Genomic DNA, 49,585 nt, shown 5'->3' on the forward strand with positions numbered 1-49,585 from the left:
ATCGCGCAAATCGCTACACCTCTACCGGCGCCACGTCGACGGATACGGTGATCGAGCTCTCCCTGGCGTCGGTGTAGATGATGCCACGCAGCGGGGGCACGTCGGCGTAGTCGCGGCCCCATGCGACGGTTACGTAGCGCTCGTCGGCGAATTGGTCGTTGGTCGGGTCGAAGCCGATCCAGTGGCCGGTCCGGTCGTGTGCGGTATCGCCGGGGACCCATACCGCGGACCAGGCGTGGGTCGCGTCCGCGCCGACCATGCGTTCCTTACCCGGCGGCGGATCAGTTGCCAGGTAGCCGGATACATAGCGTGCGGCCAGGCCGTGTGAGCGTAGGCAGGCGGCGCCGATTCTGGCGAAGTCCTGGCAGACGCCCGCGCGGGCCGCGAAGACGTCGGCGACCCTAGTGGATACCGTCGTCGAGCCGGATTTGTAGGTGAAGTCTTCGTAGATGCGGGTGTTGAGTTCGGTCACCGCTTCCAGTAGTGGCCTGCCGGGCTTCAAAGATTCGGCGGTGTATGCGGTGAGCTCGGGCGTGACCTCGGGTGGATGCAGGTCGAGGGTGAACTCCACTGCGAGTGGGCCATTCGCGGTGCACGGACGGGACCGCTCCCACGGCTCGGCGGTCGCGCTCACAGCTGTGGCATCTGGTACCTCGACCTCGACCATGGATTCGCCGGTGACCACGAGCTTCGTATGTTCGGCCGTGACATGGAAATACGAGGTGGTGTTGCCGTACACATCGGTGCCGATCGAGCGGTCCGATGGTGTCGGATCGATGTGGATCTCATGGGAGAGCAGGCGCTGTCCGGGAAAATCCCGGGGCGTGAGATAGGCGCGCCCATAGGAGCTGGTGACCTCGCCGGAATATTTGTAGGTGGTGCGATGCTCGACCCGATAGCGCCGGGCGGCGGCGTTGGGCACGGTCATCCAACGACCCTCGTGCTACCCCACAGCGGCTGGATGCCGATCGGCAGCGCCAGTTTCGTGGTCTCGAACGATTCGGAGATCTTGCGCAACCGCAAATGCACGCCCTCCAACAACTCGGCCAGTTCGCTACGCCGACCCTCGGCATCGGTGACATCCAGCTCGTCCGGGTCTACCCGGCGCAGCATGCGCTGGGCATCGGCCAGCAGCCGTTGCGGGCGGGAGGATCGCGAATTACCCGGCAGCGCTTGGAAGTCGGCATCGAGCCGATGCAGCTGATAGGCCAGCGAGCGCGGATTCCCGGCATCGAAAAGTAGCAGTCCGGTGACCGCCGATACTCGCACCGAATCCCGGTGCCGACGACGGTAACTCACCGACGACTCGGTCGCCTTCAGCACCGTTTCGATGACCACCCGCTCGGCTTCCGGCCGATAGGCATTCGTCAGCGCGGCCGCGAGCAATGCGGTCAGCGACAGCCCCCGTTCGATGCGCTTGCCGATATCCATGACGTACCAACCGGTATCGCGCACCAGCGATTCGGCACCGATACCGGACAGCGAAAGCAGCGCCGCCAACGACAGCGAATGCAGCGCCGACAATGCCGTTTCCTGATCATCACCGGTGAACCGATATTCCACCAGCGCCCGATCCACCGCCCCCAGAATCATCCAGGTATCCACCGACAGCTGATCGCGCACCGCCCGCGCCGCCGACCCGTACCGATGGATCGCAAACGCCATCGACCCCGGCATATCCTGATCGACAGTCAACGCCACCAAATAGTCATGCCCGGCCCGCCCTGTCCCAGGCACCGCCGCCCGCGCGGTGATCGCCGCCATCGGCTTCGAGGAATCAGCGGAGCTCGACGCAATAGGCCCCTGCTCCGCTGATTGCGACTGCGACGCAGGTGGTTCCGCGGGCAACTTCTGCACGACACCGGCACCATCAGGCAGCACACTGAGCGGAGCCAGCGTCCCCGTGGTGCGGGCCAGTGCGGCCATCAGTGCAGGCAGTGCGTCGGCGCCTGCCAGCCAGGGGCGGTAGCGATAGTCCTGGTAGCAGTCGTGGGTTGCGATCAGTTGTCGTACAACGGCTTCGGCGCGTTCGCTGTAGCGGCCCATCCAGAACAGGTCGTTGAGGACGCGGGGAGAGCTGATCGGTTCGAGGGTGGGGGCGCGGCGTTCGCGTTCCTCGTGGGTGGGTTCGGTGCCGATGGCGGCGACAGCGGCGGGCGCCGCGCGGACCCAGATGTCTTTGGCGGCAACCTTTATGACTATTCGCTCAGGCTGTAGGCGTTGGCGCAGTTGGCCGAGGCCCCCTTCCATCGCCGTATAGCCGCCGCGTCGGGCGAGCGAGAACAGCCGCATACCAACAGGTGCCGAGGTGAGCCCGCCGTAACCCTGAACCGCGGGCGCGACCGAGAACTGCGCGGGCTCCTGCCCGACCCATTGCCAGCCGCGATCCTCGATCCGAACGGCCAGCTCCGCGCGTTGCGCATTGGACAGTTCCGGACCGAACAGCGTCGCACCGTCGACCGCCGAACGAATGATCAGCCGATCCAGATTCGCGATCAGATGCGAGCGTTCGCTGTCATTGCCACCCCAATACGTCGGCGCGCTCTCGAGCGCCAACTCCTCTCCGAGCAGCGCCCGCGAGATCCGCGGCAGGAACCCGGCCAGCGCCGGATTCTCCAGCAACCCGCTGCCGATCGTATTCACCACGGTCACCGCACCGCGACGCAACACCTCCACCAGCCCGACCACCCCGAGCCGCGAATCCGGCCGCAGGTCAAGCGGATCGGAGAATTCGGCGTCCACCCGCCGCAGCACCACATCGACCCGCTTCAACGTGCCGAGCGAGCGCATCCACAGGGCACCGTCGCGCACCACCAGATCCGCGCTCTCCACCAACGGAAAACCGAGCGTCGAAGCGAGATAGGCCTGGTCGAAGGCGGTTTCGGAATGCACACCTGGACTCAGCACCACGACGACCGGATCATCGTCATCGGCCATCGGCGCGGATTCGATCAACATCAACCGCATGGCCCGCGCGAACGGTGTGAGCGGGCGCGGATTGGAATGTTCGAAGGCTTCGGGAATCGCCGTCGACACCACCCGCCGATCCGCCAGCGCGTATCCGGCACCCGATGGCGCCTGCGCCCAGTCGGCGATCACACGGAACTGTCCGTCGCTCCACCGGCTGAGATCGCAGGCGTGCAGAAACAACTGGTGTCGCCCGGGAATCGTGATGCCATGCGCGGCGCGCACATATCCGCTATTGCCGAACACCACCTCCGGCGGCAGCAGACCGGTGGTGATGGTGCGGCGCGCGCCGTAGATATCGGTGAGCACCTCATCGAGCACCCGCGAGCGCTGCACCAGCCCGGCCTCCAGCCGGGTCCAGTCGTCGGCGGAGATCAGCAGCGGAATCGGATCCAGCCGCCAAGCGGTCGGCATCGGCGGCTCGCCGGCCGCTCCCACCTCGGTGTAGTAGATGCCGTCGTCATCGATGAGCCTGCGCACCCGGCTGTCCAGCCGCCCGAGCCCCGAAGTGCCCAATTCCACGAAATCCGCGGACAACTCCGACCACATGCGCCGCACACCACCCGTTGGATCGACCAACTCGTCGTAATACCCGCCCGTCGGCCGGCCGCATTCGTCGTAGCCTGCGGAATCCGCACCCTCGGCGCGATATCTGGCGAACTGTTCGGCAACCTGCTCGCGGACACTCAGCCGTCCGGCATTCAGCAGCGTCGTCTCGGATTCCCGAGCACCCGAGCCTCGCGCTTCGTCGCGCATAGTCACCGCGCCGACCTCGCTTCCCCTGCCAGACGTTATCTGGAGCGCGGACATATGTCCGCTCGCTTACCGATCGCTGACCAGTCCTCACACCGTGCGCGCCCGGCGCAGATCGAGGATGCCCGGCGCGCCGATGTCGATGGACTGTGCTGCCATCTTCGCACGTAGTTCCCCCGGATCGACCCGGGAAGTGGTGTGGCCCGCCGCCTCGCACCGCTGGTTGCGGCGCGACACGCGACCGATCTCCCACTAGCTGTCGGGGGCTGGTGCTATGACCGATTCACGAACCGATCTCGTCTGGAGGCCATATGCGCGTGCCGACGTGCCCGTCCTGCGAGTCCGCCATCGACCACTGCCACGGCACCCTTATCGTCCACCTCGCACGCACCGCCGAATGCACCGAAGCGGACTGCATCGATCTCGACCACACACGGCACGCCTTCGTCGTCGACTGCGGTGATATCGCCGGTGGCTGCGCCTGCGCGGTACTCGCACCGGATAGGTCGCATACCGCCTGACCCCCGGCTGCGCCGGATCGGCCGCTATCAAGCACCCGTACGCTGGCCTGGTGAGCGAGCGTCAGCGAGTGACCCATCAGCACAGCGCGTCGTGGCGCACGGCGGAGCCGGGCACCGGCGAGGCGGAGTCGTGAGCTACGACCACATCTTGTTGCCGTCCGGTGTCGCGATGACGATCGCGCAGGTCGATGCGTATCTGGCTACCCAGCAGGGGCAACCGGCGACGGAACTGGTCGCGGCGATGGCGGCGGAGCTGAACAAGCGCAATGCCGAACTACCCGAGCAGGATGGATTCCTGAGTACGGTTCCGGTCGGCGGCGCGGCCACCGGTGCGGTGTTGCACGTGCCGTGCCCGTACGACGCGATCGGATTCGTCCGGCAATTGCTTTTCGAGATCGCGACACCGCTCGACTACGCGGTCTACGATCCGCAACTGGCCTGGCTCATCGATCCGGCCGGACATGTGCCCGCGCTGGTCACCCACGGCGGCGCGGGCGAATTCCCCTATCTGACGAAAGCCCTTGCCGACCAGTGGGTTTCCGAACTGGCACCGCCGAATCCGTATCTGGTCGTCGAACGTGACGAGCAGGTCTACATCCAGACCTACCGTGACAAGTCCGGGACATTCACCCTCGAATATCGAGATGGCGCCCCGGACCAGCACTTCGGCATCACCGTTACCGACCCGCAGACCGTCGCGGAGCTGATCTGGGACTGGGCCATCGACGACCGCACGCGACTTCAGGCTCTGCCCTGGAGTCGAATCACCGTCTGACGCTTACTGATTCTGTACTGCAAGCCGACCGGCCAGGGCAATGAACGAGGCCCCGAAAACTCGACGCATCCAGGTGACCACGACGGGCCGAGAAATCACCTGGTTGCGTACGGCGGCCGCGCAGGCACCGTAGATCGCGAACACCACGAATGTGGCGAGCATGAACAGTCCGCTCAGTTCGAGCATGCGCGCCAACGCATTCGGCGCACCGGTCGGCACGAACTGGGGCAGGAAGGCGAAGAAGAAGATCGTCAGCTTCGGGTTGAGGATATTGAGCAGCACCGCCGAGGTGATCACCTGTCGGGCCGAAGGCGTTCCGGCTTCGGCTTCCGGCACGGCCAATGCGCCCTTGTCCCGGAACGTGTTCCACGCCATGTACAGCAGGTATGCGACACCGAGATACTTCAGTGTCTGAAAGGCGACGGCACTCGCATTGAGTAGTGCGGCCAGCCCGGTGACGGCCGCGATCATGTGCGGAATGATGCCGAGCGTGCAGCCGAAGGCCGCGATCACGCTGGCCCGCGTTCCCCGGGAGAGTCCGGCCGCGAGCGTGAACAGCACGCCGGTTCCGGGTGTGGCGACGATGACGAGCGTGGTCAGCAAGAACTCGATGCTCATCCCCGACACAGTAACCCGTGCCCGGCCGAACGCAAGCTACAGTGCCCGCCGACCTGACAGCGCACGGCCGAGGGTGAGTTCGTCGGCGAATTCGAGATCGCCGCCCATCGGCAGACCGGATGCCAATCGCGTCACCGACAGTCCGGGAAAATCGCGCAGCATCCGCACCAGGTAGGTGGCCGTCGCCTCGCCCTCGGTATTCGGGTCGGTCGCGATGATCACCTCGCTGACATCGACGCCGTCCTCCTGATTGCCGATGCGCGCCAACAGCTCTCGAATGCGCAGCTGATCGGGTCCGATGCCGCTGAGCGGATCGAGCGCACCACCGAGTACGTGATAGCGCCCGCGGAATTCGCGGGTGCGCTCGATGGCTTGCACATCCTTGGGCTCCTCGACCACACAGATCATGGTGCGGTCGCGGCGCGGATCCGAACAGATGCGGCACATTTCGTTATCCGAGACCGTGCCGCAGACAATGCAGAACTGCACGCCGTCACGCACCTTCTGCAAAGCGGCCTGCAGCCGGTCGATTTCGGGCGGCTCGACCTGGAGCAGATGAAATGCGATGCGCTGCGCGCTTTTCGGACCGACGCCGGGCAGCTTGCCCAACTCGTCGATCAGATCCTGGACCGGGCCCTCGTACAAAGACGTCCCCGGATCAGAAGTCGGGCAGACCCGGCAGCGACCCGCCGCCGGCCAGCGGGCCGAGCCGCTCGGCAGCCAGCTGCTGTGCGTTGGACATGGCGTCGTTGACCGCGCCGATCACCAGATCCTGCAGTCCCTCGACATCGTCGGGGTCGACGATCTTCGGATCGATGCTCAGCGCGATGACCTCACCGCTCGCCTTGATGGTGACCTGGACCAGGCCGCCGCCGGCCTGTCCCTGCACTTCGGTGGCCGCGATCTCGGCCTGGGCCTGCATCACCGCCTGCTGCATCTGCTGCGCCTGGGCGAGTAATTGCTGCATATCGAACTGACCACCGGGCTGCACGGCTTGTCCTCTCTGCGGAAAATGTCATCGTTCAGCCTAGTGGGCGCGACGACGGCCGTGTCCGCAGCCCCGAGCCGCCAGATAACAGTTCGATTTTTAATCAGATGTCCGCAAGGCCACCGTCTTACGATCGATGCAGGGTCGGACCGGGTGTGTGGTGAGTTCTGGAGACAGCAATGCGGGTTCTTTTCATGGGCACTGTGGTGCTCACACTGGGCAGTCTGTTCCTCGGGGCCGCTGGCCCCGCTGCCGCCGATTCCGGCATCGTCGACCCCGAGGTTGTCGGCTCCGAAGTTGTCGACCCCGAGGTTGTTGACTCCGAGGTTGTTGACTCCGAGGCCGTCGACGCGACGGCGGACTATGGCGGCGGGTGCGTCCTCTATCCCGATAATCCGGCCGCGACCATCGAGTCGCTGCGCTTGCGATGCTCGGCCGAACAGCAGGACGCGATCTTCCGCGACGCCCCGCGCGGCGAGGTGCCGAGTGGCGTCACCAACGGCTGGGTGACCAGGCCGCCCATCATGGAGGCCGTGGCCCCGTCCTTATGGATCGGCAAGACCTTTTACACCGGCCCCGACGGCGGCTTTCTGGTGAACCGGATCACCCCTGCGGGCCTCGAGGCATGGCAGGCCGATGTCTACACCGCACCCGCGATCACCGATGGCGGCCCGACCTGGGCGTTGAACTACGCCCCTTCACCGACCCCGCAGGTCTACGACGAGATCCGCGAGGTCACGCCCAATGTTTGGTTCGGCTACTCCTGGTGGCGCGGCTACTTCCAGACCACCCTGCTGCTCACCTTCGCGCTGACGTACTAGGTCGAGCTGTACAGCCGGACCGAACCACTGACGACAGTAAGCGTGGTCTCCGAACTTCGAGACCGGATGCGCCCCTTGGTCCGGGTATAGAAAGTTCCCATGGCTCGCATCGGCATCACCGGACACATGAACATCACCATGGACACAGTCCGGTTGGTGTACGACGAGATCAGCAAGTTGCTCGCCGACCTGGGCGACCCCGTCGAACTCGTAGGGATCAGTTGTATAGCGCGTGGCGCTGACTCGGTGTTCGCACAGGCCGTGCTCGACGCCGGTGGGCGGCTCGAAGTGGTAGTGCCGTCGACCAACTACCGTGAGCGGAAGGTGGAGCCCGACCACGCCGACCTGTTCGACAAGCTGATCGCACGTGCCGACACCGTGCGCGTCATGAACTTCGACGACGCCGGGCGGGCAGCCTACGAGGCCGCGAACGAAGCCATGCTGTCATCCTGTGATCGGCTCTTCGCGGTGTGGGATGGGCAGGCCAGCGCCGAAGGCGGTACCGGCACGGTTGTCGATCTCGCGCGCCGCCACGGTGTACCGGTGCAGATCGTTTGGCCAGCGGGAGCCGAGCGCGAGTGATCACCCCTCGGCGACATGATTGCCATGGTTCGGCAAGTCGACTCGGTTGGTCCCGCACCGCTGACGGATATCGCATACGTCCGATTGCCGTCCGGCACGACATTCGCGGGTTGTTGACTCTCCCCTTGCTGGAGAGTGTTCGCTGGGAGGTATGACAGTGACGGTCTCGATCGGGGAGTTCGCCAGATTGACCTACCTCAGTGTGAAGACGCTGCGGTACTACCACGAGGTCGAGCTGCTCGAACCGGTCGCGATCGATGCGGGGTCGGGGTATCGGCGGTATTCGGTGAATCAAGTTGCGCAGGCGCATCTGATCCGGCGGCTGCGGGGGCTGGATATGCCGCTGCCGCAGATCAAGGCGGTGTTGGCGGCGCCGGATACCGAAACCCGGGATGCCGCATTGCGCGCACATCTCGAACGTATGGAGGCGGAGTTGCGGCGCACGCAGTCGGTGGTTGCTTCGCTGCGGTCGCTGCTCACCCAGGCCGCGCCGCTCACCGTCGAATACCGGTCGATCGCGGCCTTTCCGGCGCTCGCGTATGTCGATTCGGTGAGCAAGGATGCACTCGATGGTTGGTGCGCGGCCGCGTATCAGCTGTTGCACGAGACGCTGGCCGCGGCGCATATCGCGCCCGCCGGTGTCGACGGCGCCACCTATTCGATGGAGTTCTTCGAGAACGACGGGGGCGAGGTCGCCGCGTTCGTGCCCATACAGGCCGCCGCACGGATCGCCTTACCGAGCGAACTCTCGATCATCGAACTGCCCGCGCGCCGCTTCGCGATCGCCGTGCACTCCGGCCCGTTCGACGATTTCGACCGCACCTATGGCGCCCTCGGCAGCCACGTCGCCGAATACGACACCTCGCTCGCCGAACCCGTCCGTGAGCTGTACGTCCTCGGCCCGGGCCAAATCGAGGACCCCAACGCCTACCGCACCGAAGTCTGCTGGCCCATCAAACAGGGAGAACCGCAATGACACTCACGATCGGGCATATCACTTTCGACTGTGCCGATGCCGCGACGCTGGCCGGTTTCTGGTCCGAGCTGTTGAATCGCCGGCTGGACGAGAACGCCAGCCCGGAGTTCGCCACGGTCGGAACGGCCGAAGGCGTTGCGCCGGTGCTGATGTTCATCCAGGTGCCGGATAAGACGCCCGGCAAGAATGTGATTCACCTGGATCTGAAGGCCGCGGACCGGCGCGGACAGGTCGATCGCGCGATCGGCCTCGGCGCCGAGCACATCGGCGATTTCGACGAGTACGGCACGCAATGGACGACACTGGCCGATCCGGAGGGCAATCTCTTCGATATCGCGGCCGGATAAAGGAAGCCGGATAATGGAAAAGGCCCGACTCGTGTCGGGCCTTTCCGGCTATCTCAGGCGAGTTCGCGCTGCAGGTTCGCAAGCACCTCGGCCTGAATCTTCTTCAGCCCCAATGGCGCGAAGATCCCCTCGAAGATCCCCGCGATACCGCCCGCACCCTTCCACGACGTACGCAGCGTGACCTGCGAACCGGTACCGTCCGGCGTCACCGTCCAGGTGTTCACCAGCGTCGAATTCGAATCACGTTCGGTCACGATGGAATCCGATACCGACACGACCGCGTGCACGTTGCGGGAACGCTTTTCGGTCGCCTGCAAGGTCCATTCGGCGACGGTGCCCGCGCCCTGACCACCCTCGACCACCTTGTAGTCGCGGTAGTGCGCGGAGAGGATGCGCGGACGCACCTTCTCGTAATCCGCGATGGCCTCGAGTGCGCGCTGCGGATCCGCCTCGACGGCGATCGAACTGCTGGCGCTGACCTGTCCCACGATGAGCTCCTTGTCCGGCTACTGATCTTTTCGAGCGACGTACACGCAATCGCTACGGTTGCCTCCTATCCTGCCCTGTCGCCACCGCTTCGTGGAGCCCAGGGCGGTCCGCGCGCCGCGATGTTGATCACCGCGCGCCGACCCGTCCGCACTGTTAGGCTTCCCGATCAGATTGCGCCGGAGGGGATCCATGCAATACATCGTGCGAATCGGGTGTTCGAAACCGCCCGGATCACCGCCGGACTGACACGGCGAGTCCTGGGTATTCCCGATGCAACAGAAGCGTGACATTTATCCCTCGTCGGTGACCTTGCAGTGGCTTGTGTTACCGGTGCGTACTAGCGTCGAGGAGTGGCAGTGAGTCTGTTGGGGAAGGCCGGAGACGCATCGGCCGCACACGAATCAGGGTTCGCCGCGCATCGAGCGGGGGTGGACCGGCTGTTGGCCAGTTACCGCGCGATACCCGCGAACGCCAACGTGCGACTGGCCAAGAAGACCTCGAATCTGTTCCGGGCCAGGGCCAAGAACACCGCCCCCGGCCTGGATGTTTCCGGGCTCGCCAAGGTAATCACGGTGGACGCCGAGGCCAAGACCGCCGACGTCGCCGGAATGACGACCTACGAGGATCTGGTAGCCGCGACATTGCCCTACGGGCTCGCCCCGCTGGTGGTGCCGCAGCTCAAGACGATCACCCTCGGCGGCGCGGTCACCGGCCTCGGCATCGAATCCACCTCGTTCCGCAGCGGACTGCCGCACGAGTCGGTGCTGGAGATGGATGTGCTGACCGGGGCGGGCGAGATCATCACCGCGACACCGGATGGCGAGCACGCAGACCTGTTCCGCGGCTTTGCGAACTCCTACGGCACTCTCGGCTATTCGGTCCGCCTGAAGATCGAACTGGAGACCGTCCAGCCCTATGTGGCGCTGCGCCATGTCCGATTCCACGACCTGCGCGAGTTGGAGTCCACCCTCGCCCGGATCGTCACGGACAAGACCTACGACGGTGAGCGCGTCGACTATCTCGACGGTGTGGTCTTCACCGCCGAGGAAAGCTATCTGACGCTGGGCCGTCAGACCGACGAACCCGGCCCGGTCAGCGACTACACCGGCATGGACATCTACTACCGGTCCATCCAGCACGATTCCGACCGGCCCAAACGCGACCGGCTGACCATCCACGACTATCTCTGGCGCTGGGACACCGACTGGTTCTGGTGCTCACGCGCCTTCGGCACACAGAACCCGAAGATCCGGCGGTTCTGGCCGAAGCGCTACCGGCGCAGCAGCTTCTATTGGAAGCTCATCGCACTCGATCACAAGTACAACATCGGCGACAAACTGGAGGCCCGCCAGGGCAATCCGCCGCGTGAGCGTGTAGTGCAGGACATCGAAGTCCCGGTCGAGCGGACCGCGGATTTCGTCGAATGGTTCCTGCGCGAAATTCCGATCGAACCGATCTGGCTGTGCCCGCTGCGACTGCGCGAGAACCGCGCATCGAGCGCGGGGCGTCCATGGCCGCTGTATCCGCTGCAGCCGAACCGTACCTACGTCAATGTCGGATTCTGGTCCGCGGTGCCGACCGTCGCAGGTCAGCAGGAGGGTAAGGCCAACCGCGCGATCGAGCAGACCGTCACCGAGTTCGACGGGCACAAATCCCTGTACTCGGATTCGTACTACGGCAAGGATGAATTCGCGGCCCTGTACGGCGGCGAGATCTACACCGATTTGAAGAAGCGCTACGACCCGGACCAGCGACTGCTGGATTTGTATTCGAAGGCGGTGCAACGCAAATGACTACATTCAAGGACCGTTCCGATGTCTTCGCGGACCTCGGGACAAAACTCAGCATTGCCGAGATCTTCGAGATCCTCGTCGACGGCGAGGTGCCGATCCGGCTGACCGCATACGATGGCAGCGCGACCGGACCGGAGGACTCGAAGTACGCGCTGGAGATCAAGACCCCACGCGGCATCAACTATCTGGCGACCGCGCCCGGTGATCTCGGCATGGCCCGCGCCTACATCTCCGGCGATATGACCGCCACCGGCGTGCACCCCGGCGACCCGTACGACATCCTCAGGGCAATGGACGGGCTGAAGTTCCGTCGTCCGTCGGCGCTCGCATTGGTCACCATCGCCCGGTCGCTCGGGTGGGAGCGGCTCAAGCCGATCGCGCCGCCGCCACAGGAAACACTGCCGCGCTGGCGCCGGATCGCGCTGGAGGGCCTGCGGCACTCCAAGACTCGCGATGCCGAGGCCATCCACCACCACTACGACGTCTCCAACACCTTCTACGAATACGTCCTCGGCCCCTCGATGACCTACACCTGCGCGGCCTACGGTGATGAGAGCTGGACGCTGGAGCAGGCTCAGGAGAACAAATACCGTCTGGTCTTCGACAAGCTGCGGCTGAAGGAGGGCGACCGGCTGCTCGATATCGGCTGCGGCTGGGGCGGCATGGTGCGCTACGCGGCCAAGCGCGGCGTCAAGGTCATCGGCGCGACACTATCCGCGGAACAGGCCGAATGGGCACAGCAGAAGATCGCCGAACAGGGCCTGTCCGATCTCGCCGAGGTGCGGCATTCCGATTACCGCGATATCCCGGAGGCCGGCTTCGATGCCGTCTCCTCGATCGGGTTGACCGAGCACATCGGGGTGCACAACTACCCGTTCTACTTCGACTACATCAAGAGCAAGCTGCGCGACGGCGGCCTGTTCCTGAACCACTGCATCACCAGACCCGACAACACCCGGACCACCAAGGCCGGTGACTTCATCGACCGCTACGTCTTCCCGGACGGCGAACTGATCGGCTCGGGCCGGATCATCTCCGAGATCCAGAATGTCGGCCTCGAGGTGATGCACGAGGAGAACCTGCGCGAGCATTACGCGCTCACGCTGCACGAATGGTGTAAGAATCTGGTCGCCAACTGGGATGCCTGCGTCGAAGAAGTCGGCGAGGGCACCGCGAAGGTGTGGGGCCTGTACATGGCCGGTTGCCGACTCGGCTTCCAGCGCAATGTGGTTCAGCTGCACCAGGTGCTCGGCGTCAAGCTCGGACCGAACGGCGAATCGGGTCTGCCGTTGCGTCCGTGGTGGCAGCCGTAAGCAGCGACCGATACTGCCCGTCCTAGCCCAGGAGTTCATCCAGGAATAGGGCGGGCAGCGTCGTTTCGCCGGGTTGTCCCGGCGTCGCGCGCATTTCGGTGCGCAGCACCCGCAGGATGCCGAGCACACCGGGTCCCGCATCCAGAAGCGGCATAGTCCAACCGTGTTCGGCGCAGGTGGCCGCCGCTGGCAGCAGCAGTCCGGTGGCCTCGCCGACCCAGCCGGAGGCCGCCAGACATTCGGCCAGCAGCAGTACGGTATCCAATTCCGCACGGGACCGGTGCTGCTCGACCATGCGAGCATGGAGTGCGCGAGCTCGACGCACCGCGCGATCATCGGCGCGCAGCTGACGCTCGGACAGCAGTGCGCGGATCGCGGCGATCTCCTCCGCCTCCGCTGCCAGCGCCGCCGCGCCCGTCATCCGATGGGCCTGGTGGATGGTTCCGGAGATATCCGATTCGTATCCGGTCGCGGCGTCGGCGACCCGCCGGGCCGCGGTATCGGTCAGCAGTCCCAGGCGCAGCCGCTCGGCGCGTATATGCGCGGCGAGCCGAATCAGCCTGTTATCAGCGGCGATTCGATCACCCTCGTCGAGCCGGGCGGTGGCGGTATACAGATCGCCGAGCGCGGCCTTGACCCTGGCACCGACCACGAAGGTGGAAATCAGGAAGTCCACCGGCCCGACCCGGGTGACCAGCTGATGACTCTCATCGAGCAGTCGGTCGGCGGTATCCAGATCACCCCGGCGGTAACTCATTTCCCCGAGCAGCGCCGCGGCGACCCGCACCGCATCCGAGCGCGGACCCGACCTCTCCCGTGCGGTCTCCCACGCCTGCTGGAAACAACTTGTGGCAGTGGCGATATCGAGCTGTTCATAGGCCGCGGCACCCGTGCCGCACAGTCCGAAAACCGCGCCGAGTGGATCCTTGGATCGGGCGTGATACGGCGCCGCCCATTCCTGGATTTCGCGCGCGCCGTCGAAATCGAATTCGCACAATCGCACGAAGGAGGTCAGATTCGCGGCGGTCGATACGGTCCAGGCGGGTAGTTCATCGGGTTTCTTCAAACATTCGGCAACCCGATCGAGCACACCTTCGGTGTGGTCGCGCGCGATCTGATCCGAGGCCGCGAGCACCGCGGCCTGGCAGCGCTGCCGGTCCGCATCGTCATCGGTGGACGACCCGCGCGCCAGCACATTGGACAATCGGCCCAAGGCCGCGCGCGCTGCGGCGGGCTGCTGCAGATTCACATTCGCCCTGGCCACGGCCATCAGCAGTTTGGAACGCGAAGCCACCTGCTGCACCGGCAGTTTCGAAACCGTCCCGAGCAGCGTCGCGAGGCGGGACTTATCGATCAGGTCCATGCCCCCGCTCTCGAGCAGATCCAGCGCCATCTTCAGATCCGTCGCCGCGAGCGCGTGATCGACCGACTTGCGCAGCAAATTATGTTCGGCGTACCAGCGAGCTGCCTTGCGGTGCAACGCCTTCAACTTGCTCGGATCGGCCCGCTCCAACCGCGCCCGCAGATGTTCGGCGAACAGCGGCTGCATCCGGAACCACTCGGGATCGTGCGCAATGCGCCGGACGAACAACTCGCGCTGTTCGGCCTGCTCGAGCATCGTTTCGCCGTTCGGCTCCTCCGAAAGCGCCGAGGCCAGCGAACCGCTGACCCGCTCGGTGATCGAAATCGAGGTCAGGAAGTCGAGCATCTTGGGTTCGAGGGCGTCCAGAACGTTTTCGGCGAGATACTCGCGGATGCCGTGACTGCCTTCAGCGAGATTCGCGATCAACCGATCCGGATCGACATTGCCGCGCAACGACAAACTCACCAATTGCACGGCCGCCGGCCAACCGTCGGTGGCAGCGTGGATCTGTTCGATCTGGTTATCAGTGAGCGCGAATCCGTTGCGCTGCACCAGTATTTCCTTGGTCTCCGCGGTGGTCAGGCGCAACACCGAGGAGCCTATCTCGATCAATTCGTCGTGCACCCGCATCCGACTGGTCGGCAGACCCGACTGCTCACGGCTGGTCACCACGAAGCGCAGATGGTGACATCCGTTGTCCAACAGCGCATCCATCGCCCGCCGCGCACCCGCGTCGCTGACCCGGTGCCAGTCGTCCACGATCACCACGACGGTGGTTGCGCTGGCATGGATCTCATCGATCAGCGTGGAGATGACGTAGGCGACCGCATCGGCGGGCCGTTCCTCGAGCACCTGATCCAAACCTTCGCCGATATCCGGGCGGACCCGGCGGATCGCCTGGATGAGGTGGGCCAGGAACCAGATCTCGTTATCGTCGTCCTGGTCGACGCCGAGCCAGGCCACCGGGACCCCGCCATCGGCCAGCTCATTGCGCCACTGCGCGGCCACCGTGCTCTTGCCGAATCCAGCCGGTGCGTGGATCACCGCGAGTCGGCGGCGGCCACCGGCACGCAGACTGTCGAGCAGGCGCGGGCGTGGCACCGGGTCACGGGCGGGGGTCGGCGGGCGAAATTTCGTCGCCGCCGTCGGGGGCGGGGTCGGCGCGACCGGGACCGAGTTGGCCGGATGCTGGGATACCGCGGGACGCAATGTCAATGGCCAACTGCGGCGTGCGGTGACCGCCGGTCGCGTTACCGTCACCTCGGCCGCGCTCGGATGTTCCGTCTCCTCCGGCGCGACCACCGAGGTATCCAGCAGAGCCATCTCATCGGGCATCTGATCGTGCTCGGCCTGCACCGTGCGCAGCAGCTCACCGAACTCGAAAGCCGAAGCGGGCCGGTTTCCGGGATCGGTGTGCATCGCATACTGGATGGCATCGGCAACGTCGTCGGGTATGTCGTGGCCGTGCAGATCCGGCACCGGCTGGGTGGTGATCCGCAGGAATTGCGCGACCACCTTCTCCCCCGATTGCCGTTCGAAGGCAGCATGGCCGGTCAGCAGGGCGAACAGCGTCGAGCCGAGTCCGTATACATCGGAGCGGACTGTCGGGTCCTCACCCTTTAGCACCTCCGGCGCGGTGAAGGCGGGTGAGCCGGTGATCAAACTGCTGGAGGTGCGGAAACCGCCCGGAATCCTGGCGATTCCGAAATCCGTCAGCTGCGGTTCGCCATACGCGCTGAGCAGGACATTCGCCGGTTTGACGTCCCGATGCAGAATCTGGGCCCGATGCGCGCTCTCGATCGCGCCCGCCAGTTTCACCCCGGCCCGCAGGGAATCCGCCCAGGTGAGCGGACCCTGGTCCCGAATGACCTGTTCGAGCGAACCCCGGGTGCAGAAGGGCATCACAATGAACGGCTCACCGGTCGGGGTGACATCGACCTGCAGGATGTCGACGATATTCGGATGGCCGGACAGCCGACCCATCGCCTGCTCCTCGCGCAGGAATCGTTCCCGGCTCTCGGCATCGATCTCCGAGGAGAGCACCTTGACCGCGACCACCCGGTCCAATGCGTACTGGACACAGCGGTACACCACCCCGAACCCGCCCCGGCCGATCTCGACCGCATTCGACAGGCCCATCGCCTCCAACTCGTCGACGATATCGATGGGCGCATGTCGCTGTGTGTCCGATTCGGCCGAAGTCGATTCGGCGTTTGCCTTGCCCGAACGCATCCGTGGACTCATGTGACCACCTCGAATTCACAACGAATCGGCGTCACCGGCGACCGAGAAACACACGGACATCGGACATCGCGACATCCCGCGATGTCCGATAGGTCACGCATACTCCAACGTAGCGCGGTATCAACCCGAGTGGGTGGCTTTCGAAACAGCGTGGTCCCGACCACCTCAGCGCTCGGCGATGGGCCTGGTCGCGGGATCGTAGAGAAACGAGATCCGCTCCATGACGTTCTTGCGCTGCGTGTTCTGGAACGCGGCGATCAACCAGCGACCGTCTTGGCGAACGACAGTGTAGGTCTGCGTTTTCGACAACTCCTCAGGCTGCTTCGGGTCGCCCTTATAGGTATCGCCGCGGCTGGTGACAACGGCGGTATCCGGACCGTAGAAGCGGATGCCGAGGATCGAATCGGTGAGTTCGGTGCCCTTCTTGAAGCCCTTGAACAGGGCGCGGTGCCCCTCGACGATATCGGCGCGGCCCTGGTAGTAGGTGCCGACGAAGCTGGTGTAGGTGGCGTCCTCGGTGAACAGGGCACCGTAGGCGTCGGCGTCGCCGCGACCCCAGGCGTCGGTGAGTTGGTCGAGCAGATCGCAGATTTCCCGGGCCGACTGCGGTGCGGGCGTGCTGACGGTGGTGCAGGCGGGCGTGCCGAGGTTGTGCACGTCCGAGGTCTGGTCCAGCCAGAGGTAACCGCCGCCCGCGGCGACACCGAGGGTGATGGCGGAGGCGGCGAGGACGCGGGAGACGATGCGGCGGCGATTGCGGGGCTCGGGGGCGTTCATAGCGGATCCTTTGGGGCAGTAGGAGTTCAGCGCTCGGCGGCCGGGCGGGCGGCCGGGGTGGAGAGGTAGGTAATGCGCTCCATCAGCCTGTTGCGCTTGGTGTTCTGGAAGGCGGCGATCAGCCAGCGGCCGTCGCGGCGGACCAAGGTGTAGGTCTGGGTCTTGGTGAGTTGCTTGGGCTTGCCCTTGTAGGTGTCGCCGTGGCTGTTGACCACAGCCGTATCCGGACCGTAGAAGCGAATATCGACGATGTCGTCGGCCAGCAGGGTGCCCTTCAGGACACTGCCGAACAGGGCGCGATGCGAGGCGACGATATCGGCGCGGCCGCGGTAGAGGGTGCCGAGAAAGCTTGTGTAGGTGGCGTCTTCGGTGAAGACGGTGCCGTATACGTCGGCATCGCCGCGGCCCCATGCGTCGACCAATTCCGCGAGTACGGCCTCGATCGCCTGGGTGTCATTGCTTGTCATGATGGTCCTCCATGCTAGATTTCTTCTTAGAAGAGCTTTCTTCGTGTAAGAAGTTTCTTCGTTGAAGAAGAGATTAGAAGATGGAGGTATCCGTGTCAACACCACCGATGCGCGAGGACGCGAGCGCGGTCTACCGCCGCTATCTGAGCGCGGTCATGCTGCACGGACAGGCCGGTGCGCGCGCCGTCGACCTGGGCGCGACGGACCTCTACGCGCTGAACATCCTGGAACTCAACGGCGGCATGACGCCCGGTGAATTGGGCACCCGCAGCGGCCTGACCACCGGTCCCACCACCCGCCTCATCGATCGCCTCGAAGACGCGGGCTATGTGCGCCGCGTCCCGGTCCCCGGCGACCGCCGCAAGGTGATTGTCGAATTGATCGACAAGCCAGCCGATCTCGATGAAATCCTGGCCCCTGCCCGGCGCGCCATCGGCGAAATCATCGGCGGCTATTCACCCGAACAACGCGAGGTGCTCTTCGACTACTTCACCCGCGCCGCCGACGCGTACTACCAAGCAGCCGAGGACCTGCGCCCCAGCTGAACAAAACCCGCCGCCGTGAATTCGGTGGCGGCTTTACCTTCGGATGAACTACTGTCTGGCAAGCTAGTGCCACGATCTGGGTAACCTGCTCGGCCGAGGTTCGGACACCGGGCCGAAGTCGTTGCCCAGCGGCGCCTGCGCCCCGAAACGGCGAAAAGCCCGCCACCGCGAAATGCGGTGGCGGGCTTGCCGTTAGCGAGTTACCGCGTGACTACTTGCGCAGCGAGGCCGGGACCTCGAAACGCTCACCGTAGGTCTTGGCGAGGTAGTCGGCGCGCTCCACGAAGGCCGCCTGGCCGCCCGGGTAACCGACGATGAACTGGTGCACACCACCGGTCCAGGCCGGGTAGCCGATGCCGAAGATCGAGCCGATGTTGGCGTCGGCGGTGGTGGTCAGTACACCCTCGTCGAAGCACTTCTGGGTCTCGATCGCCTCGATGAACAGCATGCGGTCGATCAGATCCTGCAGCGGCACAGCAAAACCGGCGGTGGTCTTGAAGTGCTCGCGCAGCCCGGGCCACAGGCCGAGGCGCTTGCCGTCCTCGTCGTATTCGTAGAAACCGGCCTTGCCCAGACGACCCGGACGGCCCTGCTCGACCAGGTAGTCGATGACATCCTGCGCCGGGTGCCGCTTCACACCGAGGGTGTTGTCACCCTTCTCGGCGGCCTCCAGGGTCTCCTTGGCGATCTTCTGCATCAGCGTCAGGTTCAGCTCGTCCGACAGCTGCAGCGGCGCGGCCGGGTAGCCCGCCTGCAGGCCCGCCTGCTCGATGGACGCGGGCTCGATGCCCTCGTTGAGCATGGCGATCGCCTCGTTGACGAAGGTGCCGATCACGCGCGAGGTGAAGAAGCCGCGGCTGTCGTTGACGACGATCGGGGTCTTCTTGATCGCGAGGGTGTAGTCGAACACCCGGGCCAGCGCCTCATCGGAGGTCTTCTCACCCTTGATGATCTCCACCAGCGGCATCTTGTCGACCGGCGAGAAGAAGTGGATGCCGATGAAGTCCTCCTGGCGCTTCACACCGGTCGCCAGACCGGTGATCGGCAGGGTGGAGGTGTTCGAACCCAGCAGCGCGTCCGGGGTGACGATGTCCTCGATCTCCTGGAACACCTTGTGCTTGAGCTCGGTGTTCTCGAAGACCGCCTCGATGACGAAGTCGACACCGGCGAAGTCGGCCGGATCCGCGGACGGCTTGATCCGGTCCAGCAGCGCCTTGGACTTCTCCTCGGTGGTCTTGCCGCGCGAGAGCGCCTTGGCCTCGATCTTCTCGGAGTAGTTCTTACCGCGCTCGGCCGCCTCGATGGTGACGTCCTTCAGCACGACCTCGTAGCCCGCCTTGGCCGAGACGTAGGCGATGCCCGCGCCCATCATGCCCGCGCCGAGCACACCGACCTTGCGGATCTCCTTCTTCGGGACATCCTTGGGCCGCGAACCGCCGTTGTTGATCGACTGCAGGTCGAAGAAGAACGCCTGGATCATGTTCTTCGCGACCGGGCCGGTCAGCAGCGAGACGAAGTAGCGCGATTCGATCAGCGACGCGTTGTCGATGTCGACCTGCGAGCCTTCGACCGCGGCCGACATGATGGCGCGCGGTGCGGGCATGTTGGTGCCCTTGAGCTGCTTGCGCAGGTTGGCCGGGAAGGCCGGGAGGTTGGCGGCGAAGGCCGGGCTGGACGGGGTGCCGCCCGGAATCTTGAAGCCCTTCTTGTCCCAGGGCTGCACGCCGCCCTCCGGGTTGGCCTTGATCCACGCCTTGGCGGCGGGCACCAGCTCCTCGACCGAGCCGACGACCTCGTTGATCAGGCCGAGTTCCTTGGCCTTGGCCGGGCGATACTTGTTGCCCTGCAGCAGGAACTGCATCAGCGCGCCCTGCAGGCCGAACATGCGCACGGTGCGGATGACACCGCCACCGGCAGGCAGCAGGCCAAGGGTCGCCTCGGGCAGGCCGAGCTGCACGCCGGGCACATCCGCGGCGATTCGGTAGTGGGTCGCCAGAGTGATCTCCAGGCCACCGCCGAGGGCGGCGCCGTTGATCGCCGAGACGACCGGCTTGCCCAGGGTCTCCAGCCGGCGCAGCGCCGACTTGATGGTGCCGAGCTCCTCCATGAGGGCCTGGCCGTCTTCCGGGCCGACCTTCATCATGTTCTTCAGGTCGCCGCCGGCGAAGAAGGTCTTCTTCGCGGAGGTGATCACCACGCCGGTGATGCTGTCCTTCTCGGCCTCGAGCCGGTCGACAGTCGCGGTCATCGACGTCTTGTACAGCTCGTTCATTGTGTTGGCGCCCTGGTTCGGGTCGTCCATCGTCAAAACGACGATACCGTCCGAATCCTGCTCCCAACCGATCATGTTGGTCTCGCTCACAGCTCCGTGTCTCCTGTGTCTAATTGGCGGCGTTCGCGGTCCCTCCGTGTACCGCCTCCGGGCCTGCGCGAACGCCGCCGTGAATTCTCAGCTGTCGGTTGGGTTAGACGCGCTCGATGATCGTGGCGACGCCCATGCCGCCACCGATGCAGAGGGTGATCAGCGCGTAGCGGCCGTTGCGGCGCTCCAGCTCGTCGACCATGGTGCCGGTGATCATCGCGCCGGTGGCACCCAGCGGGTGGCCCATCGCGATGGCGCCGCCGTTGACGTTCAGCTTCTCGTCCGGGATCTGCAGATCCTTCTGGAACTTCAGCACCACGGAGGCGAAGGCCTCGTTGATCTCGACCAGGTCGATGTCATCGAGGGTCAGGCCCGCCTTGGCCAGCGCCTTCTTGGCGGCCGGGGTGGGACCGGTCAGCATGATGGTGGAGTCGGCGCCACTGGTGGCGGTCGCGACGACGCGCGCACGCGGGGTCAGGCCGGAGGCCTTGCCCGCCTCTTCCGAACCGACCAACACCAGCGCGGCGCCGTCGACGATGCCCGAGCTGTTACCGCCGTGGTGGACGTGGTTGATCTTCTCGACGAAGTGGAACTTCTGCAGCGCCACGGCGTCGAAGCCGCCCATCTCGCCGACCACGGCGAAGGACGGGTTCAGCTTCGCCAGGTCCTCGGCGGTGGTGCCGGGACGCATGTGCTCGTCGTTGTCGAGGACGACGAGGCCGTTCTGGTCCTTGACCGGAACGATCGACTTGGCGAAGTAGCCGCCAGTGGTGGCCTTGGCGGCGAGCTCCTGCGAGCGCACGGCGTAGGCGTCCACGTCATCGCGGGAGAAGCCCTCGATGGTGGCGATCAGGTCGGCGGAGACACCCTGCGGCACGAAGTAGGTGTCGTAGTTGGTGGCCGGGTCCAGCGCCCAAGCGCCACCGTCGGAGCCCATCGGCACGCGGGACATCGACTCGACGCCACCGGCGATGACCAGGTCGTCGAAGCCGGAGCGGACCTTCTGCGCGGCAAGGTTGACGGCCTCGAGGCCGGAGGCGCAGAAGCGGTTGAGCTGGAAGCCGCCGACGGTGTCGGGCAGGGCGGCCACGGTCACGGCGGTGCGGGCGATATCGGCACCCTGGTCACCCACCGGCGCGACGACACCCAGGATCAGGTCCGAGATCCGGTCCTCGTCGAGGTTCGGGAAACGGCCGCGCAGCTCCTGGATCAGACCAACAGTCAGATCGATCGGCTTGACCGAGTGCAGCGAACCGTTCTTCTTGCCGCGTCCGCGCGGGGTGCGGATGGCCTCGTAAATGTAGGCCTCTGTGGTCATATCGGAGTGTTCCTTCCTTAAGGGTGCGGCGGCCGAACATTCGTCCGTCCATGCGAGTGACCTCGCCGATCGGGTCCGGAGACCGACCGTCCTGACGCTGTACAAAAGTCGACAAGCAGCGGCGATGACGAGTACTTGGTACACGCATGCCTGCGCATACCATAGAACTTCGCCATACCGCGGCTCGCGGCCACCCGTTCATACTACCGTCGAGTGCGAACTCCGGTTAACTTAACGTCCTGTGAACGAGGGTTGTCAACCATCCAGCCGTGTGGCACCCAGCTCACTTTTCAGCAACTCCAAGGCCACCTCATCCGGGTCGCGCCGATCCCCCGGCGCCACCGGGGTCTGCGATTCGGCCAGCATTTCCTGCTCCTCCTCCGGGGTGGAGGGCGGCGGGACGCCATCGGTCGGCCCGTAATCCATCGGGCCGGGATCATCCGGTAGATCCGGGTAATCGGGCGGCGGAATATCGTCATCGCCGCGGAACGACCGAGCGTCACCACTCGGCGCGGACCGCTGACCAGCGCCCGCCGCCGGATCGGGGGCCGCCGCCCTGGCCTGACTCGGCCGGGAGAACCGCGGCGGTGCAGGCGCATCCGAACCGCGTCCGGCCGGGTTGCCGGATTCACGTCCCGGCGCATTAGCCGCCTGCTGTCCGCCGTGACCGCGCCCCCGGCTCGCCTTCGGTGCGGCAGCCGCGGACCGAGGCGCGGCCCCACCCGCCTCCCAGCGCACCGGATGATCGCTGCCGAGCACAGCCCGCACCGCCGACCGCACCGCCTCCACATTCCGTGGATCCGACAGCCGCTGCGCCAACGGCGCATGCTGATGCGCGAATACGATCACCTCCCCCTCGATCCGCGCCACCGACGCCCCCGACAACAACGCCTGCACCGTAGGCCCGAACTCCCGGACCTTCGCCCGAATCTCCCCCCAGGCCCCTTCCACCGCCCGCAGCAAATCCCCATCCCCTTGCCCCCCAGCCCCTTGCACCCCAGCCCCTTGCCCCCCAGCCTCCGCACCGGCCTGGTCCGCGAGACCCTGCGCACCGCTCTCCTGCGCGCGCACCTGCTGTACAGCAGCAACTTGCGCGCCGCCCTGCTGCGCCACACCACCCGGCCGCGCGAGAGCAGAAGCCGCCCCGGTCGTCGACTCACCTACTTGCGCCGCGCCAGCTGCAGCCGGATCCGCAACACCCCCCTCCGACCGTTGCACCACATCATCGCGATCCGCCGCGACACTCGCGGCCGCCCCACCGGCCTGCCCACTCACCTGAGCCGCACCAGCCCCAGTCCGATCCGCAACACCCCCCTCCGACCGTTGCACCACATCATCGCGATCCGCCGCGACACTCGCGGCCGCCCCACCGGCCTGCTCGCCCGCACCGGCCCCGGACGCCACCCGATCCGCGGCAACCTGATCGGACTGATGATCCGAAATCGACTGCGCAGCATCTGAATTCGAAAAGTCCGCCGAATCCGCAGCCCCAGTGCGGTCGCCCTGTCGCGGTGTAGTTGTCTCGGAGACAGCCCGCGTTCCTTCCGGTTCCAACAATCCGGTGGCAGCCGGCGAACCCGCGGCACCAGCGAACTTCGCCTCGCCGCGGCCAGGCGCGACGGCTCGATCCGCGGCTTCGACGGCCGAAGACGAGACGGAAGCCTCTGCCTGAGCGGCATCGACCGAAACAGTGCCAGCACCCGACGAAGCATCAAGGCGTGCTTGTCCCGAGGACGCCTTCTCGACCGGTGCGCCGCTTGTCCCGGTCGCCGCATTGCCTCCGGTGGGCTGTGGCGCGCCGAGTTGTCCGGTGCTCGGTCCCCGGTCGACGGGTGTGGGATCCACACCCGTCTGCGTCTCGCCGCGCGGCGCCGTCGAATCGCCCGGCACGAAGGCGAATCCGGCCCCTGCGTCGCTTTGCCCGGCGTCCGCGCTCTGCCCGGCAGCCGAATGCTGGCTTGCGGTCGGACCCTCTGCTGTCGCCGCGGCTTGTGCTGCCGTCGAGTGCTGTGCTGCCACAGTGCCCTGTCCGACCGCCGGATTCTGCCCACCGGCAAGGCCCTCCGGATCGGCACCGCGCCCGGCAATCGACTGCTGTTCCACAGCCGCTGCACGCTCCGCAGGGAGACTCTGCCCTGGAGCTCCAGCCTGCCCAGCAGCACCAGCCTGCCCAGCAGCACTCTCGAGGCTCGCGCCTGCGCGGGTGGCGCCCTTTTCGCGGCGAGCAGCGGCGAGGAGTTCCGCACCTCGGCGGCGTGCGGGTTCATTGGACGAACGCGGCGACGTTGCGGAGGTCGGGGGTTCGGCCTGCGCCGGAGCGGCAGTGGGTGCCGCGGCGGCAGGCGGCGCGATCGCTCCGGTCGCTATGCCGCGTTCGAGGCGCTCGAGGCGTTGCAGGGTTGCGGATTCAGCATCGGAGACCGATGGGAGGAGCATGCGGGCGCAGACGATTTCGAGCAGGAGGCGAGGGGCGGTGGCGCCGCGCATTTCGCCGAGGCCCTCGTGCAGGAGTCCGGCGTGCCTGGCCAGAGTGGCCGGGCCGGCGCGTTCAGCCTGTTCGCGCATGCGGTCGAGGACATCGCCGGGGCCGGAGACCAGGCCGCGGTCGGCGGCGTCGGGGACGGCCTGCAGCAGGATCAGGTCACGCAGACGTTCCAGCAGGTCGACGGCGAAGCGGCGCGGATCGTGGCCCGCCTCCATCACGCGGTCGATGGTGCCGAACAGGGCGGCGCCATCGCTGGCGGCGAGCGCGTCGATCGCATCGTCGATCAGCGCGACGTCGGTGACGCCGAGCAACGAAACCGCCCGCGAATAGGTGACACCCTCGGGTCCGGCGCCCGCGAGGAGCTGGTCGAGCACACTCAAGCTGTCGCGCGGCGATCCACCGCCCGCGCGAATCACCAACGGGTACACCGCCTCATCGACCGGCACCTGCTCTTGCTCGCAGATCTTGCCGAGCAGTCCACGCATAGTGGCGGGCGGCAGCAGCCGAAACGGGTAGTGGTGCGTGCGCGAGCGGATGGTGGGCAGCACTTTGTCCGGCTCGGTGGTGGCGAAGATGAAGATCAGGTGGGCGGGCGGCTCCTCGACGATTTTGAGCAGCGCGTTGAACCCGGCCGTGGTGACCATATGCGCCTCGTCGACGATGAACACCCGATACCGCGACTCCGCCGGCGCGTAGAAGGCCCGATCGCGCAGTTCGCGGGTGTCGTCGACACCGCCGTGACTCGCGGCGTCCAGTTCGATCACATCGAGATTGCCCGGTCCGCCCGGCCCGAGCGCGACACAGGATGGGCAGACACCGCATGGTGTCGAGGTGGGGCCCTGCACACAGTTCAACGAGCGCGCGAGGATGCGCGCCGATGAGGTCTTGCCACAGCCCCGGGGACCGGAGAATAGATAGGCATGACTGATGCGACCGGTGTCGAGCGCGGTACTCAGCGGGTCGGTGACGTGCTCCTGACCCACCACTTCAGCGAACGTTGCCGGTCGGTACTTCCGGTACAGAGCCACGGCCAGAGGTTACCGGCGCCCACCGACAAAGCACATTCCCCTCGACCGACAGGCCGGGCGCGGCGTGCCACCGGGCGTTTCACATCATGATTGTGATGTAGATCACATGATACTCGAACCTTTGTTAGTCCCCACTGATCAGCGGCGAAGGTGGCAATGCCGGAGCAATCGAAGACCGACAACGGACGAACGACGAATTTTGGCGCCCGTCCAGTGCACTTCGCGCCGATTAGTTGAACTCACGCCCCGGTTCGAGACCCATTTGCGGATATAACGAATCAATCAACCAGCATGACATCTACGCAATCGCCTGGCTACCGTGGTTATCGGCAACTTCGGTAGCCAAACCTTCATCAGGTTGGTGGCCCCGGCCGGTCCCTCATCCCGACCGGGGCACAACCTGAGCCCACAATTTCCCGGCGCTTTTCCGCCGACTCACACCACTTTCACCGGAGGAAATTTCCACCGTGCCGTCGTGTGACGACATCGCCGCCGCCTGGCTTTCGAGCACCGATTTCGCCGACGACCATGCCGCCGTCGACCTGCTCAGCCGGGCGATCAGCCCCCAGGACTTCGCGATCAAGCGCGATTCGCTACCGGTGGCCGCAGCCGCCGATCCGTCGACCGCCGCCGCCATCCTCGAGCTACTGGAACGCGGCCAGGTGCCGACCATGGCGGCGATCCGCACCCTCACGGCGCAGAACGAGATGCGCCGGGAGGCCGAACGCATCGAACGCCTCGGCCGCCGCGCTCAGCGCAGCATCGATGACTTCGGCCGCATACTGGCCCGGCTGGCCGAGGACCATTGGATCGCGCACGGCACCGGCCCGACCCGACGCGACGTACTGCAGTCCGAACCGGTGATGGCGCTGATCCGCGACCGGATCGGCGATATCGCGCCGACCGCGGTGAAACATCTCTGGTTGATCGAGCGCGCACAGCGCGCAGGCTGGATCGCCTCTGATGCGAGTCCCGGATCCCTCTGCGCCGCACGACGCTTCTACTCCGCGAAGTACGGCAACCGGGTCTCGCTGCGACCGGTCAATACGATCGGCACGATCGTGGCGACCTACCTGCGCGATTATCTAGCCGAAAACGACCGCCCGCCGCGCTGGTCCACCCTCGCCCACGACCTGCGCGACGACCGCGGCCGCCGGATCTTCCACGACACCGCCGACGCGCGCATCCAGCGCCGGTGGCTCACCACCGCCGAATGGATGGCCGAGCGCGAGGACCTGCCGGTACCCGGGCGGCGCGGCCTGCGCGCCTTGGCAAAGAAGGCGCGGCGCTGAACTGTCTGGGCCGATAATCAGCGACGATGTGAGCATTCGGTAACTTCTTCGCAACGCATGTAAGCGTGGAAGGAGTTACCCCGTGTCCTCAACCATCGATCCCGCGGCCACCGCCTGGCTGCTCATCAGCACCGCCCTGGTGCTGCTGATGACGCCCGCGCTGGCCATTTTCTACGGCGGGATGGTGCGCTCGACCGGCGTACTCAACATGCTGATGATGAACTTCATCGCGATCCCGCTGGTAACCGTGGTGTGGCTGTTGGCCGGTTACAGCCTGGCATTCGGCAAGGACGCGGGCGGCGGTCTGATCGGTAATCTCGACCACTTCGGGATGGCAGGCATCGATCCCAATTCCGTACACGGCACGATTCCGGAACTGCTGTTCGCCACCTTCCAGTTGACCTTCGCGATCCTGACCGCGGCACTGGTCAGCGGTGCGATCGCGGACCGCGCGAAGTTCGCGGGTTGGATGGTCTTCGTACCGCTGTGGGCGCTGGTGGTCTATGTGCCGATCGCGCACTGGGTGTGGGGGCCGGACGGCTGGCTGGCCAGCTTCGGCGCGCTCGACTACGCGGGCGGCATGGTCGTGGAGATCGCCTCCGGCGCCTCCGCGCTGGCGCTGGCGCTTGTGCTCGGCCCGCGCATCGGCTTCAAGACCGATGCGATGCGTCCGCACAACCTGCCGTTCGTGCTGCTCGGTGCGGGTCTGCTGTGGTTCGGCTGGTTCGGTTTCAATGCCGGGTCGGCGCTGACCGCGAATGGTGTCGCGGCAGCGGTATTCCTGAACACACTGGTGGCGGGCTGTCTTGGCATGCTCGGCTGGCTCGCGGTCGAGCAGATCCGCGACGGTCGACCGACCACCTTCGGTGCGGCCTCGGGTGTGGTGGCCGGTCTGGTCGCGATCACGCCTTCGTGCGGTTCGGTGAATACGCTCGGCGCGCTCATCGTCGGCCTGACGGCCGGTGTGGTGTGTTCGTTCGCGGTCGGCTGGAAATTCAAGGCTGGCTATGACGATTCGCTCGATGTGGTCGGTGTGCACTTCGTCGGCGGAATCGTCGGCACGCTGCTGATCGGACTGTTGGCCAACCAGGTGATGACCGGTGGTGTCGAGGGTCTGTTCTACGGCGGCGGACTCGCGCAGTTCGGCAAGCAGCTGGTCGGTGTGCTGGTGGTCGCGCTGTACGCGTTCGCCGTCTCCTTCGTGCTCGGCAAGGCCATCGACCGGTTGCTCGGATTCCGGGTCAGCAAGGAAGACGAGATCGCAGGCATCGACTCCGTGCTGCATGCGGAGACCGCGTATGCCGAAGGCGTGCACGGACATGCGCCGCGGCGTTTCGGTGAGGGGCACTTCGGGCTGCCGCACGGTGGCGATCACTGATACGAAGTTCCCACCGATGCGCGAAAGCGCCCGCTAGGACACCTCGTCCGACGACATATTCCAAGTGTTGCATTGAAAGGTCCGGTCGTAGTTCTGGCCTTGCTCGAACCACGCCCCGTAGTGCTGGGTGGTGCCGTGATCGCGGGCATCGCCGGACTTATCTCCACGCCCGTACTGATCCGCTGTTGTTCGGCTTTGCTCCGCTTTGTCGAAGGCACCATCGACGACCGAGGTGCCGACGTACATTCCGGCAAAGCACTGCGCCTCCAACTCCATGCGACGCGACAATTCCAGCCCGAGCGCGCTGCGCGCTCCCGCATCCGAACGCTGGCTGCTCATTGCCTGGGTAATGCCGGAGATCGCCTGCACATGATGGCCGTATTCGTGCGCGAAAACCGTCAAGTAGATCACCGTGTCATTGCCATACCGCTCGATCTGGATCTTGTCCAGAGGCAGGTAGATCGTGTGGTTCGCCGAACAGTAAAATGCTGCCCAATTTGCACTTCCGGAGCCACATGGTGATGCCGCGTCCGCCCCGCGTGCGGGCACGCTCACAGCCGGGCTGGAGTACGGCAGGTTCGCGCCTTGTAGAACGGGACGCCATTTCTTATCGAGACAGGCGGCGGCAGCCTGGAAAAACCGGGTGGCGGCGTCGACCGTCGCGGACCAGGCCGGATAACTGCACTCGGCATTGATCACACCCGCGTCGCTGTCACGGAACAGCGGGTTATCACCGGTTTTCGCAACAGGTTGCGGTCCAGCGGGTTTCGTCGTCGTCGGCGCGGCGGCACGGCTGGTGGTCGCCGCGGCGGCGCGCGATGTCGGACTCGGCGAGGAGGTCGACGATGTCGGCGGCGTGTAGGTGTAGCTCGGCGTCGGCGGGGTGTAGGCAGACGGACGGTTGTGCTTCTTCTCGTTGTCGGCCGAAATCGCGGATGAGACAAAGAGTCCGACGACCACGACGATGACCGTCAGCACACCGAGCAGGGCACTGAGCCCAACACCCGAACTCCGGCGGCGCGGCCGGTACGGACGCGGCGGATAACCCGGCCGCTGATACGGCATCGGCGGACCGTACGGCGCCGCGTAAGGCGGAGGGTAGCCGGGCGGATAACCTTGTGGCGGACCATTTCCCGGCGGTTGCGGGTATCCGGGTGCGGGTTGATATCCCGGTGCGGATTGATGCCCGGGTGCGGGTTGATGCCCGGGTGCGGATTGATGCCCGGGTGCGGATTGATGCCCAGGCGCGGATTGATGCCCAGGCACGGATTGATGCCCAGGCGCGGATTGATGCCCAGGCGCGGATTGATGCCCAGGCGGCGGCTGGTATCCAGGCGACGAACCGTAGCCGTAGGGCGGCTGCGTCATCTACTCACGACACCGAACTGGCCGACGCGGTGAAGGTATTGCACTGTGCCGCACGGTCTTTGTCCACCCCGATCTCGAACCACGTGCCGCCGTTCGCCGCGGTCCCGTGATCGCGCATATCACCGCGCTGGTCACCGCGGCCGTGGGCGTCGCGGCGGGCGAGAGTGATCTGCGCGGTGGTCAGCGAACCGCCATTGGCCGAGGAGCCGAGGTACATGCCGTCGAAGCAGTTGGCCTGCAACTCGATTCGGCGCGAGAGCTCCAGACCCTTGTCGCTGCGGACGCCCGCGTCGACGCGATCACTGTTGGCCTTGCGCAGGATTCCGGCCATCGCCTGTACGTGGTGGCCGTACTCGTGGGCGAAGACCGACAGGTACACGATCCAGTTGTCCTTGAACAGATCGGTCTGCAACTGGCTGATCGGCATGTAGATGGTCTTGTTCGCCGGGCAGTAGAAAGCAGCGAAATTACTGGTGGAGCCGGTGCACGGCGTAGTGATGCCGTCCGTGGTCGCGCTGACATTCAGCGTCGGCGACTGGAATGGCAGATTCTTCTGCGCCAGTATGGGTTTCCACGCCGATTCCAGGCATCCCGCGGCGGTATCGAAGAACTTGCGCGCGGTGTCCACCTGGGTGCTCCACGGCGAGTACGAGCACTTCGCCGGGATCAACGTGCTGTTCGGATCGGTCAGCAGCGGGTTGGTTCCGGTCTCCGATACGCCGCCGTTCGAATCCGGTGTGTAGGTCATGCTGGGACCGGGGCCCGACGAAGTGTTGCTGTGCCTGCCGTGCGAAATCGCGCCGCGCACCAGGCCACCCGCGACCACGAACACAATGATCAACAGCAACGCGATCCATCCGCCGCCGCTCTTGCGCTGCTGCGGTGGACGTCCGGGCGGACCGTAGGGCATCGGGGCACGCTGTCCGTATCCGGGCGCTGGATAACCAGGCTGCTGGCCATAACCCGGCGGCGGACCATAACCGGGTTGGCCGTAACCGGACGGATAACCCTGCTGCTGGCCATATCCGGGCTGACCATGGCCATATCCGGGCTGCCCATAACCCGGCTGCTGGCCATAACCGGGCTGCCCCGGGGCGGGACGATATCCAGGCTGCCCATATGGCGCACCGGAACGGGGCGGAACCGGTTGTCCACCAGGCGGAACCGGCCCATAGCCGTACGGTGGTTGGGTCATGTCCCCCGTACCCCCTCGTCTCATGATCGCCGACCGTGTTGGATTTGCGGCGCTCCCGGGGCCATTCATGGTTACGCTGCGCTACCGCCTGCGGGCCCGTCGCTCGCGCCGGGCTGCTGACGCAGCTTAGCAACTTGTCTAGAGTAGGCAGCCATGCTGACTTTACGGGGGGGCGCCGCGAGCGCGCTGCTTCTCGCCGCTGCGGGAATGCTGGCCGCCGCACCGGTTGCCCACACGGAGCCCGCAGCCGATGGCGTCGATATTGTCGCGGATCTGAAGCTGAGCCGTGAGGGTGTACTCGAGGTCACCGAGAAGGTGACCGTCCCCGCCGACAGCGGCTTCAAAATGACACTGCCGCTTCGCCTCAAGGTCGGCGACGACGTCGAACGCGTCTTCAAGGTCACCGATGTCGACACCAAGGGCGCCGGCACCGCGACGGTCGCGAATGATCTGTTCACCATCGACGCCAAGCCGGGCGAATCGACCTTCACCTACGCGATCCACAACACGGTCAGCGACGCACCGGGAACCCAGGTCTTCCGCTGGCTCGGCACCATCAATGCCGATGTCGCATCGATCGACGCATCCCTTATCAGCCCGAGCTACGAAATGGGCGTGGTGGACTGCAAATTGGGTCCCCCCGGCAATCTACGGCAGTGCTCGGATCTGCAGATCGAAGCGGACGGTGTGCTCTATTGGCGCCAGACCGACCTGCGCAAGGGCGACAATATCGACCTGACCCTGCAGCTGCCGCCCGGCACGGTGCCCGCCAACGCCGATATTCGCGACAACAGCGAGGCGGGTGCCTTCTCCGTCACGACTCCGGTGCTCGTCGCATTCGGTGTGCTGCTGCTCGCACTGGCCGCAATGGCGGCCTGCGTGCTCAAGACCAGGCGGGAAAACGCCGCCGCCACAGCCGGTTCGGAGACGATCGACCCGCTGCTGCGCGACGGTAAGCAGGTCCAGTTCACCTCTCCGGACGGTATTCTGCCCGGCGAGGCGGGCGTTTTACTCGACGAACATGCCGATCCGAGCGATATCGCCGCGACGGTAATCGACCTTGCCGTGCGCCGGTACATCTGGATTACGCCCGTCAGCGATAGCGACTGGCGCATCGACCGGGTGAACGCCGCCGATGACCAACTGCGCGATTACGAAAAGGCGGTCTACCGCGCACTACTGCCGGACGGCACCGATTCGGTGACCGTCGGCGAATTGCGCACGCCAGGCCGTGTGCAGTCCCAAACGGTACGCAGCGCAATGCTCGCCGACGCCGTCGAGCGCGGTGCCTTCATCGACCGGGCCCGGATCGGATTGCCGATCCTGTCGGGTGGGGCACTGATCGTCGGCGGTATCGCCGCGACCGTCGCCTTGGCGCTCACCTCGGGCAGCGCATTGGTCGGTGTCGCCATTCTGCTTGCCGGCGTCGCGACCGTGCTGTTGCCGCGATTCCTACCGGTCCGCACGGCGCAGGGCCGCGAACTCGTCGGCCGGATCCGCGCGCTCCAGCGCGGCTTGGACGCGACTACCCGCGACCAGATTCCGCCCGCCGACCAGGAATTGGTCTTCTCGCGTGCACTGCCGTTCATGGTGATCGGCGGCCGCGCCGACAACTGGATCCGCGCCTTCCGCGAGCTGAACCTCGCCGCCGACTCCCAACCCGGCCTCTACTGGTTCGGCACCTTCGAACGCGACCGCAACCTGCAACGCTTCGCCGGCCACTTCCCCTACTTCATCACCGCCCTCGAAGCACTCTTCGCCTAAGGCCGCGACCGCTGAGATCCCCCGCCCCGCACGACAGCGGGACCGCTGCCCACCCAGCCGCCGAACCCACCGGCGCGCCCACTGAATGGTAGGCAGCCCATCGACGGTAGTCATACGGTGGCTCGACGCCCAGCCCCAACCACCATATGACTACCTCGAAAATGAAAGTCCCTGCAACGCAACCACAGCCGGTCCGAGCGTTGGCACGGCACACGACGTGCCCAGCGCGGTCGGGCAACCACTCGACAGCAATTGACGGGACTGTCGAGGCGGGGAGTCTGTGCGGGACAAGCGGACCCCGCTGCGACCACCAAGCCGTCGCGCAGTGCCGCTTACGTTGTCGATGTGCGGGGCTAGTCCGAAAGCACCGTGCGACGGATCGCTGAAAGCGGATCCGCGTAGAGAACACTGAGTGAGGTGACCACCGCGGCGAATTCCTGCACCTTGCCGCCGAATCCGCTGATCCGGATATCGGTCGGTGGGAGTTGGGAGGACTGGGTGAAGGCGCGGGCGACGTGGGCGACCGCGGGGCGGTAGCCGGTGAAAGCCTGGCCGCCGAGGATCACCCGGTCCGGATTGAGCATGTCGCGGACCATCGCGACGGTGTGTCCGAGGATGGTGGCTCGTTCGGCGAGCAGCTCCTGCGCATCCGCCGCGCCCGCCTCGGCGGCGCGGTACAGGTCGGCGATGGTGGTGCCGCCGGTGCCCTTGTGCGCCGGAATGATCCCGCGCCCAACGGCTCTGGCGTGCAGCGACCGATCACCGACGGTCACCTCGAGGCAGCCGCGCCGTCCGCACGTGCATTCGACATCGGAGCCGGTCGGGAAGTGCGCGATCGACCCGGGACCGCTGCTGGGCGTATGCACCCGGCCGTCCAAAGTCACTGCGATACCGGCGGTTTCGCGAACATAGAAGTACAGGCTGCTGCCCGGACCACCGGTGCGTGCACCATCGCGCGGCTCGCCGGTCGGCAACAGCAGCTCCGACGCGGCCATGGCCTCGACGTGCGGCGCCACCGAAACCGGCAGCTCGAGCACCTCGCCGAGCACCGAACCGATCTGTGCGCCTTGCCAAGCCAACTTGGGGTGATCGACGATACCGGTCGCGGGATCGACCCGCCCACCGATCGCCACCCCGGCCCAGAGCGGTTTGCGCCTATGCCAGCGCTGCAGGAAGGCCTTGGCACTGCGCGCGACGGTCATGGTCGCGAAGTCCTGACCGGTCTGTGGCGTAGCGATCGCCAGTCCACCGAGGATGCGACCGCGCAGATCGGCCGCGACAATCTTGGTGACCGCGGCGCCGATGTGGATGCCGAGGGTCAGATAGGCCTCGTGGTCGATTTCGAACGGCACCCGCGGACGTCCGACCGCGCCCGATGCGGTCAGGTCGGGGCGCTCGCGCAGCAGCCCGGTGGCCAATAGTGCGGACACCTGACGGTTGACCGTCGCGATGCTCAAACCCGTTGTGCGCGCGGCATTGTCACGGGAAACCGGACCGCTGATCGCGGCGCGCAGCACGGCTGCGGCCGGGTTGTCGACGATGCGCAGCTCCGGCGCGACGACGGGACGCTGGACACGGACACGACCGGTGACAACCCTGGAGGCGGATCGATCAAGGGTGGGGAGGGACATATGAAGATTCCTTGCTGAAGTCCCGTACCACGGGACGTGCCTACATGTGCGGCGACGGGGCAGCGCACGAGCCGAAAGAGCGGCTCAGCTGCAGCAAGAACAACACAGTTCGCGAGTCAACGGCAGTCGCAGACCCAGCGCGGCGGTCACGTAGGTGACCCGCGGTGCGGTCGGACGGCTCGAAGACATGGGATCAAAGTTAACACCGAAATCGCCGCGCACCAAGCCCTATCGGCGAGCCCGGAACTCCTCGGATGGGTGGTTCGTTCCGAAATCCTTGGCGTGCACCGGGTTCCGAGCAAAATGTGGTCCAGAGCACGATTTGTCCGAAAAAGCCGAATGGAGGCCGCCACTTCGGCGACCCCCATGGGGTGACTGGCTCGCCCGATCCCGGGCTATTCGGTTACGCCGCTTCCGCGACCAGCTGACGACGGGCCAGCAGTGCGGTGGCCGAGGCGATCAGCCCCACCAGCGCGACCGCGGTGACCAGGTACAGGCCCGGCCGGTACTGCGCGATGCTGGTGGCGGCGCCGCCGCTGATCAGCCCGGTGACCACGGCGAGCACGACCGCGCCACCGATCTGACCGGAGGTCTGCACCAGCCCCGAGGCCAAGCCCTGCTCGTGGTCGGCGATGCCCTCGGTGGCCTGCACCATGACCGAGGAGAAACCGAGTGCGAAGCCCAGTCCGAGCAGCAGGAACGCGGGCAGGTAGGCCACGACGTAGGTCGGGTCGGCGCTACCACCGAAGGAGATGAACCAGACGTACCCGATCACGAACGAGGTCATCGAGGCGATGATCATCGGCGTGGTGCCGTAGCGGTCGATCAGCTTGCCCGCGACCGGCGACAGGATCGCCACGATAATGCCCGTCGGTGCGAGGGCCAGCGCCATCTTCAGTGGCGTCCAACCCAGGGTGTTCTGCAGGTACAGCGACACGATCGTCTGGAAGCTGATGTAGGAGCCGAAGATGGCGAGTGCGGCCAGATTCGCCCGGACGATCGACTTCACCTTGAAGATGCTCAGCCGCACCAGCGGGTGGGCGACCCTGTTCTCCACCACGAAGAAGGCACTCAGCAGGGCGATGGCGATTACGGTGGTCGCGACAACCGTTGCGGTGAGGCCCTTTTCGGGTGCGGTGACGATGGTGTAGACGGCAGCCAGCATGCCACCGGTCAACAGTGCGGCGCCGGCGAAGTCGATGCGGCCCTGCTCCTTCTCGATATTGCGCGGCACCACGAAGTAGGCGGTGAGTACCACGGCCGCGACGACCAGCACCGGGACGTAGAAGGTCAGTCGCCAGTCGATGCCGGTGAGCAGGCCCGAGACGATCAGACCGGAGGCGTAACCGGTGGCGCCGAAGACCGTGAAGATCGACAGCGCGCGGTTGCGGTCGTGGCCTTCCTTGAAGGTGGTGGTGATGATCGAGAGTGCGGCGGGGGCGGTGAATGCGGCGGCGACGCCCTTGATGATGCGGCTGGCGATCAGCAACGCACCGTCATCGACCAGACCGCCCGCGAGTGAGGCGAGTCCGAAAACCACCAGGGCCGTGAGGAATACCTGCCGACGGCCGAGCAGATCGGCGGCTCGGCCACCGAGCAGCAGCAGGCCGCCGTAGCCGAGGATGTAGCCGTTGACGATCCATTGCAGGCTCTCGGTATCGAGGCCCAGTTCGGATCCGATGGACGGGAGGGCGACGCCGACCATCGAGACGTCGAGCGCATCGAGGAACATCGCCAGTCCGGCGACGAAAAGCACGGCCCACAACTTCGGGCCCCAACGGCCCGGAGTGTGCTCGGTCGGTGCGACGGTCCGGGTATCGGATGCGGTAGCTGTCATAGTCACGTTCGGTAATTTAGATGCGCACGCATTAAATGTCAACGCAAGTAATGCGCGCACATGAAAGCCCAGGTCACGATCTTGCTGGTCAAGCCGAGAAGGGCCCGCTCAGTACTGAGCGGGCCCTGTGTCCGTGGTGCGGTCAGCCCGGGTAGACGTAGTGCTTCGGCCCGAAGTGGCCGGTCCCGCTGGAGCCCGCGTATGGCAGGTCGAGCGGGGCGATGTTGAGCTTGTGCGGGTTGCCGTCGAGGTCTGCTTGCCAGCAATCCTGCTGTACGCCATGGAAGCTGGTGCAAACGATCCGGGTGCTCGTACCGAACGGTGAGGTCAACCGGTTCCGGTCGGAAAGCGGATTCCAGTAGTCAGGATCGGATTGGACCGCGAAGTCCTTTGTCTCATAGACCTGGAACGCGCCGCCACCGTCCGAGGGCCAGTCGTCGGCTACGGCAGCACCCGCACCGATCAGCAGTGTGGCGCCGGCCGTTGCGAAGGGTAGGGCGATTCGCAGAACACGCTTTGTCTCGAAGTTCATCTCGATCCTCTTCTGCTTCAGGAGTCTCTGAACAGCCTGAGCATCCCACCCCGGGTCCGCCGCCCCATCTTCCCGGCGACAAGAAGCCCCGCCCAGTCGAGAGGTACTGGGCGGGGCCTGTTTCCGTGGCGACGGTGAGGCCACGGATGTCGTAGGACCTACTTGGCCGGGACCAGCGGCTGGTTGATGGTGGTGAAGTACTGGATCGCCGCACCGATCGCGACCGGAGCCGTGATCAGGATCTGACCGGCCAGGGTGCCCAGCGCACCGATGGCGATGATGCCGCCGAGGCAGCCGATGGCCGCGGCCGGGATGAACGGGCCGAAGAGGCCGACGATGGTGGCCGAGGCGACCGTCGCACCGGCGATACCCCCCAGGACGCACCCTGCCGCACCGCCGACGAGACCACCGACCAGCGTGCCGATGGTGGCCCCCGCCGAGATGGTGCTCGTCAGTCGGGTCCAGGCCGCGACCTCACGGTCGTATTCGGTCTTCCACGGCGCCTTGTCCTCATAGGGCAGCGCGACCGGCTTATATGCCGCATGTTCGCGATCGATCTGCGGGGTCAATGTCGCGGTGCGATCAGAAATCTGTGCGGCGATCGGGAATTCGAAGTCATCGATCCGGAACCGCAGCGGAGTGCCCCCGAGCACGGTGCCATCGGCGGCCTTGATCTTGAAGACATCGTCCTCGACCACCAGCGAACCCGCGTCGGTCTTGATGATCGATGAATCGTTCACCGCCTCGGCGGTGAAATTGATTGCGCCATTGTCACTTTCGGTCGCGGCCGGGGCGGCGCCAGAGGTGCCCGCGGCCACTCCGGTCGCCATGGTCACCAGCGCCGCGACGACGGCGAGCTTCCTCATCTTCATGTACTGCATTCCCTCATCTAGGTGTTGCTATCGAGGGGAAGCATCGACGAGAAATCAATCGGGCACGAGGGAAAAATACAGACAGATTCGAATAGGCAAACCCGGAGCGACCTCAGGACTTCTTGGCCGCGGCCTTCATCTGCTTCTTGAAAGCCCTTACTTCCAAAAGGGATTCGCCGTCGACAATATCGGCGGCCGAGCGCCGCGAGCCCGCTTCGGAGTAGGCGCCGGCCGCCGCTTCCCACCCCTTCGGCTGCACTCCGAGCTGCTTGCCGAGCAGCGCGAGGAAGATCCTGGCCTTCTGATCGCCGTAGCCCGGCAGGTCCTTCAAACGACGCAACACCTCTTTGCCGTCCGGATCCCCCTGGGTCCAGATGCGTTCGGTCTTGCCGTCGTAATGCTCGACCACATAGCGCGCGAGTTCCTGGGTGCGACGTGCCATGGACCGGCCGTAGCGATGAATGGCGGGCGGGGTCGCGCACAATTCTTCGAACGCCTCGGTATCGGCGTCGGCGATCCGCTGAATATCGAAGCCGTCCATGCGGTCGGCAATTTTCTTCGGCCCACGGAAGGCGTGTTCGAGCGGAAACTGCTGATCGAGCAGCATGCCGGTCAGTAGCGCGAAGGAATCCTCGGAAAGGAGTTTGTCCGCCTCCGGCTCCTGGGCGAGACACAGCTTGACAGTCGCGGACTTCGCTTTGGCCACGGGACTTCCTTTCGCTGGTACCGGACTCAGTCGATCATCTCACTCGGCGCCACTGGCGACCGCTCGCAGGTCGCTCGAAAATGTCGGCCGCGTGATCCGGCCCACCCGGATCGGTGGCATGCCCGAATCGTGACTGATCTCACAGACCTGCCGTGCGATGCGGTCGGTGCCGAAGTAGGCTCAGCGCCATGCCTCAGACGACGGCAATACCAAGAGACGGAATCGGGCCCATGAATATGCAGGGGTTACGCCCGGATCGCTTCGACAGCGCGGGCCAGGATCAGTTGGTCGATGTACGGGATCTGCAGGCGGCACTGCCGGGCATCCGCCGACTGCGCACGTGGGCACATGACGCATTGGCGCTGCAGCCCGGCGAAAGTGCGGTCGATGTCGGGTCGGGCACCGGTTCGGAGGTCATCGCTATCGCGGACGCGGTCGGCCCGACCGGCACCGCGATCGGCGTCGAACCCGATCCGCAACTGCTCGCCTCCGCCGAACGCCGCGCTCTGCAGGCCGGTTCGACGGCGAAATTCCATTCCGGAGACGCCTATGGACTGCCGTTCGGCGCGAACAGCTTCGACGCCGCCCTCTGCGAGCGGGTGTTCCAGCACCTGACCGCACCGAATCGCGCCGCCAACGAGATCGCGCGGGTGCTCAGGCCAGGTGGCCGCATCGTGGTGACGGACAGCGACTGGGGCACGGCGATCGTGCATCCCGGCGACCGGCAGGTCGTTCGGGAGGTCGTCGACACCCTGATCGCCGCAACCACCAACCCCTTCTCCGGCCGCAGGCTGCCCGGACTGCTGACCAAGGCAGGCCTGGTGATCGACGAGGTCGGCTCGCACGCCCTGGTCCAGGACCGGACGGTCGGGGCAGGCGCGCTGGTCAATCGCATCTCGGCGATGGCGGTCGCGCGCGGTTCCATCACCGAGGCGCAGCGCGATCAGCTCATCGCGGATCTGGAACGGGGCGCCGAAACCGGTGACGTGCACCTATCGGTGACCATGTTCGCCGTGCTGGCGCATAAACCCCGCTGATCGTGGCGGTCGACGTATCGATCGAGGCGGTGATCGAGCGTCCACGTGCCCAGGTCGCCGCGTTCGCGGGCGATCCGTCGAACGCCCCGCGGTGGTACGCCGATATCGACCGCATCGAATGGCAGACCGAGCCGCCACTGCGGGTCGGATCGCGCATGGAATTCGTCGCGCGGTTCCTCGGCAGACAGCTCGTCTATACCTATGAAGTAGTCGAGTACCTGCCCGGCGAACGACTGGTGATGCGCACCGCCGAGGGACCGTTCCCGATGGAGACGACCTACACCTGGGCCGACGCCGGAGCGGACCGCACCCGAATGACCCTGCGCAACACCGGAACTCCCAGCGGATTCGGCAAAATGGCCGCACCGATCATGGAGGCGGCAATGCGGCGGGCCAATCGCGCCGATCTGGCACGGTTGCGGGCACTACTGGAGGCTTGAAATATGGTGGGCGCGTATCGATTCGATACGCGCCCACCATATTCTTCGACTACTTCTGGAGCAGCTTCTCGGTGGCCGCGAGCAGTACGCAGGTGGCCAGACCGTCCATTGCCTTCTCCAGTTCCGGCAGCTGCGGGAAGCTGGGGGCGATGCGGATGTTCTTGTCTTCCGGGTCATTCTTGTACGGGAAGGCCGAACCGGCCGCGGTGAGCGCGATACCCGCATCCTTGGCCAGTGCGATCACCCGGGCCGCGGTGCCCTCCAGGACATCGAGGCTGATGAAGTAACCGCCCTTCGGCTCGGTCCAGGACGCCACCTTGGACGCGCCGAGCCGATCCTCCAGAATCTTCAGTACCAGTGCGAATTTCGGTTCGAGGATGGCGCGATGCTTCTGCATATGCGCACGCACGCCATCGGCATCCTTGAAGAACCGCAGGTGGCGCAGCTGGTTGATCTTGTCCGGACCGATGCTCTTCTTCGAGGCGTGCTCGAGATACCAGCTCAGGTTCGGCGTGGAGGCCCCGAGGAAGCTCACCCCCGCACCGGCGAAGGTGATCTTCGAGGTGGACGCGAAAACGATGGGGCGGTTCGGATTTCCGGCCGCGGCGGCCATACCGAGCACATCGAGAACGGGGGCGGCGGTATCGGTCAGCGGATGTACCGCGTAGGCGTTGTCCCAGAACAGGCGGAAGTCCGGCGCTGCGGTGGGCATCGAAATCAACTCCTGGACAACCTCTTCCGAGAAGATGACGCCGGTCGGGTTGGAGTAGTTCGGCACCGCCCACAGACCTTTGATCTGCGGATCATTTGCCACCAGTTCGGCAATGGCGTGCACATCCGGTCCGTCGTGACCGATCGGAACCGGAATCATCTCGAAGCCGAGCGCCTCGGTGATCGCGAAATGCCGGTCGTAGCCGGGGCTCGGACACAAGAACTTCAGCGTGGGCTCGGCCACCCAGCGGCGCTCGGAATCCGGTGTGCCGTACAGCAATGCGTAGCTGATCACATCGTGCATCAGCTCGAGGCTGGCGTTATTGCCCGCGATCAGGTTCTCGACCGGAATGCCGAGCAGCTCGCCGAAGATCGCGCGCAATTCCGGGAGACCGTGCAGCCCACCGTAGTTGCGGCAGTCGGTGCCGGTGCCGTCCTTGAAATCGCCGGGACCGGGCAGGGTGAGCAGTTCCGCGGAGAGGTCGAGTTGTTCCGGCGAAGGTTTACCCCTGGTCAGATCCAGCGTGAGCTTCTCGGTCTTGAGCGTCGCGTAATTCGCGGTCTGGGTCTCGTGTTCGGACACGAGCTCAGGGGGGCTCATCAAACCGATCTGCGTTTGCCGGGGCATCCTGGGCAGCCTTTCGAAGCAGCGAAGGGGCGATTGACGTCCGAGCCGATGTGCCGCGGTCGGACCGTTGATCCGGCCGAGCGCGTTCGACGTCCGGCGGACCGTGTTCACGTTACCCCGGCGGTTGCTCCGAATTGGAGTGAATATAGGGGACCCCGCGCACCCGGCAGAGCCCGTTGACCCTTGCTGCCTTCCGGCCCTGGGGGAGTTCACAGGATGCGCGCCGCGCGGGATCCGTTCGTAAGTGTAGCTGGCGGATCCGACAATGATCACCACCGGGGGCCCGAAAATGGTCCGAACTGGGACTTCCCCGCCCGACCAGCCCCAATTTGGTGACCTACCGGGTGCACCCGGTATGCTGCTGCACGGAGGATTCGCCTAGTGGCCTATGGCGCTCGCCTGGAACGCGGGTTGGGTTAACGCCCTCAGGGGTTCAAATCCCCTATCCTCCGCCACAAACAGCAGGTCAGGCTCGTTTACGCGAACCTGACCTGCTGTTTTTGTACGCACCGGTCCGCCCTTGCGGGGTCAGTCGCCGAAAACTGTGTTCATGGTCTGGGTGGCCACCGTGCGCAGGGGCGCGGGACGTAGTCGACGGCGAAGGCGGCGAGGGGGTGCGGACCATGCACCAGAGGACGTAGTGCTGGAGTCGGTCCCCGAGAAGAGCAATAACTTTGCCGGGCTGTGCCGAATCACTCGGTTGAGCTTCAGGAACTATCCCAATTCGTCGGTGGCGCAGTCGGATACCTCGTTCAGCGCAGCGCGCAGCAGGTCGGCGTAGATATCGATGTCCGGTAGCGCGGCGGTGTCGGCGTGGATCGAGACGGTGACGGTATCGCCGAGGCCGTGTACACCGTGGGCGAGGTGCATTACCGAGCCGATTGCCGGGAAGCCGCCGGTGAAGCGGACGGGGGCGCCGCCGAAGGTCAGGTCGGCCGGGCCGCGATGGACGCTGGAGACCACGGTGTGTCCGGCGATCGAGTCGGGGACGGTGTCGAGTGGGTAGCGCTCGATATCGCGGCGTAGTAGTGCGGCGGGGGTAACTGCGGTGACGCGGTCCTGGGCGGTCAGCAGTGGATGCTGGGCGCGGGTTCGGCGATCGGTGAGGGCCGTCGCGATTTTGTCGGCGCGGGCCAGTAGATCCGGTTCATCGATGAACAGGTCGACGCCTAGGCTGCGGTAGTTATTGCGGGCCGTTATCCGGTTGTCGGACAACGCCATCGGCACCTGGGCGCCCAGACGGTCCACTCGTTCGCCTCGCGCCGTGAGGTAGCGATCGAGTGCGATCGACACGGCGGTCAGCGCGACTACGGTCACGGTTTGGCCCGAGATGCGCAGCCGTTCGGCATCGCAGACGATCATCCGCACCTGATGAGCATGCCGATCCGGCGAACCGCCCCGGTTCACCAGACTCGGCGTGAACTCGGGCCCAGGCCCCGGAAGCCTTCCCGCAGTTGTCAATTCGGCCAACTCCTGCTGCGCCCGGAATGCTTGATAACCGCGGATCGCCGTGCGCGCGAACTGAATCGGCATCCGAAGCAGCCCCAGCACCGAATGCACATTTATGGGATACACGGCCACATCGAGCCGTCGACCGCGGCTGGACGGTGCACCAACCCCACCATCCTCGGAAAACAGCGCCCTGGCGATCTCCGCCCCCCGCCGCCCATCCGCCAACGCATGCGACATCTGCAACACAACCACCATCGCGGGTCCAGCAGCCCCGGGGGCGCCGATAACCCCACGGAACACATGTAACCGCCACGGCCGCACCGCGGCGTCCACCCCGGTGCCGAGCAGTTTGCCGAGCACTGCACACACACTCGGCCAATCTGGTTCCGGAAGGAAATGTTCCACAAATTGCTCGGCACGGAATTCGCATCGAATCCATGTCGGATAGTCCAGATCCGCGGGCAGCGCGCGCAGCCGGACCGACAGATCGGCAATGTCGGCACTGCGCCGCTCGACGAACTCGCACAGTTGGGCACCGGAACGTCCGGAATCGTTGAAGCAATAGAGCATGAAGAGGTCATTTCGGGTACGGCCCGACAGCCAGTACATCGTCGCGTCCTGGGCGGCCACCGTACTCACGACTCGACGATATGGCACCGGCGACCAGTGGTCGTGAGCGGCACCGGAAATCTGAATGATCTTGTTCCACATTGCGGTTCAGGGAAACCTATCGATTCCTGATCGATCCCCTGCTACCGTCTGTAGTAGAACACGTACCACCACTCACCCAGAGCGGGGTGTCGGCCATGGCTATTGACGTAGGTCGTAAGGCAAGCGAACAAGCCAACTCGTTCGACGAGCGATATAAGGCCGCCGCGTTCATGAAGCGGTCGATCAACAAGGTCTTCCCGACACACTGGTCGTTCCTACTCGGCGAGATCGCGCTCTACAGCTTCATCATTCTGGTGCTATCCGGTACCTATCTGACGCTGTACTTCGACCCATCGATGGCCGAAGTCACCTACAACGGCGCGTACCAGCCGCTACGCGGGGTGTCCATGACCCGCGCCTACGAGACAGCGCTGAACCTCTCCTTCGAGGTCCGCGGCGGCCTTTTCGTGCGCCAAGTCCACCATTGGGCCGCACTACTGTTCGCGGCCTCCATCATCGTGCACCTGTTCCGGATCTTCTTCACCGGCGCATTCCGCAAGCCGCGCGAGGCGAACTGGGTGCTCGGCTCGCTGCTGCTGATCCTGGCAATGTTCGAGGGGTACTTCGGCTACTCGCTGCCAGACGACCTGCTCTCGGGCACCGGCCTGCGGGCGGCGTTCTCGTCGATCACACTCGGCATTCCGCTCATCGGCACCTGGATGCACTGGCTGATGTTCGGCGGCGACTATCCGGGCGAGATCATCCTTCCGCGACTGTTCATCGCGCACGTGCTGCTGTTCCCCGGCATCATGCTCGCGCTGATCGCCGCGCATATCGCGCTGGTCTGGTACCAGAAGCACACACAATTCCCGGGACCGGGTCGCAGCGAGAACAATGTCATCGGTGCGCGCATCGTGCCGGTCTTCGCCGCGGACCAGGGTGCGTTCTTCGCATTCACGCTCGGTGTCGTGGCACTCATGGGCGGCCTGCTGCAGATCAATCCGATCTGGGCCTTCGGCCCATACAGCCCGGCCAAGGTATCGGCGGGCACCCAGCCGGACTTCTACATGATGTGGACCGACGGCATGATGCGCCTGATCCCGCCCTGGGAGCTGTATCCGGGCCGCTATACCGTGCCCGCACCGTTCTGGGGCGCGATGATCATGGGCCTGGTGTTCGCCGTGCTGATCGCCTATCCGTGGATCGAACGGCGCCTGACCAAGGACACCGCGTACCACAACCTGCTGCAGCGACCACGCGACGTACCGGTCCGCACGGCGATCGGCGCGATGGCGATCACCTTCTACGTGGTACTGACGCTGTCCTGCGTGAACGACATCATCGCCTACAAATTCGACGTCTCATTGAATGCGACCACCTGGGTCGGCCGGATCGGCATTCTCACCCTGCCTGCGGTGGCCTACTTCGCCGCTTACCGCATCTGCCTGGGCCTGCAACGCTCCGATCGCGCGGTGCTCGAGCACGGCATCGAAACCGGCATTGTCCGACGGTTGCCGCACGGTGAGTACATCGAGATCCACCAGCCGCTCGGTCCGGTCGACGAGCACGGTCATCCGTTCCCGCTGACCTACCAGGGCGCGACGGTGCCGAAGAAGATGAACAAGCTGGGTTCAGCGGGCAGGCCGGGTACCGGCGGATTCTTCCGCCCCGATCCGTGGCAGGAGTCGCGCGCCAATCGGGCGGCCGAGCACGAGGAAGAGCGCAAACAGCTCGCCGTACTGCGCGCCGCGCAAGAGCAGACCGACGGCCAGCACCACTGAGAAAAGTCGCTCAGCACCTGCGAAGGCCCCGAGTCCGTGCCGACCCGGGGCCCGTGCTGTTGGTTCGGACCTACCTGTTGTTCAGGCGTGTCCGAACTCCCCCTGTGACATTCTGTTTAGGAATGCATTCCACTCGCCTGGCGTGAACGCCAACAACGGTCCATAGCCGTTGTCTTTGGTGTCGCGGACCGCCACGTTGCCGTCGACGAGAAATGCGACTTCCACGCAGTTCCCATCGGGGCCGCTGTATGTGCTCTTACGCCACACAGCGCCCGTCAAGTCAACTTCCACGGCACTAGCTCCTTTGCTGCGTCGAGAACGAGATTTTCTTCTGACATCGTTCTAACTAGCACCGGCATCCGGCGCGGAACGCCGAATCCCGTGGTGCGCCTTGCCAAAGCGCGCGACTTTCACGGTGCGTCGTGATCGCACTGCACTTCGAGGTGAATTCACCTCGCGGGGTCGCCCCCGCGCGGTAAACACTAGCAGGTTCATCGAGAATTTGCCGATCTCTTGCCCATTCAATCATCGCATTTGCCAATCTTGCGAAGATGGAGAGTTGCGGGGGCATTGCCGGAAGATGACATTCATTTCTATGTTTGCTGGGCAGCAAACTTTTCGGCGATGTGATTGCTCCGTGATCCGTCAATTAATCAAGATCGGCCGAACTCGGGTGGACGCCTGCGACACCGTCCGTGGATGATGGTCAGCATGGTCGAACGCCCGCGCGACGAGGCAGGTCGCGCACGTAATCCCCGTCCACGCGACCGGTTCGGGCGGCCGCTGCCGGTCGGCAGCGTCGGTGTGCCGCGAATTCCGGACGATCTGAATCTGCCGCCCCAGCAAACCCTCTCCTTCGCCCAGCAACTGCTGGATGACGGCCTGGCATTCAACGCACACGAGGTATTGGAGGCCGCGTGGAAGAACGGGCCGTTCGCCGAAAGGATGCTGTGGCAGGGTTTGGCGCAATATGCGGTCGGGCTGACGCACATCCAGCGCGCGAATCCGAAGGGCGCGCGCACCCTGCTCACCCGTGCGGTGGGCCGGCTGCGCACCTACGAGGCCGAGTCGGACACCGACCGATCGAACCGAAACAGCGATACGCCATACGGAATCGACCGTGCGGGCCTGATCGCGCACGCCGAGGCGCTGCTGGCCGCACTCGACAGCGGAACCGCGATCCCGGAAGACCGGCTCAAGCCGCGGCTGCTACTCCGGTGACCTGCCGCGGCCCTAGCATGGCAAACGTGCCAGTACCCAGAACTCCAGCAGGCAGGTACGCCCCGAGTCCGTCCGGCGATCTGCACATCGGAAATCTGCGCACCGCCGTGCTGGCCTGGTTGTTCGCGCGCTCGACCGGACGCCGCTTCGTGCTCCGTATCGACGATCTGGATCGCGTCCGGCCGGGCGCCGAACAGCGCCAACTGGCGGACCTCGCCGCGATCGGCCTGGACTGGGACGGTCCGGTCGTCCGGCAGAGCGACCGGTTGCCGCACTATCAAGCGGCCATCGATCGGCTCACCGCGGCCGGGCTCACCTACGAGTGCTATTGCACCCGAAAGGAAATCCAGCAGGCCGCGACCGCACCGCACGGACCGCTCGGCCACTATCCGGGCACCTGCCGCGATCTGACCGAGGCGCAGCGAATCGCGCACCGCGCCGAAGGACGTCCGGCCGCACTGCGGTTGCGTGCGCACGCGCGCGAATTCGAAATCACCGATGAATTGCACGGGCGCTACCGCGGCCCCGTCGACGATGTCGTACTGCGCCGCGGCGACGGAATTCCGGCGTACAACCTGGCCGTGGTCGTCGACGACGCGGAGCAGGGCATCGATCAGGTGGTCCGCGGCGACGATCTGCTGCCGTCGACACCGCGCCAGGCCTATCTCGCGACGCTGCTGAAACTTCCGGTTCCGCAGTACGCACATGTACCGCTGGTGCTCAACGCCGAAGGGAAGCGACTGGCCAAACGCGATGGCGCGGTGACACTCGCCGATCAGCTCGCCCTCGGCAACACACCCGACCAGGTCGCGGCCGTACTGGCCTGTTCGCTTGGCTATCCCCCGGTTTCGCCTGCCGAACTGCTCGACCGATTCGACCCGGCCGATCTGACCGAGGAACCGTGGATACTCGACGAGAATGGGTTGTTGCAACCCGCGCGATGTCCGTAACGTACGCAATCGACCGATCTACTGATCACTGACGAGGACACACATATGACAAGCGGTGGGTACGACCCCAACCAATATCCGCAAGGCGGGCAACCGTATCCGGGCGGACAGCAATACCCGCAGGGTGGACAGCAGTACCCGCAGGGGCAGCCGCCCCAGTACGGGCAGCAGCCACCGCAGTACGGGCAGCAGCCACCGCAGTACGGCCAGCAGCCGCAATACGGGCAGCAGCCCCAATACGGGCAGCCGCAGGATCCCTATGGCCAGCAGCCCTACCCGCAGCAGTACGGCGAGGTCGGTCAGCAGGGCCCCGGTGCCGGCCAGCCGGGTGAGCTGCTGCCCCGGTTCGGTGCGAGGTTCATCGATGGCCTGATCGTCGGCATCCCGGCCTACGTCATCGACCTGCTCCTGTCGAAGATCGGAATCGTCGGCTCGATCCTCGGTTTCATCGTCGTCATCGCGGCCCCCATCGCGTACTTCGTGCTGATGGAGACCAATATGGGGACCACGCTGGGCAAGAAGATCCTCGGCCTGCGGGTCGTTGCCCCCGGTGGCGCCGCCAAGATCACCCCGGATGTTTCGCTCAAGCGCAACCTCTACCTGGTGGCCAACATCGTCCCGTGCATCGGTCAGTTGGTCGCGATCGGCTTGATGATCTACATCGCGGTGACCATCGAGCAGGACCCGAACAAGCAGGGTTGGCACGACAAGTTCGCCGGCGGCACCCAGGTCGTCAAGGCCTGATCAGGCCGCGAACCCCGGATACAGCACAGGGGCGCTCCCGAAAATGGGAGCGCCCCTGGTGTTTTCGAAGGCTAATGCGTCGCCGTCAGCGCTACGTCGAGCACGATGTAGACAATCCAGAGCACGATGGCACCAGCGCCGATCCAGATTCCGGCCAGAGCCATACCGCGGCCCCCCTGGCCGCTCTCCTTGATCTGATTCAGTGCGATGACACCGAGGATGATTCCGACGATCGCGCCGATACCGCAACTGCACAGCCCGATTATCGACGCGATCAGCGAACCGATCGCGAGCCCGTTGTTCCCCTGCGCCTGCTGCGGATAGCCGTACGGCTGGTACGCATTCGGATAGCCCGGGTTCTGCGGGTACGGCTGCTGCGGACCGGCGACCGGCTGCTGCGGGTAGCTCGGGTACTGCGGCTGTGGTGGCGGGGTCTGAGCCGGCTGCTGCGGGTACTGGGGCGCGGAAGGGTACTGCGGTGTCGAGGGGTACTGCGGTACCGACCCCTGGGAGCCAGCCTCCGGCGACACGCCTTCGCCGCCGTACTGTTTCCACCATTCGTCGGAATCGCCGGGATTCGTCATTGCTACAGCCTATTCCACAACCTGGTTGGATGAAGCGCGTGAGTGAGTCCAAAACAGTCGAAGAACACCCAGAATCTGGGGGCCCCGCAGCGGCCCACGCGGCATTCGCCGTGGCCGCGCGGGGCTACTACACCCCCGTCGTCGCCCTGTTCACCGCGACACTGATCATCTCGAATATCTGCGCAACCAAAGGCGTCCAATTCTTCACCGATCATTCAGTGAAGCTTGGCCCCATCGAGGTCCTGCCGATCTCCACCGACGGTGCGTGGTTCCTGTTCCCCCTGGCCTACATCATCGGCGACGTGCTAAGCGAGGTCTACGGCTTCAAGGCCGCCCGCCGGGCCATCTACTACGGCTTCGCCATCCTGCTGCTCGCGGTCGTCTGCTTCAAGATCGCCATCGAGCTGCCCGCCGCCACCTTCTACGACAATCAGGAAGCCTTCCGGTCCGTCATCGGCACCACGCCGCAGCTGGTCGCCGCAGGCCTTTCCGGCTACTTCGTCGGCGAGATGCTCAATTCGGCATCGCTGGTGCTGATCAAGGAGAAGACCAAGGAAAAGCACCTGTGGGCGCGGTTGATCGGTTCCACGATCGTCGGCGAATTCGGTGACACGCTGATCTTCTGCTCGATCGCGGCCACCGCCATCGGCATCGATAGCTGGGGACAGTTCGTGAACTACGTGATCGTCGGATTCCTCTGGAAGACGCTCGCCGAGGTCATCGTGCTGCCGATCACCTACCGGGTGATCGCCTTCCTGAAAAAGCACGAGCCGAGCTACGCACCACGCGAAACTCCCGCACTCCTGAGCTGAATCATGTGACACCGCAGGCTGACTCGTCACGTAACCACGACGGGGCGAGTCTTACGAGCGACCGTTCGCAGCCCGTCTCGCGTCCGCGCCGAAGGCGCGGCCATTGAACACAGCCAAGCCGTCAAAGCGCATGCGCCGCAGACGCGAGCTCCCGTCACTGACGCAACAACGACGGAGCGAGTCTTACGAGCGACCGTTCGCGGCCCGTCTCGCGTCCGAACCGTCAAAGCGCATGCGACGCAGACGCGAGCTCCCCTCGCCGACGCAACAACGACGAAGCGAGTCTTACGAGCGACCGTTCGCGGCCCGTCTCGCGTCCGAACCGTCAAAGCGCATGCGACGCAGACGCGAGCTCCCCTCGCCGACGCAACCACGACGAAGCGAGTCTTACGAGCGACCGTTCGCGGCCCGTCTCGCGTCCGAACCGTCAAAGCGCATGCGACGCAGACGCGAGCTCCCCTCGCCGA

The 49,585-nt window shown here is 65.3% G+C and carries 42 protein-coding genes, 1 tRNA gene, 1 other RNA gene and 1 pseudogene; 20 read left to right on the forward strand and 25 right to left on the reverse strand.

What is annotated here, in order from left to right; all coding sequences use genetic code 11:
- Positions 1-13 precede the first annotated feature (13 nt).
- From ACIBI6_RS24390 to ACIBI6_RS24400, 3 genes are all read right to left on the reverse strand, one after another.
- Positions 14-928, reverse strand: a complete 915-nt coding sequence (locus tag ACIBI6_RS24390; RefSeq protein ID WP_364358357.1) for a transglutaminase family protein — start codon at positions 926-928, stop codon at positions 14-16.
- Positions 925-3,723, reverse strand: a complete 2,799-nt coding sequence (locus ACIBI6_RS24395) for a circularly permuted type 2 ATP-grasp protein (RefSeq protein WP_396958017.1) — start codon at positions 3,721-3,723, stop codon at positions 925-927. The genes ACIBI6_RS24390 and ACIBI6_RS24395 overlap by 4 nt, the downstream gene beginning before the upstream one ends.
- Positions 3,724-3,810: 87 nt before the next feature.
- Complete coding sequence (locus ACIBI6_RS24400) at positions 3,811-3,957, reverse strand: hypothetical protein (protein ID WP_364358360.1); 147 nt, start codon at positions 3,955-3,957, stop codon at positions 3,811-3,813.
- A gap of 74 nt (positions 3,958-4,031) precedes the next feature.
- Between ACIBI6_RS24400 and ACIBI6_RS24405 the strand changes: the two genes are divergently transcribed.
- Positions 4,032-4,241, forward strand: a complete 210-nt coding sequence (locus ACIBI6_RS24405) for a hypothetical protein (RefSeq protein ID WP_364358363.1) — start codon at positions 4,032-4,034, stop codon at positions 4,239-4,241.
- A gap of 130 nt (positions 4,242-4,371) precedes the next feature.
- Entirely contained in the window at positions 4,372-5,016 is a 645-nt protein-coding gene (locus ACIBI6_RS24410; protein WP_364358366.1) for a hypothetical protein, read from the forward strand.
- A 3-nt stretch (positions 5,017-5,019) separates the two neighbouring features.
- Here ACIBI6_RS24410 and ACIBI6_RS24415 read toward each other — a convergent pair whose 3' ends face one another.
- Genes ACIBI6_RS24415 through ACIBI6_RS24425 form a run of 3 tightly spaced genes read right to left on the reverse strand, consistent with a single transcriptional unit; the run spans position 5,020 to position 6,625 of the window.
- Entirely contained in the window at positions 5,020-5,634 is a 615-nt protein-coding gene (locus ACIBI6_RS24415; protein WP_364358369.1) for a LysE family translocator, read from the reverse strand.
- 36 nt (positions 5,635-5,670) lie between these two features.
- A complete protein-coding gene (recR, locus tag ACIBI6_RS24420; RefSeq protein ID WP_364358372.1) occupies positions 5,671-6,279 on the reverse strand; it encodes a recombination mediator RecR in 609 nt (202 codons plus the stop codon).
- Positions 6,280-6,292: 13 nt separating this feature from the next.
- Positions 6,293-6,625 carry a YbaB/EbfC family nucleoid-associated protein gene (locus tag ACIBI6_RS24425; protein ID WP_364358375.1) on the reverse strand — a complete coding sequence of 111 codons (333 nt, stop codon included), beginning with the start codon at positions 6,623-6,625 and terminating at the stop codon, positions 6,293-6,295.
- A gap of 176 nt (positions 6,626-6,801) precedes the next feature.
- Here ACIBI6_RS24425 and ACIBI6_RS24430 point away from each other — a divergent pair, with 176 nt between their 5' ends.
- The 4 genes from ACIBI6_RS24430 to ACIBI6_RS24445 all read left to right on the forward strand — a co-directional run bounded on the left by ACIBI6_RS24430 (position 6,802) and on the right by ACIBI6_RS24445 (position 9,348).
- On the forward strand, positions 6,802-7,443 hold the full coding sequence (locus ACIBI6_RS24430; protein WP_364358378.1) for a hypothetical protein: 642 nt from the start codon (positions 6,802-6,804) through the stop codon (positions 7,441-7,443).
- Positions 7,444-7,542: 99 nt separating this feature from the next.
- Complete coding sequence (locus tag ACIBI6_RS24435; RefSeq protein ID WP_364358381.1) at positions 7,543-8,025, forward strand: hypothetical protein; 483 nt, start codon at positions 7,543-7,545, stop codon at positions 8,023-8,025.
- A 151-nt stretch (positions 8,026-8,176) separates the two neighbouring features.
- Positions 8,177-9,001, forward strand: a complete 825-nt coding sequence (locus ACIBI6_RS24440) for a MerR family transcriptional regulator (RefSeq protein WP_364358384.1) — start codon at positions 8,177-8,179, stop codon at positions 8,999-9,001.
- Positions 8,998-9,348, forward strand: a complete 351-nt coding sequence (locus ACIBI6_RS24445; protein WP_396957974.1) for a VOC family protein — start codon at positions 8,998-9,000, stop codon at positions 9,346-9,348. The genes ACIBI6_RS24440 and ACIBI6_RS24445 overlap by 4 nt, the downstream gene beginning before the upstream one ends.
- A gap of 53 nt (positions 9,349-9,401) precedes the next feature.
- Here ACIBI6_RS24445 and ACIBI6_RS24450 read toward each other — a convergent pair whose 3' ends face one another.
- Positions 9,402-9,836, reverse strand: a complete 435-nt coding sequence (locus ACIBI6_RS24450; protein ID WP_364358390.1) for an SRPBCC family protein — start codon at positions 9,834-9,836, stop codon at positions 9,402-9,404.
- A 357-nt stretch (positions 9,837-10,193) separates the two neighbouring features.
- On the opposite strand from ACIBI6_RS24450, the gene ACIBI6_RS24455 reads away from it, so the two are divergent.
- Positions 10,194-11,630: an FAD-binding oxidoreductase gene (locus tag ACIBI6_RS24455; RefSeq protein ID WP_364358393.1), complete on the forward strand. Its 1,437-nt coding sequence runs from the start codon at positions 10,194-10,196 to the stop codon at positions 11,628-11,630.
- Complete coding sequence (locus ACIBI6_RS24460; RefSeq protein ID WP_364358396.1) at positions 11,627-12,943, forward strand: class I SAM-dependent methyltransferase; 1,317 nt, start codon at positions 11,627-11,629, stop codon at positions 12,941-12,943. Before ACIBI6_RS24455 ends, ACIBI6_RS24460 begins: the two co-directional genes overlap by 4 nt.
- A 22-nt stretch (positions 12,944-12,965) precedes the next feature.
- On the opposite strand, the gene ACIBI6_RS24465 is transcribed toward ACIBI6_RS24460, so the two are convergent.
- The 3 genes from ACIBI6_RS24465 to ACIBI6_RS24475 form a co-directional block, all read right to left on the reverse strand.
- Positions 12,966-16,550, reverse strand: coding sequence for a protein kinase (locus ACIBI6_RS24465; RefSeq protein ID WP_396957977.1), 3,585 nt, complete (start codon positions 16,548-16,550; stop codon positions 12,966-12,968).
- A gap of 165 nt (positions 16,551-16,715) precedes the next feature.
- Entirely contained in the window at positions 16,716-17,327 is a 612-nt protein-coding gene (locus ACIBI6_RS24470) for an SgcJ/EcaC family oxidoreductase (RefSeq protein WP_396957979.1), read from the reverse strand.
- A 26-nt stretch (positions 17,328-17,353) separates the two neighbouring features.
- Complete coding sequence (locus ACIBI6_RS24475) at positions 17,354-17,794, reverse strand: SgcJ/EcaC family oxidoreductase (RefSeq protein ID WP_396957981.1); 441 nt, start codon at positions 17,792-17,794, stop codon at positions 17,354-17,356.
- Positions 17,795-17,886: 92 nt separating this feature from the next.
- Here ACIBI6_RS24475 and ACIBI6_RS24480 point away from each other — a divergent pair, with 92 nt between their 5' ends.
- A complete protein-coding gene (locus ACIBI6_RS24480) occupies positions 17,887-18,339 on the forward strand; it encodes a MarR family winged helix-turn-helix transcriptional regulator (RefSeq protein WP_396957983.1) in 453 nt (150 codons plus the stop codon).
- 211 nt (positions 18,340-18,550) lie between these two features.
- Here the strand turns inward: ACIBI6_RS24480 and ACIBI6_RS24485 are convergent, their stop codons facing one another.
- From ACIBI6_RS24485 to ACIBI6_RS24495, 3 genes and pseudogenes are all read right to left on the reverse strand, one after another.
- On the reverse strand, positions 18,551-20,701 hold the full coding sequence (locus tag ACIBI6_RS24485) for a 3-hydroxyacyl-CoA dehydrogenase NAD-binding domain-containing protein (RefSeq protein WP_364358411.1): 2,151 nt from the start codon (positions 20,699-20,701) through the stop codon (positions 18,551-18,553).
- 103 nt (positions 20,702-20,804) lie between these two features.
- Positions 20,805-22,019: an acetyl-CoA C-acetyltransferase gene (locus tag ACIBI6_RS24490; protein WP_364358414.1), complete on the reverse strand. Its 1,215-nt coding sequence runs from the start codon at positions 22,017-22,019 to the stop codon at positions 20,805-20,807.
- A gap of 1,914 nt (positions 22,020-23,933) precedes the next feature.
- Positions 23,934-25,532: pseudogene (locus ACIBI6_RS24495) on the reverse strand (DNA polymerase III subunit gamma and tau); the annotation flags it as partial.
- Positions 25,533-25,999: 467 nt separating this feature from the next.
- On the opposite strand from ACIBI6_RS24495, the gene ACIBI6_RS24500 reads away from it, so the two are divergent.
- Together ACIBI6_RS24500 and ACIBI6_RS24505 are read left to right on the forward strand one after the other, a co-directional pair.
- The gene (locus tag ACIBI6_RS24500; protein WP_364358417.1) at positions 26,000-26,824 is read left to right on the forward strand and encodes a hypothetical protein; all 825 of its coding nucleotides are present in this window, start codon (positions 26,000-26,002) and stop codon (positions 26,822-26,824) included.
- An 82-nt stretch (positions 26,825-26,906) separates the two neighbouring features.
- Complete coding sequence (locus ACIBI6_RS24505) at positions 26,907-28,202, forward strand: ammonium transporter (RefSeq protein WP_396957986.1); 1,296 nt, start codon at positions 26,907-26,909, stop codon at positions 28,200-28,202.
- Positions 28,203-28,235: 33 nt separating this feature from the next.
- Here ACIBI6_RS24505 and ACIBI6_RS24510 read toward each other — a convergent pair whose 3' ends face one another.
- Both ACIBI6_RS24510 and ACIBI6_RS24515 read right to left on the reverse strand, forming a co-directional pair.
- Positions 28,236-29,267, reverse strand: a complete 1,032-nt coding sequence (locus ACIBI6_RS24510; RefSeq protein WP_396957988.1) for a neutral zinc metallopeptidase — start codon at positions 29,265-29,267, stop codon at positions 28,236-28,238.
- A 307-nt stretch (positions 29,268-29,574) separates the two neighbouring features.
- Complete coding sequence (locus ACIBI6_RS24515; RefSeq protein ID WP_364359703.1) at positions 29,575-30,765, reverse strand: neutral zinc metallopeptidase; 1,191 nt, start codon at positions 30,763-30,765, stop codon at positions 29,575-29,577.
- Positions 30,766-30,918: 153 nt separating this feature from the next.
- Between ACIBI6_RS24515 and ACIBI6_RS24520 the strand changes: the two genes are divergently transcribed.
- A complete protein-coding gene (locus tag ACIBI6_RS24520) occupies positions 30,919-32,529 on the forward strand; it encodes a DUF2207 family protein (RefSeq protein ID WP_364359700.1) in 1,611 nt (536 codons plus the stop codon).
- Between the two features lie 353 nt (positions 32,530-32,882).
- On the opposite strand, the gene ACIBI6_RS24525 is transcribed toward ACIBI6_RS24520, so the two are convergent.
- The 5 genes from ACIBI6_RS24525 to ACIBI6_RS24545 form a co-directional block, all read right to left on the reverse strand.
- A complete protein-coding gene (locus tag ACIBI6_RS24525; protein ID WP_396957991.1) occupies positions 32,883-34,160 on the reverse strand; it encodes an ROK family protein in 1,278 nt (425 codons plus the stop codon).
- A gap of 403 nt (positions 34,161-34,563) precedes the next feature.
- Positions 34,564-35,997 (reverse strand): MFS transporter, encoded by a 1,434-nt coding sequence (locus ACIBI6_RS24530; protein WP_364359709.1) that lies wholly within the window; start codon positions 35,995-35,997, stop codon positions 34,564-34,566.
- A gap of 142 nt (positions 35,998-36,139) precedes the next feature.
- Positions 36,140-36,529 (reverse strand): hypothetical protein, encoded by a 390-nt coding sequence (locus ACIBI6_RS24535; RefSeq protein WP_364359694.1) that lies wholly within the window; start codon positions 36,527-36,529, stop codon positions 36,140-36,142.
- A gap of 158 nt (positions 36,530-36,687) precedes the next feature.
- On the reverse strand, positions 36,688-37,401 hold the full coding sequence (locus ACIBI6_RS24540) for a hypothetical protein (protein WP_396957993.1): 714 nt from the start codon (positions 37,399-37,401) through the stop codon (positions 36,688-36,690).
- A gap of 112 nt (positions 37,402-37,513) precedes the next feature.
- Entirely contained in the window at positions 37,514-38,107 is a 594-nt protein-coding gene (locus ACIBI6_RS24545; protein WP_040685946.1) for an HhH-GPD-type base excision DNA repair protein, read from the reverse strand.
- 188 nt (positions 38,108-38,295) lie between these two features.
- Between ACIBI6_RS24545 and ACIBI6_RS24550 the strand changes: the two genes are divergently transcribed.
- Both ACIBI6_RS24550 and ACIBI6_RS24555 read left to right on the forward strand, forming a co-directional pair.
- Complete coding sequence (locus tag ACIBI6_RS24550; protein WP_396957996.1) at positions 38,296-39,144, forward strand: methyltransferase domain-containing protein; 849 nt, start codon at positions 38,296-38,298, stop codon at positions 39,142-39,144.
- Positions 39,145-39,146: 2 nt separating this feature from the next.
- The gene (locus ACIBI6_RS24555) at positions 39,147-39,584 is read left to right on the forward strand and encodes an SRPBCC family protein (RefSeq protein WP_364359682.1); all 438 of its coding nucleotides are present in this window, start codon (positions 39,147-39,149) and stop codon (positions 39,582-39,584) included.
- A gap of 49 nt (positions 39,585-39,633) precedes the next feature.
- On the opposite strand, the gene ACIBI6_RS24560 is transcribed toward ACIBI6_RS24555, so the two are convergent.
- Together ACIBI6_RS24560 and ffs are read right to left on the reverse strand one after the other, a co-directional pair.
- Positions 39,634-40,923 carry an aminotransferase class I/II-fold pyridoxal phosphate-dependent enzyme gene (locus tag ACIBI6_RS24560; protein ID WP_364359678.1) on the reverse strand — a complete coding sequence of 430 codons (1,290 nt, stop codon included), beginning with the start codon at positions 40,921-40,923 and terminating at the stop codon, positions 39,634-39,636.
- A gap of 144 nt (positions 40,924-41,067) precedes the next feature.
- An RNA gene (gene ffs / locus ACIBI6_RS24565) (signal recognition particle sRNA small type) lies at positions 41,068-41,162 on the reverse strand.
- A 128-nt stretch (positions 41,163-41,290) separates the two neighbouring features.
- On the opposite strand from ffs, the gene ACIBI6_RS24570 reads away from it, so the two are divergent.
- Positions 41,291-41,378 (forward strand) — tRNA-Ser (locus ACIBI6_RS24570).
- Positions 41,379-41,637: 259 nt separating this feature from the next.
- Here the strand turns inward: ACIBI6_RS24570 and ACIBI6_RS24575 are convergent.
- Complete coding sequence (locus ACIBI6_RS24575) at positions 41,638-43,014, reverse strand: WS/DGAT domain-containing protein (protein WP_396957998.1); 1,377 nt, start codon at positions 43,012-43,014, stop codon at positions 41,638-41,640.
- Positions 43,015-43,181: 167 nt separating this feature from the next.
- On the opposite strand from ACIBI6_RS24575, the gene ACIBI6_RS24580 reads away from it, so the two are divergent.
- Positions 43,182-44,807, forward strand: coding sequence for a cytochrome bc complex cytochrome b subunit (locus tag ACIBI6_RS24580; protein ID WP_364359672.1), 1,626 nt, complete (start codon positions 43,182-43,184; stop codon positions 44,805-44,807).
- An 81-nt stretch (positions 44,808-44,888) separates the two neighbouring features.
- Here ACIBI6_RS24580 and ACIBI6_RS24585 read toward each other — a convergent pair whose 3' ends face one another.
- Complete coding sequence (locus tag ACIBI6_RS24585) at positions 44,889-45,098, reverse strand: DUF397 domain-containing protein (RefSeq protein ID WP_364359669.1); 210 nt, start codon at positions 45,096-45,098, stop codon at positions 44,889-44,891.
- A gap of 420 nt (positions 45,099-45,518) precedes the next feature.
- Here ACIBI6_RS24585 and ACIBI6_RS24590 point away from each other — a divergent pair, with 420 nt between their 5' ends.
- The 3 genes from ACIBI6_RS24590 to ACIBI6_RS24600 are packed head-to-tail and all read left to right on the forward strand — an operon-like array spanning position 45,519 to position 47,722.
- Entirely contained in the window at positions 45,519-46,028 is a 510-nt protein-coding gene (locus ACIBI6_RS24590) for a DUF309 domain-containing protein (RefSeq protein ID WP_364359706.1), read from the forward strand.
- A 17-nt stretch (positions 46,029-46,045) separates the two neighbouring features.
- Positions 46,046-46,978 (forward strand): tRNA glutamyl-Q(34) synthetase GluQRS, encoded by a 933-nt coding sequence (gluQRS, locus tag ACIBI6_RS24595; RefSeq protein WP_396957999.1) that lies wholly within the window; start codon positions 46,046-46,048, stop codon positions 46,976-46,978.
- Positions 46,979-47,023: 45 nt separating this feature from the next.
- The gene (locus tag ACIBI6_RS24600) at positions 47,024-47,722 is read left to right on the forward strand and encodes an RDD family protein (RefSeq protein ID WP_364359663.1); all 699 of its coding nucleotides are present in this window, start codon (positions 47,024-47,026) and stop codon (positions 47,720-47,722) included.
- 71 nt (positions 47,723-47,793) lie between these two features.
- Here the strand turns inward: ACIBI6_RS24600 and ACIBI6_RS24605 are convergent, their stop codons facing one another.
- Positions 47,794-48,306 carry a DUF4190 domain-containing protein gene (locus ACIBI6_RS24605; RefSeq protein WP_364359660.1) on the reverse strand — a complete coding sequence of 171 codons (513 nt, stop codon included), beginning with the start codon at positions 48,304-48,306 and terminating at the stop codon, positions 47,794-47,796.
- A gap of 29 nt (positions 48,307-48,335) precedes the next feature.
- On the opposite strand from ACIBI6_RS24605, the gene ACIBI6_RS24610 reads away from it, so the two are divergent.
- Positions 48,336-49,118, forward strand: a complete 783-nt coding sequence (locus tag ACIBI6_RS24610; protein WP_364359657.1) for a queuosine precursor transporter — start codon at positions 48,336-48,338, stop codon at positions 49,116-49,118.
- Positions 49,119-49,585: the final 467 nt, after the last annotated feature.

Source organism: Nocardia sp. NPDC050412 (assembly GCF_044458825.1).
Lineage (GTDB): Bacteria > Actinomycetota > Actinomycetes > Mycobacteriales > Mycobacteriaceae > Nocardia.

Excerpts from the sequence above, each read along its gene's own strand:
- ACIBI6_RS24540 (WP_396957993.1), bottom strand. The coding sequence starts at position 37,401 with ATGAAGATGAGGAAGCTCGCCGTCGTCGCGGCGCTGGTGACCATGGCG.
- ACIBI6_RS24390 (WP_364358357.1), bottom strand. The coding sequence starts at position 928 with ATGACCGTGCCCAACGCCGCCGCCCGGCGCTATCGGGTCGAGCATCGC.
- ACIBI6_RS24535 (WP_364359694.1), bottom strand. The coding sequence starts at position 36,529 with ATGAACTTCGAGACAAAGCGTGTTCTGCGAATCGCCCTACCCTTCGCA.
- ACIBI6_RS24580 (WP_364359672.1), top strand. The coding sequence starts at position 43,182 with ATGGCTATTGACGTAGGTCGTAAGGCAAGCGAACAAGCCAACTCGTTC.
- gluQRS (WP_396957999.1), top strand. The coding sequence starts at position 46,046 with ATGGCAAACGTGCCAGTACCCAGAACTCCAGCAGGCAGGTACGCCCCG.
- ACIBI6_RS24490 (WP_364358414.1), bottom strand. The coding sequence starts at position 22,019 with ATGACCACAGAGGCCTACATTTACGAGGCCATCCGCACCCCGCGCGGA.
- ACIBI6_RS24530 (WP_364359709.1), bottom strand. The coding sequence starts at position 35,997 with ATGACAGCTACCGCATCCGATACCCGGACCGTCGCACCGACCGAGCAC.
- ACIBI6_RS24465 (WP_396957977.1), bottom strand. The coding sequence starts at position 16,550 with ATGAGTCCACGGATGCGTTCGGGCAAGGCAAACGCCGAATCGACTTCG.
- ACIBI6_RS24430 (WP_364358378.1), top strand. The coding sequence starts at position 6,802 with ATGCGGGTTCTTTTCATGGGCACTGTGGTGCTCACACTGGGCAGTCTG.
- ACIBI6_RS24445 (WP_396957974.1), top strand. The coding sequence starts at position 8,998 with ATGACACTCACGATCGGGCATATCACTTTCGACTGTGCCGATGCCGCG.
- ACIBI6_RS24560 (WP_364359678.1), bottom strand. The coding sequence starts at position 40,923 with ATGCCCCGGCAAACGCAGATCGGTTTGATGAGCCCCCCTGAGCTCGTG.
- ACIBI6_RS24405 (WP_364358363.1), top strand. The coding sequence starts at position 4,032 with ATGCGCGTGCCGACGTGCCCGTCCTGCGAGTCCGCCATCGACCACTGC.
- ACIBI6_RS24525 (WP_396957991.1), bottom strand. The coding sequence starts at position 34,160 with ATGTCCCTCCCCACCCTTGATCGATCCGCCTCCAGGGTTGTCACCGGT.
- ACIBI6_RS24470 (WP_396957979.1), bottom strand. The coding sequence starts at position 17,327 with ATGAACGCCCCCGAGCCCCGCAATCGCCGCCGCATCGTCTCCCGCGTC.
- ACIBI6_RS24550 (WP_396957996.1), top strand. The coding sequence starts at position 38,296 with ATGCCTCAGACGACGGCAATACCAAGAGACGGAATCGGGCCCATGAAT.
- ACIBI6_RS24515 (WP_364359703.1), bottom strand. The coding sequence starts at position 30,765 with ATGACCCAACCACCGTACGGCTATGGGCCGGTTCCGCCTGGTGGACAA.
- ACIBI6_RS24590 (WP_364359706.1), top strand. The coding sequence starts at position 45,519 with ATGGTCGAACGCCCGCGCGACGAGGCAGGTCGCGCACGTAATCCCCGT.
- ACIBI6_RS24605 (WP_364359660.1), bottom strand. The coding sequence starts at position 48,306 with ATGACGAATCCCGGCGATTCCGACGAATGGTGGAAACAGTACGGCGGC.
- ACIBI6_RS24475 (WP_396957981.1), bottom strand. The coding sequence starts at position 17,794 with ATGACAAGCAATGACACCCAGGCGATCGAGGCCGTACTCGCGGAATTG.
- ACIBI6_RS24395 (WP_396958017.1), bottom strand. The coding sequence starts at position 3,723 with ATGCGCGACGAAGCGCGAGGCTCGGGTGCTCGGGAATCCGAGACGACG.
- ACIBI6_RS24435 (WP_364358381.1), top strand. The coding sequence starts at position 7,543 with ATGGCTCGCATCGGCATCACCGGACACATGAACATCACCATGGACACA.
- ACIBI6_RS24520 (WP_364359700.1), top strand. The coding sequence starts at position 30,919 with ATGCTGACTTTACGGGGGGGCGCCGCGAGCGCGCTGCTTCTCGCCGCT.
- ACIBI6_RS24510 (WP_396957988.1), bottom strand. The coding sequence starts at position 29,267 with ATGCCGTATCAGCGGCCGGGTTATCCGCCGCGTCCGTACCGGCCGCGC.
- ACIBI6_RS24415 (WP_364358369.1), bottom strand. The coding sequence starts at position 5,634 with ATGAGCATCGAGTTCTTGCTGACCACGCTCGTCATCGTCGCCACACCC.
- ACIBI6_RS24600 (WP_364359663.1), top strand. The coding sequence starts at position 47,024 with ATGACAAGCGGTGGGTACGACCCCAACCAATATCCGCAAGGCGGGCAA.
- ACIBI6_RS24460 (WP_364358396.1), top strand. The coding sequence starts at position 11,627 with ATGACTACATTCAAGGACCGTTCCGATGTCTTCGCGGACCTCGGGACA.
- ACIBI6_RS24610 (WP_364359657.1), top strand. The coding sequence starts at position 48,336 with ATGAAGCGCGTGAGTGAGTCCAAAACAGTCGAAGAACACCCAGAATCT.
- ACIBI6_RS24440 (WP_364358384.1), top strand. The coding sequence starts at position 8,177 with ATGACAGTGACGGTCTCGATCGGGGAGTTCGCCAGATTGACCTACCTC.